50 protein-coding genes, 1 pseudogene and 1 riboswitch (2 of these 52 cut by a window edge) are annotated in these 57,671 nt (G+C 68.5%); of the genes and pseudogenes, 9 read left to right on the plus strand and 42 right to left on the minus strand.

Features of this window, described 5'->3' with window-relative positions; genetic code table 11:
* The 5 genes from QME70_02740 to glyQ all read right to left on the minus strand — a co-directional run.
* A protein-coding gene (locus QME70_02740) for a deoxyguanosinetriphosphate triphosphohydrolase (GenBank protein ID MDI6893525.1) crosses the window boundary here: on the minus strand, positions 1–398 show its start. It extends 637 nt beyond the left edge of the window; 398 of the gene's 1,035 nt are visible here — the first part of the coding sequence; it begins with the start codon at positions 396–398; the stop codon falls past the left edge of the window.
* Complete coding sequence (gene ppdK / locus QME70_02745) at positions 391–3,150, minus strand: pyruvate, phosphate dikinase (GenBank protein MDI6893526.1); 2,760 nt, start codon at positions 3,148–3,150, stop codon at positions 391–393. The genes QME70_02740 and ppdK overlap by 8 nt, the downstream gene beginning before the upstream one ends.
* Entirely contained in the window at positions 3,143–4,009 is an 867-nt protein-coding gene (locus QME70_02750; protein ID MDI6893527.1) for a pyruvate, water dikinase regulatory protein, read from the minus strand. Before QME70_02750 ends, ppdK begins: the two co-directional genes overlap by 8 nt.
* Positions 4,010–4,175: 166 nt before the next feature.
* The gene (gene glyS / locus QME70_02755; protein MDI6893528.1) at positions 4,176–6,266 is read right to left on the minus strand and encodes a glycine--tRNA ligase subunit beta; all 2,091 of its coding nucleotides are present in this window, start codon (positions 6,264–6,266) and stop codon (positions 4,176–4,178) included.
* 4 nt (positions 6,267–6,270) lie between these two features.
* Complete coding sequence (gene glyQ, locus QME70_02760) at positions 6,271–7,149, minus strand: glycine--tRNA ligase subunit alpha (protein MDI6893529.1); 879 nt, start codon at positions 7,147–7,149, stop codon at positions 6,271–6,273.
* Positions 7,150–7,367: 218 nt separating this feature from the next.
* Here glyQ and galU point away from each other — a divergent pair, with 218 nt between their 5' ends.
* The 3 genes from galU (at position 7,368) to QME70_02775 (ending at position 11,338) form a co-directional block, all read left to right on the plus strand.
* Positions 7,368–8,255, plus strand: coding sequence for a UTP--glucose-1-phosphate uridylyltransferase GalU (gene galU / locus QME70_02765; GenBank protein ID MDI6893530.1), 888 nt, complete (start codon positions 7,368–7,370; stop codon positions 8,253–8,255).
* A gap of 117 nt (positions 8,256–8,372) precedes the next feature.
* Entirely contained in the window at positions 8,373–8,966 is a 594-nt protein-coding gene (locus QME70_02770) for a hypothetical protein (protein ID MDI6893531.1), read from the plus strand.
* 248 nt (positions 8,967–9,214) lie between these two features.
* The gene (locus tag QME70_02775; protein ID MDI6893532.1) at positions 9,215–11,338 is read left to right on the plus strand and encodes a chloride channel protein; all 2,124 of its coding nucleotides are present in this window, start codon (positions 9,215–9,217) and stop codon (positions 11,336–11,338) included.
* A 108-nt stretch (positions 11,339–11,446) separates the two neighbouring features.
* Here QME70_02775 and QME70_02780 read toward each other — a convergent pair whose 3' ends face one another.
* From QME70_02780 to QME70_02820, 9 genes are all read right to left on the minus strand, one after another.
* Positions 11,447–12,247: a methyltetrahydrofolate cobalamin methyltransferase gene (locus tag QME70_02780; protein ID MDI6893533.1), complete on the minus strand. Its 801-nt coding sequence runs from the start codon at positions 12,245–12,247 to the stop codon at positions 11,447–11,449.
* A 6-nt stretch (positions 12,248–12,253) separates the two neighbouring features.
* On the minus strand, positions 12,254–12,946 hold the full coding sequence (locus QME70_02785) for a gamma-glutamyl-gamma-aminobutyrate hydrolase family protein (GenBank protein ID MDI6893534.1): 693 nt from the start codon (positions 12,944–12,946) through the stop codon (positions 12,254–12,256).
* 17 nt (positions 12,947–12,963) lie between these two features.
* Positions 12,964–14,046, minus strand: coding sequence for an iron-containing alcohol dehydrogenase (locus QME70_02790; protein MDI6893535.1), 1,083 nt, complete (start codon positions 14,044–14,046; stop codon positions 12,964–12,966).
* Between the two features lie 30 nt (positions 14,047–14,076).
* Entirely contained in the window at positions 14,077–15,009 is a 933-nt protein-coding gene (locus QME70_02795; protein MDI6893536.1) for a glycine betaine ABC transporter substrate-binding protein, read from the minus strand.
* Positions 15,010–15,137: 128 nt separating this feature from the next.
* Positions 15,138–15,770: an ABC transporter permease gene (locus QME70_02800; protein MDI6893537.1), complete on the minus strand. Its 633-nt coding sequence runs from the start codon at positions 15,768–15,770 to the stop codon at positions 15,138–15,140.
* A complete protein-coding gene (locus QME70_02805) occupies positions 15,770–16,891 on the minus strand; it encodes a betaine/proline/choline family ABC transporter ATP-binding protein (protein MDI6893538.1) in 1,122 nt (373 codons plus the stop codon). Before QME70_02805 ends, QME70_02800 begins: the two co-directional genes overlap by 1 nt.
* Before the next feature lie 51 nt (positions 16,892–16,942).
* Complete coding sequence (locus QME70_02810) at positions 16,943–17,560, minus strand: ABC transporter permease (GenBank protein ID MDI6893539.1); 618 nt, start codon at positions 17,558–17,560, stop codon at positions 16,943–16,945.
* 114 nt (positions 17,561–17,674) lie between these two features.
* Positions 17,675–19,135, minus strand: a complete 1,461-nt coding sequence (locus QME70_02815) for a trimethylamine methyltransferase family protein (protein MDI6893540.1) — start codon at positions 19,133–19,135, stop codon at positions 17,675–17,677.
* A 143-nt stretch (positions 19,136–19,278) separates the two neighbouring features.
* Complete coding sequence (locus QME70_02820; protein ID MDI6893541.1) at positions 19,279–20,046, minus strand: IclR family transcriptional regulator; 768 nt, start codon at positions 20,044–20,046, stop codon at positions 19,279–19,281.
* 162 nt (positions 20,047–20,208) lie between these two features.
* Here QME70_02820 and QME70_02825 point away from each other — a divergent pair, with 162 nt between their 5' ends.
* The 3 genes from QME70_02825 (at position 20,209) to QME70_02835 (ending at position 24,442) form a co-directional block, all read left to right on the plus strand.
* Complete coding sequence (locus QME70_02825) at positions 20,209–21,660, plus strand: trimethylamine methyltransferase family protein (protein ID MDI6893542.1); 1,452 nt, start codon at positions 20,209–20,211, stop codon at positions 21,658–21,660.
* 76 nt (positions 21,661–21,736) lie between these two features.
* Positions 21,737–22,375: a corrinoid protein gene (locus tag QME70_02830; GenBank protein MDI6893543.1), complete on the plus strand. Its 639-nt coding sequence runs from the start codon at positions 21,737–21,739 to the stop codon at positions 22,373–22,375.
* Between the two features lie 39 nt (positions 22,376–22,414).
* Positions 22,415–24,442 carry a hydantoinase/oxoprolinase family protein gene (locus tag QME70_02835; GenBank protein MDI6893544.1) on the plus strand — a complete coding sequence of 676 codons (2,028 nt, stop codon included), beginning with the start codon at positions 22,415–22,417 and terminating at the stop codon, positions 24,440–24,442.
* A gap of 70 nt (positions 24,443–24,512) precedes the next feature.
* On the opposite strand, the gene QME70_02840 is transcribed toward QME70_02835, so the two are convergent.
* A complete protein-coding gene (locus tag QME70_02840; GenBank protein ID MDI6893545.1) occupies positions 24,513–25,568 on the minus strand; it encodes an Mrp/NBP35 family ATP-binding protein in 1,056 nt (351 codons plus the stop codon).
* Between the two features lie 263 nt (positions 25,569–25,831).
* On the opposite strand from QME70_02840, the gene QME70_02845 reads away from it, so the two are divergent.
* Entirely contained in the window at positions 25,832–26,695 is an 864-nt protein-coding gene (locus QME70_02845) for a DUF4438 domain-containing protein (protein MDI6893546.1), read from the plus strand.
* Between the two features lie 114 nt (positions 26,696–26,809).
* Here the strand turns inward: QME70_02845 and QME70_02850 are convergent, their stop codons facing one another.
* The 25 genes and pseudogenes from QME70_02850 to QME70_02970 all read right to left on the minus strand — a co-directional run bounded on the left by QME70_02850 (position 26,810) and on the right by QME70_02970 (position 52,293).
* The gene (locus QME70_02850; GenBank protein ID MDI6893547.1) at positions 26,810–28,408 is read right to left on the minus strand and encodes an exonuclease; all 1,599 of its coding nucleotides are present in this window, start codon (positions 28,406–28,408) and stop codon (positions 26,810–26,812) included.
* A gap of 58 nt (positions 28,409–28,466) precedes the next feature.
* A complete protein-coding gene (locus QME70_02855) occupies positions 28,467–29,432 on the minus strand; it encodes an MBL fold metallo-hydrolase (GenBank protein ID MDI6893548.1) in 966 nt (321 codons plus the stop codon).
* Positions 29,433–29,513: 81 nt separating this feature from the next.
* Positions 29,514–30,278 carry a DNA repair protein RecO gene (gene recO / locus QME70_02860; protein ID MDI6893549.1) on the minus strand — a complete coding sequence of 255 codons (765 nt, stop codon included), beginning with the start codon at positions 30,276–30,278 and terminating at the stop codon, positions 29,514–29,516.
* Positions 30,279–30,350: 72 nt separating this feature from the next.
* Positions 30,351–31,235: a GTPase Era gene (gene era, locus QME70_02865; GenBank protein MDI6893550.1), complete on the minus strand. Its 885-nt coding sequence runs from the start codon at positions 31,233–31,235 to the stop codon at positions 30,351–30,353.
* 1 nt (position 31,236) lies between these two features.
* Positions 31,237–32,301 (minus strand): DUF3048 domain-containing protein, encoded by a 1,065-nt coding sequence (locus QME70_02870; GenBank protein ID MDI6893551.1) that lies wholly within the window; start codon positions 32,299–32,301, stop codon positions 31,237–31,239.
* A 9-nt stretch (positions 32,302–32,310) separates the two neighbouring features.
* Positions 32,311–32,913, minus strand: a complete 603-nt coding sequence (locus QME70_02875; protein ID MDI6893552.1) for a DUF502 domain-containing protein — start codon at positions 32,911–32,913, stop codon at positions 32,311–32,313.
* Positions 32,914–32,995: 82 nt separating this feature from the next.
* Complete coding sequence (gene ybeY / locus QME70_02880) at positions 32,996–33,367, minus strand: rRNA maturation RNase YbeY (protein MDI6893553.1); 372 nt, start codon at positions 33,365–33,367, stop codon at positions 32,996–32,998.
* A complete protein-coding gene (locus QME70_02885; protein ID MDI6893554.1) occupies positions 33,306–35,477 on the minus strand; it encodes an HDIG domain-containing protein in 2,172 nt (723 codons plus the stop codon). The genes ybeY and QME70_02885 overlap by 62 nt, the downstream gene beginning before the upstream one ends.
* Positions 35,478–35,480: 3 nt before the next feature.
* Positions 35,481–36,458 (minus strand): PhoH family protein, encoded by a 978-nt coding sequence (locus QME70_02890; GenBank protein ID MDI6893555.1) that lies wholly within the window; start codon positions 36,456–36,458, stop codon positions 35,481–35,483.
* A gap of 24 nt (positions 36,459–36,482) precedes the next feature.
* Positions 36,483–37,664: a sporulation protein YqfD gene (locus tag QME70_02895; GenBank protein MDI6893556.1), complete on the minus strand. Its 1,182-nt coding sequence runs from the start codon at positions 37,662–37,664 to the stop codon at positions 36,483–36,485.
* 13 nt (positions 37,665–37,677) lie between these two features.
* Positions 37,678–37,956 (minus strand): sporulation protein YqfC, encoded by a 279-nt coding sequence (yqfC, locus tag QME70_02900; protein ID MDI6893557.1) that lies wholly within the window; start codon positions 37,954–37,956, stop codon positions 37,678–37,680.
* Between the two features lie 147 nt (positions 37,957–38,103).
* Positions 38,104–39,828, minus strand: coding sequence for a FapA family protein (locus QME70_02905; GenBank protein MDI6893558.1), 1,725 nt, complete (start codon positions 39,826–39,828; stop codon positions 38,104–38,106).
* Between the two features lie 92 nt (positions 39,829–39,920).
* On the minus strand, positions 39,921–40,097 hold the full coding sequence (rpsU, locus tag QME70_02910) for a 30S ribosomal protein S21 (GenBank protein ID MDI6893559.1): 177 nt from the start codon (positions 40,095–40,097) through the stop codon (positions 39,921–39,923).
* A gap of 143 nt (positions 40,098–40,240) precedes the next feature.
* Positions 40,241–41,386, minus strand: coding sequence for a D-alanine--D-alanine ligase family protein (locus tag QME70_02915; GenBank protein ID MDI6893560.1), 1,146 nt, complete (start codon positions 41,384–41,386; stop codon positions 40,241–40,243).
* Positions 41,387–41,406: 20 nt separating this feature from the next.
* Positions 41,407–42,798 (minus strand): tRNA (N(6)-L-threonylcarbamoyladenosine(37)-C(2))-methylthiotransferase MtaB, encoded by a 1,392-nt coding sequence (mtaB, locus tag QME70_02920; GenBank protein ID MDI6893561.1) that lies wholly within the window; start codon positions 42,796–42,798, stop codon positions 41,407–41,409.
* Positions 42,795–43,643: an RsmE family RNA methyltransferase gene (locus QME70_02925; GenBank protein MDI6893562.1), complete on the minus strand. Its 849-nt coding sequence runs from the start codon at positions 43,641–43,643 to the stop codon at positions 42,795–42,797. Before QME70_02925 ends, mtaB begins: the two co-directional genes overlap by 4 nt.
* Positions 43,631–44,740, minus strand: a complete 1,110-nt coding sequence (gene dnaJ / locus QME70_02930; GenBank protein ID MDI6893563.1) for a molecular chaperone DnaJ — start codon at positions 44,738–44,740, stop codon at positions 43,631–43,633. The genes QME70_02925 and dnaJ overlap by 13 nt, the downstream gene beginning before the upstream one ends.
* Positions 44,741–44,743: 3 nt before the next feature.
* Positions 44,744–45,025 carry an Hsp70 family protein gene (locus tag QME70_02935; protein ID MDI6893564.1) on the minus strand — a complete coding sequence of 94 codons (282 nt, stop codon included), beginning with the start codon at positions 45,023–45,025 and terminating at the stop codon, positions 44,744–44,746.
* A 15-nt stretch (positions 45,026–45,040) separates the two neighbouring features.
* Positions 45,041–46,636: a TCP-1/cpn60 chaperonin family protein gene (locus tag QME70_02940; GenBank protein MDI6893565.1), complete on the minus strand. Its 1,596-nt coding sequence runs from the start codon at positions 46,634–46,636 to the stop codon at positions 45,041–45,043.
* Between the two features lie 59 nt (positions 46,637–46,695).
* On the minus strand, positions 46,696–47,730 hold the full coding sequence (gene hrcA, locus QME70_02945; protein MDI6893566.1) for a heat-inducible transcriptional repressor HrcA: 1,035 nt from the start codon (positions 47,728–47,730) through the stop codon (positions 46,696–46,698).
* A gap of 186 nt (positions 47,731–47,916) precedes the next feature.
* Positions 47,917–48,666: a UPF0280 family protein gene (locus QME70_02950; protein ID MDI6893567.1), complete on the minus strand. Its 750-nt coding sequence runs from the start codon at positions 48,664–48,666 to the stop codon at positions 47,917–47,919.
* Complete coding sequence (locus QME70_02955; protein MDI6893568.1) at positions 48,663–48,821, minus strand: 4Fe-4S binding protein; 159 nt, start codon at positions 48,819–48,821, stop codon at positions 48,663–48,665. The genes QME70_02950 and QME70_02955 overlap by 4 nt, the downstream gene beginning before the upstream one ends.
* Before the next feature lie 237 nt (positions 48,822–49,058).
* A pseudogene (locus QME70_02960) lies at positions 49,059–50,174 on the minus strand (homocysteine biosynthesis protein).
* 87 nt (positions 50,175–50,261) lie between these two features.
* A riboswitch (SAM riboswitch) is annotated at positions 50,262–50,401 on the minus strand.
* A 102-nt stretch (positions 50,402–50,503) separates the two neighbouring features.
* Positions 50,504–51,076 carry a hypothetical protein gene (locus QME70_02965; protein MDI6893569.1) on the minus strand — a complete coding sequence of 191 codons (573 nt, stop codon included), beginning with the start codon at positions 51,074–51,076 and terminating at the stop codon, positions 50,504–50,506.
* Positions 51,073–52,293 (minus strand): DUF362 domain-containing protein, encoded by a 1,221-nt coding sequence (locus tag QME70_02970; GenBank protein MDI6893570.1) that lies wholly within the window; start codon positions 52,291–52,293, stop codon positions 51,073–51,075. Before QME70_02970 ends, QME70_02965 begins: the two co-directional genes overlap by 4 nt.
* Before the next feature lie 98 nt (positions 52,294–52,391).
* Here QME70_02970 and QME70_02975 point away from each other — a divergent pair, with 98 nt between their 5' ends.
* The gene (locus QME70_02975; GenBank protein MDI6893571.1) at positions 52,392–53,372 is read left to right on the plus strand and encodes an L-lactate dehydrogenase; all 981 of its coding nucleotides are present in this window, start codon (positions 52,392–52,394) and stop codon (positions 53,370–53,372) included.
* A 377-nt stretch (positions 53,373–53,749) separates the two neighbouring features.
* On the opposite strand, the gene QME70_02980 is transcribed toward QME70_02975, so the two are convergent.
* Together QME70_02980 and QME70_02985 are read right to left on the minus strand one after the other, a co-directional pair.
* A complete protein-coding gene (locus QME70_02980; protein MDI6893572.1) occupies positions 53,750–53,896 on the minus strand; it encodes a hypothetical protein in 147 nt (48 codons plus the stop codon).
* 126 nt (positions 53,897–54,022) lie between these two features.
* Positions 54,023–54,664, minus strand: a complete 642-nt coding sequence (locus QME70_02985) for a CBS and ACT domain-containing protein (protein MDI6893573.1) — start codon at positions 54,662–54,664, stop codon at positions 54,023–54,025.
* Positions 54,665–54,828: 164 nt separating this feature from the next.
* Between QME70_02985 and dnaE the strand changes: the two genes are divergently transcribed.
* A protein-coding gene (gene dnaE, locus QME70_02990) for a DNA polymerase III subunit alpha (GenBank protein MDI6893574.1) crosses the window boundary here: on the plus strand, positions 54,829–57,671 show its 5' portion. Its footprint extends 310 nt past the window's final position; only the first 2,843 of its 3,153 coding nucleotides appear in the window; its start codon is at positions 54,829–54,831; its stop codon lies beyond the right edge, outside the window.

A 57,671-nucleotide genomic window follows, 5' to 3' on the forward strand; every position in this document is an offset into this window, starting at 1 on the left:
GCCTGCAGCACCTCTTCCCCGGCGTGGCCGAAGGGGGTGTGTCCGAGGTCGTGCCCCAGGGCGATGGCCTCGGTGAGGTCTTCGTTGAGGCGCAGCCCCCGGGCAATGGTGCGGGCGATCTGCGCCACCTCCAGGGTGTGGGTGAGGCGGGTGCGGTAGTGGTCGCCCTCGGGGGCGATGAAAACCTGGGTCTTGTGCTTGAGACGCCGGAAAGCCTTCGAGTGGATGATGCGATCACGATCCCTCTGGAAGGCGGTGCGCACCGGGCAGGACGGCTCGGGGCGCGGGCGACCCCGGCTGCGGCTGCTCAGGGTCGCCCGCGCAGAGAGTACCCGCTCCTCCAGTTCTTCCGTTGTTTCTCGCACCCGGTCTGGCCCGGACACTCCCAGGTCAATCACCTCCCGCCCGCTCCCGGTTGCGGATGGCTGCCCGGGCCGCTGCTAGCCGGGCCACGGGCACGCGGAAGGGGGAGCAGCTGACGTAATCCAGCCCCAGGCGATGACACAGGTCTATGGAGGCGGGATCACCCCCGTGCTCCCCGCAGATGCCCACCTTAAGCTGGGGACACACGGCCCGTCCCTCCTGCACGGCCATGGCCATAAGGCGGCCGACCCCCGGCTCGTCCAGGGTCATGAAGGGGTTCTCCGGAACCAGCTTCCTTTCCACATACTGGGGCAGGAACTTGGCCTCGGCGTCATCTCGCGAGAACCCGAAGGTGGTCTGAGTCAGGTCGTTGGTGCCGAAAGAGAAGAAGTCGGCGTGGCGGGCAATGTCCCCTGCTGTCAGGCACGCGCGCGGTACCTCGATCATGGTGCCCACCACCAGGGGGAAGGTCACCCCGCCGGCGGCCATGACCTGGCGCCCCACCCGCTCCACCAGTTCCCGCAGTACCTCCAGCTCGCGGGCGATGCCCACCACCGGGATCATGACCTCGGGCCGGGCATCCACTCCTTCCTTCACCAGGCGGGCGGTGGCCCCGAAGATGGCGCGCGCCTGCATCTCGTAAATCTCGGGGTAAAGTATGCCCAGCCGGCATCCGCGGAACCCCAGCATGGGGTTGGCTTCCTGCAGCGCCCTGGCCCGGCGCAGCAACCTCTCCGCCCGCACCAGCTCCACCGTCACCCCGTCCCGACGGTCGTGGACTCCGGCGCGATCAGACGCGGCACCTGCCGCTGCACCGGTGCTATCGCCTGCTACCTGCGCAGCCTGGCCTGCCACCCGGGCGCGAAGCTCGCGGACCCGCTCCACCAGCTCCTCGATGCGGGGCACGAACTCGTGCAAAGGCGGGTCCAGGAGCCGGATGGTGACAGGCAGGCCCGCCATGGTACGCAGGATCTGGTAGAAGTCTCCTTCCTGCATGGGCAGGAGGCGGTCCAGGGCAGCCCGCCTTTCCTCCTCCGTCTCCGCCATGATCATCTCCTGTACCACCGGCAGGCGGTCCGGGGCCATGAACATGTGCTCGGTCCGGCACAGCCCGATGCCGGCCGCACCGAACTCGCGGGCGCGGCGGGCATCCTGCGGGGTGTCGGCGTTGGCCCGCACCCCCAGCTGCCTGGTCTCGTCAGCCCAGGCCAGAAGCTCCAGAAACTCCGCGCCCAACTCCGGGTCCACCAGGGGAACTTCACCGGCGAAGACCCGCCCCGTGGCACCATCGATGGAAATGACGTCCCCCTCGGCCAGGCGGGTCTTGCCCACCCAGAACTCGCGCCTGTCCAGGTCGATGCGGATGGCCTCGCACCCCACCACGCAGGGCTTGCCCATGTGGCGGGCCACGATGGCAGCGTGGCAGGTCATCCCGCCCCGGCTGGTGAGGATGCCCCGGGCCTGCACGATACCGTGCATGTCGTCCGGGGTTGTCTCCGGCCGCACGAGGATGACAGCCTCGCCCTGGCTGCCCAAGGCCTCGGCGCGGTCGGCATCGAACACCACCCTGCCTGAGGCCGCGCCCGGTGAAGCGGGGAGTCCCTGCGCCAGGGGGGACACCCTGGCGTCGGGGGCGACGCCCCGGTGCAGCATCTGCACCACCTGGGCGGGCTCAACCCGCATGAGCGCTTCTTCGCGGGTGACGCGACCCTCCCGCACCATGTCCACGGCGGTGCGGATGGCGGCCCGGGCGGTGCGCTTGGCCGACCGGGTCTGCAACACGTAGAGCCTTCCCTCCTGCACGGTGAACTCAATGTCCTGAACGTCACGGTAATGCTGCTCGAGCAGGCGGGCCACCTCCAGCACCTGGCGGTAGGTGGCCGGCATTTCCTCCTCCATCCGCCCCAGGGGTTGAGGAGTACGCAACCCCGCCACCACGTCCTCGCCCTGGGCCTGTACCAGGTATTCCCCGTACACCTGCTTCTCCCCCGTGGAGGGGTTGCGGGTGAACATGACGCCAGTGGCCGACTGCTCGCCCAGGTTGCCAAACACCATGGCCTGGACGTTCACCGCCGTACCCAGGTCGTCGGGGATGCGGTTGACGCGGCGGTACACCCGGGCCCGCGGGTTGTCCCACGACTCGAAGACCGCCCCGATGGCCCGGCGCAGTTGATCCCACGGATCCTGCGGGAACGGTTCACCCGTCTCCCTCTCCACCAGCGCCAGGTAATCCTCCACCAGTTCCTGCCAGGCGGCGGGGGGCATCAGCTGATCCTGCTCCACCCCGAGCGCCCGCTTCTTGGCCTCCAGCAGCTCTTCGAAGCGCCGGTGCTCCATCTTGAGAACCACGTTGCCGAACATCTGAATGAAGCGGCGGTAGCAGTCGCAGGCGAAGCCGGGGTCCGTCTCGGCACCCAGACCGGCCACCGTGTACTGGTTGAGGCCCAGGTTCAGGATGGTGTCCATCATCCCGGGCATGGAAACGGGCGCTCCCGAGCGCACCGAGACCAGCAGCGGCCGCACCCGATCCCCGAACCTCCTGCCCGCCTTCTCTTCCAGCCTGGCCATGGCCGCCCGGGTCTCCTCCCAGAGACCGGTTGGAAGGCTCTTCCCCAGCCGGTAATAGGTGGTGCAGGCCCGGGTGGTGATGGTGAACCCCGGCGGCACGGGAAGGCCGATGCGGGTCATCTCCGCCAGCCCGGCCCCCTTACCACCCAAAAGGTCCCGCCAGGAGTCCCGGCCCTCCTCGAACATGTACACGTAGCGGTCTTCCGCCTGCCTACTCAAACTTCTCCTCCTCCCTGAAAGGTCTGGTGACCTCCAGCACCCGGTTCGCCGTCTCTTCGATCGCCCGGTAGGTGACCTCCACCACGGGGCATCCCAGCTGCCGGAAGACCTCCCGCGCATATGCCAGCTCTTCCCTCACCCGGTCCGGATCAGCGTAGCGGGCGGGTCCGTTGAGCCCCATGGCCTTCACCCGTTCGCTACGGATGGCACACAGGGACTCCGGCGCGATGGTCAGCCCCACCACCCTGCCCCGGGGAAGGGCCTGCAACTCGGCGGGCAGGGGGATCTCGGGCACCAGGGGAACGTTGGCCACCTTGTAACCGCGCTGGGCCAGGTAAAGGCTGACGGGAGTCTTGGAGGTCCGTGACACGCCCACCAGAACCAGGTCGGCCCGCCCCAGCCCCCTCAGGTCGCGGCCGTCGTCGTATTTCACGGCGAACTCTACCGCTTCGATGCGGCGGAAGTACGCTTCGTCGAGCTGCCGGATGAGCCCTGGTTGCAGACGGGGCGGGAAACCCGCCACCTTCTGCATGGCTTCCAGCAGGGGTCCCAACACATCCACCGCCGGGATGCCCAGCTGCCGGGATTGTTCCTGCACCAGCTTCCGCAGGTCGGGACGCACCAGCGTATAGACCAGCAGGCTGGGTCGGGTGCGCGCGTGCTCGAAGACCCCCATGAGGACGCGGGCGTCCTCCACGTAGGGGACGCGCATGAACTCCATACGGTGCGAATCGAACTGGATGGCCGCTGCCCGCGCCACCAGCTCCGCCGTCTCACCCAGGGAATCGGAAACCACAAAGATGAGGGTTCGGATCCCCTCTCCGTCGTCCACCGGACCACCACCCGCCACGTACTTCACCTATTTCGCCGCCGACCCCTCCCATCCTCCCTGGGCCCATTTTCTGGAGGCGGCCCAGCGATGCTGCACGATGCGCAGGTCAGGGCCCGCGGTGCAGCGCAGGATGCGGGCCCGCACGGCGGGGGCCAGGGGGCTGGGGGCGGGGCCTGGGGCACAGCGCCGACCGTTACACGACGAGGACGCGGGAGAGGTCTCCCAGCAGGCCGAAGAGGTCGGCCAGGCGGCGCAGCAGGGCCAGCCGGTTGCGGCGCAGGGGCTCTTCGGGCGCCATCACCAGGACCCGGTCCAGGAAGGTGTCGACGGCAGGCCGCAGGGTGGCCACCGTGGCCAGAAAGCGTCTCCAGTCACCTGCGCCGGCGTGGGCACGGGCGGCAGGACTGCAGGCCAGGAATGCCTCCCATAGCTGGCGCTCGGGGGCTTCCCGTAGCAGGGCCGGCTCCACCGCGTCGCCCTCGGCTCTCTCCGCCAGGGTGGCTGCCCGCCGGAAGGCGGCCAGGGCGTCGGTGAACTCCGGGAAATCCTTGGCCTCCTGCAGGGCGAGGGCGCGGTTCCAGCCATCGCTCACGTCGTCGGTGCATCCCACCACGGCGTCGATGAAATCGGGCCGGATGCCCTGCTCCCCGAACAGGTTGCGGACTCGCTGCCGCAGGAATTCCAGCAGGGATTCCTTCACCCGCTCCGCCTGCTCTCCGTCCGCCAGATCCGCCCGCCCCAGCACCTGCCGGTACGTAGCCTGGGATTCCTCAATGGCCCAGCCCAGCGAGAGCCTCAGCCCGGCCGCCCACAGGATGCGCACCAGCCCGTAGGCCGCCCGCCGCAAACCGTAAGGGTCCTGGGATCCGCTGGGCTCCAGGCCGGCAGAGAAGGCACCCACCAGGGTGTCCAGCCGGTCGGCCAGGCTCACCACCATGCCGGCCAGGGACGAGGGCAATTCGTCCTGGGCAAAGCGGGGGAGATAGTGCTCCCGGATGGCTTCTGCCACCGGTCCCTCCTCGCCCGAGCGCAGGGCATACTCCCTGCCCATGATGCCCTCCAGTTCGGGCAGCTCTCTCACCATGTGGGTGGCCCGATCGGCCTTGGAGAGCCGCGCCGCCCTCCGGCAAACTCCCGTCAGTTGCTCATCCAGGCCAAAGGAGTAGGCCAGGAAACCGGCCAGCATCTCCATGCGGGCCACCTTGTCCTGCAGGGTGCCCATGTCCTCCAGGAAACCCATCCCGGCCAGGGATTCACCCCAGCGTTCCAGGGGTACCTTGAGATCCTCCGCGTAGAAGAAGCGGGCGTCGGCCAGCCTGGCCTGCACCACCCGTTCGTAACCTGACCGCACGGTCTCGATGCCCTCTACTCCTCCATCCCGAACGCCGATGAATGCGGGAAGCAGCCGCTGGCGATCATCCGCACCGACAGCGAAAAAGCGCTGGTGGTGGCGGAGCACGGTGATGATCACCTCGCGGGGCAAGGACAGGTATTCGGCCTGAAAACGCCCCCCCACGGCGGTGGGGTGTTCCACCAGAAAGGTTACTTCTTCCGCCAACTCCTCGTCTTCCAGGGGTCTTCCACCCAGGTGGGTCGCGGCTCGCTCCACCTGTTCTCTGATCCGCTGCCGCCGGAGGGTGGGGTCGGGAACCACGCCGGCTGCTGCAGCAGCCTCCAGGTATCCCCGGGCATGGGCGACCTCGACCGGGGCGGGATGCAGTGCCCGGTGTCCCCGCATGGTACGCCCACTATGTACACCGGCGAAAGAGAAGGGCACGACCAGATCGTCGAGCAGGGCCAGTACCCAGCGCACGGGCCGCACGAACCGGTACTCCCCCGAGCCCCACCGCATCATGCGCGGGAACTCCAGGTCCGCCAGTATCTGCGGCACGATGGTCGCCAGCACCTCGAGGGTAGGGCTACCCTCCTCCTGGCGGCAGGCGAAAACGTACTCGCCCCCGGGGGTATCCTCCACGATCAGTTCCTCCAGACCCACCCCCTGGGCGGCGGCAAACCCCAGGGCCGCCCGGGTCGGGTTCCCGTGCTCGTCGAATGCTACCCGGCGGGCAGGCCCCCTCGCCTTCACCACCCGCGGCTCCTGGCGTTCCGGCAGCCCCTCCACCAGGAGCACCAGCCTGCGGGGCGTCCCCAGCGTGGACAGCGAGCTCCAGCCCAGGCGCGCATCCTGCAGCGCCCGCCCGGCCCGCCCACCCAGTTGCTCGAGGGCGCGGGGCAGGAAGCGGGCCGGCGCCTCCTCCATCCCCACTTCCAGCACGAAATCCACTGCCCTACCTCCCCGCAGGGTCCAGCCAGGGGTAGCCCGCCGCTTGCCTCTGCTCCAGGTACAGGTCCGCGCAACGACGGGCCAGGTGGCGGCACCGCGCCAGGTAGGAGGTGCGTTCCCCCAGGCTCACTGCCCCCCTGGCGTCCAGGATGTTGAAGACATGGGAGCACTTGAGCACGTAATCGTAGGCGGGCAGGAGGAGCCCCGCGTCCAGGCAGCGGGCTGCTTCCGCCTCGTAGGCGTCAAAGAGCTGGCGCATCAGGTTTACATCGGCCACTTCGAAGCTGTACCGAGACTGTTCTTTCTCGTTCTGCCGGAAAAGGGCATCATAAGACAGGTCGGGGGACCAGGCCACCCGGTAGACCTCATCGACTCCCTGGATGTAGGCAGCCAGCCGCTCCAGACCGTAAGTGATCTCCACCGCCACCGGGCGGCACTCGCCCCCTCCCACCGTCTGGAAGTAGGTGAACTGGGTGATCTCCATCCCGTCGGCCCAGACCTCCCAGCCCTGCCCCGATGCCCCCAGGGTGGGCGCTTCCCAGTTGTCCTCCACGAAACGGATGTCATGACTGCGGCGATCCAGGCCAATCGCTTCCAGGCTCTCCAGGTAGAGCTCCTGGATGTCATCGGGCGAGGGCTTGACGATCACCTGATACTGCAGGTGCTGGTACAGGCGGTTGGGGTTCTCCCCGTACCGGCCGTCGGCGGGACGGCGGGAAGGCTCCACGTAGGCCACCCGCCAGGGTTCGGGGCCCAGCACGCGCAGGAAGGTGGCGGGGTTCATGGTGCCCGCCCCCTTCTCCACGTCGTATGGCAGCCAGATCAGGCACCCCTGCTCCGCCCAGAAGCCGTGCAGCGTGTGGATGATGTCCTGCAGGCACAGACCCGTCGCTGCGGCGGGGCGCGTCCGGGAAGCACCCAGGGCACCCTCGGGCAAAGGTCCACCCCCTCCCGTTCACTGCGCCCAGTGTAGCAATGCCCCGTCCGGGGGTCAAGCCGCGGCAGGAATGGCGATGCCGGATGGCCAAGTTACCCGGTGCCCTGCCGGCAGAGGGCAGGATGAAGCCCGGCCCTGCGGGGCGACCGGAAGGGGGAGGAATCATGCAGGTCAAGAAGGCGGTGATCCCGGCGGCGGGTTTGGGAACGCGCTTCTTGCCGGCCACCAAAGCGCAACCCAAGGAGATGCTGCCCCTGGTGGACACGCCCATCATCCAGTATGTGGTGGAGGAAGCCCTCTCGGCGGGGATCAGGGACATCCTGCTGGTGACGGGTAAGAACAAGCGCGCCATCGAGGATCATTTCGACCGCGCGCCCGAACTGGAAAACCACCTGAGACAGAGCAGCAAGGATTACCTCCTGGAACTGATCCAGCAGGAAGACTGCGCCTTCGTCCATTACGTCCGGCAACCGGAGCCGCGAGGACTGGGACACGCCGTCCTCATGGCCCGTCACCACGTGGGCCGGGAGCCCTTCGCCGTCCTCCTGGGGGACGAGGTTTTCGTGGGAGAGCGCCCCTGCCTGGGCGAGCTGGTGGATGTGGCCGCCCGGGTGCAGGCCAGCGTGATCGCCGTGGTACCCGTGCCGCCGCAGGATGTGTCCCGCTACGGAGTGGTGAGCGGCGAGGAGATCTCGCCGGGACTTTACCGTGTGCACGACCTGGTGGAGAAACCACCCGCCGAGCAGGCTCCCTCCCACCTGGCCATCGTGGGGCGCTACGTGCTCGACCCCGAGGTATTCGACATCCTGGAGCGGCAGCCACCCGGTTTCGGAGGAGAAATCCAGCTCACCGACGCCCTGCGCGAGCTCGCGCGCTACCAACCGCTTTATGCCTACCGTCCCCATGCCACCCGGTACGACGTGGGAGACAAGCTGGGTTTCCTCAAGGCCACCGTGGAGTTCGCCCTGGGGCGCGCCGACCTGGGGCCGGCCTTCCGCGCTTTCCTCGCAGAGCTGGTGGGGCGCACTCCACCCCCACCCCGGCCCGTGTGACCGTGGCAATCTTTTTGGATACCGAAAATATGGAGGGGTGATACCAAGTAAGGGTAAAGGTATGCCCTCCCCCAGGTGTAATCATTACCCAGCCTGGCCGTGAGGGGATGGGCGCCCTTGGACGTGCTGGAACAGGTGGCGGAGATGGTCCGGCAGAATCCGGCCATCACGGTGGCGGAAATAGCGCAGAAGCTGGGATACGCCGAATCCAAGTCCATCTATTACTGGCTGCACAAAGCCCGCTTCCGCGGGTTCAAGGAGTTCAAGAAAGCTGTCCTCACCGGGGTTTTTCCGGAGAGGTTGCGGCGCCCTTCACCCCTGCCCAACCGGGTGAGGGAGCGCCGGGTTCCCTATTCCAGCGATCTGCTCCCCCTCGCCCGCGGGCTGGGCCCCGACGGGGGACCGGTGTGGGCGGGAGTCAGCTCCCTCCCCCGCCGGGACCTCAGCGAGCGCGCGTTTGCCCTGGACTGGCTGTCGGGAGAGTACTTCCCGTTTTTCATGGCCGGCGACCACCTGGCCGTGGACCCCGAGGCTCCCCTTCAGTCCGGGGACACCGTGCTGGGCATTGCGGGAGAACTGCCCGTGCTGCTCCGCTACTATGGCCCCGAGGCGTCGCCCCTGTTCGCCCATCCGGTCACCGGGCAGCCCCAGGACTCCTCCCCGCCTCCCACCCTGGTGGGCCGGGTGATGGCCGTCTACCGCATCCTGTAGGGTGTCACTTCCAGCTGACGTTGAACCAGTAGTACCCCGCGCCCAAATCCGGTAGCTGCCACTCACCCTTGCCGGTGTGCATCGGTGGCAGTATAGTATTTACGGGCAGATGATGATACCGGGGGCTGTGTGCCCACCCGCCGGGATGGTAGATGCGCTCAGCCCCAATCGCCTGCGTGGCCTGTTCTTGACGCCGCCGGGCGTCCATATAAGGCTGCCACTCTGAATCGAGGTGACCTGCAATTCCTGTGTCAAAGGCCAAACGGTGGCGCGGCCTGGGGACCTCGCCTCTGGGTGAGTTCTTGCTGTTGCTCTCGCTCGCCCTGCTGACGGGAGTGGTGGGTGGCCTGGGAGCCGTACTCTTCCGCCTCATGATCGCGTGGGTGACCGCCGGCATGCGTCTCGTCCTGGGCCTCGTCCCATGGCTGTCGGCCTTCCCGCCGCCCCGCGGCGATCTCCCGCTCCTGGCACCCCTGCTGGGGCTCCTTGTCGTGGGCGCGATCTCTCAATACGCCGCTCCCGAGGTAAGGGGACACGGTATCCCCCAGGTGCTGGAGGCCCTCGCCCTGCGCGGCGGCCGCATCCGTCCCCGGGTGGCGGGCCTCGGCATTGTGGCCCCGGCGGTGACCATCGGCGCGGGTGGATCGGTGGGCCAGGAAGGCCCCATAGCCCTCATCGGGGCCGCGTTCGGCTCCGTGATCGGGCAGCTGCTGCGGCTTTCTGACCGGTACCTCTCCCTGCTCCTGGCCTCGGGCGCGGCCGCGGGGATAGCGGCCACCTTCAACGCTCCCGTTGCCGGTGCCCTGTTCGGCATGGAAGTGGTGCTGGGCAGCTACGCCATGGGCGTTATAGTGCCCACGCTGGTGGCGGCGGTGACGGGAACCGTGACCTTCAACGCCATCATGGGCAACCACCTGGTGCTCCCCACCGCCACCTTCGGCCTGGGACATCCCTCCGAGGTGTTGCTGCTGCTGCTCCTGGGCGCCCTGGCCGGCCTGATGGGTCTGGCATACGCCCGCGGCCTGGACCTGGTGGAGACCGTCTCCGGCCGCTGGCGGGTGCCTTTCTTGGTGAAATCGCTGGCGGGAGGACTCGCGCTGGCGCTCTTCGGGTTCGCAGCCCCCCAGGTGCTGGGGGTCGGGTATGACACCATGCAGCGGGCGGTGGCCGGGAACCTTGCCCTGACCGGGTTTCTCTCATTGCTGGCAGCCAAGTACGTGGCCACCCTCGCCACCATAGGGGCGGGGGGATCGGGGGGAGTGTTCGCTCCCTCCCTGTACCTGGGCACCATGCTGGGAGGAAGCTTCGGCGCCGTTCTGCACTCGCTCGCGCCGGGACTGGCGGCCCACCCGCAGGCGTACGCCGTGGCAGGGATGGGTGCGGTATTCGCCGCTGCCGCTCAGGCTCCCCTCACCGCCATCACCATCATCCTGGAGATCACCGGAGACTACGAGATGACGGCCGGGGTCATCGCTGCCTGCGCCATGAGCTACTTCGTCTACGGCTCCCTGGCCCGCGATTCCATGTACACGGTCAGGCTAAGCAGGAAGGGCATTGTCATCTTACGGGGGACAGAGATCAGACCCACGGAGCGCATTGCCGTCAGTGGAGCTCAGCGCCAGTTCACCGGCGGTGTCCCCGCGTCCCGGGCCGTGGCCGAGGTGTACCGCAGCATCTCCGCCCGTCGGCATCAGTCGGTGGTGGTTGTGGACGACCGGGGCGCCCTGGCGGGCATCGTGTCCGCCGAGGACCTGCGCAAAGCCATGATGGCGGGACAGGCAGATCTCCCCGTGGGGGAGGTCAGTTCCCGCACCGTGGTCACCGTGTATCCGGACCAGAGCCTGGAGGATGCCATGCGGCTTTTCGCCGTGTACGACTACCGCATGCTGCCGGTAGTCAGCCGAGATGATCCCCGACAGGTGGTAGGCATCCTGGGCCGCGATGACGTCCTGCGGGCCTACAACGCCCACACCATGCACGGCCTGGAGACGTCCCGCAAGGTGCACCTCCTGCGCGACCTGGCCCGGGATCAGGGTGGCTTCCGGGAACTGGTCTTGCCGACATCGTCTCCCGCGGCGGGCAAGTCCCTCGCCGAGCTGGACCTGCCCGCCCAGTGCCTGCTGGTGTCAGTCACCAGAGAGGGCACGGTGCTCATCCCCCACGGTCGCACCCGGCTGCAGGCGGGCGACCGGCTGCTGCTGTTCTGCAGTCCCTCCAGCACGCTGGAACAGGTAGAGGCATATCTGAGCCGCGGTACCGGCCCCGCGGCAGTCCACCATCGCGACCCGGGCTCCTCACCGGGCTCCTCCACCCGCAGCATCGCGGCTCCCCACCGGGGAGGCTCCGGCGCCGCAGCGTCGCCGCCCTCCTGACCAGGAACGGTTCTCCCCTCGCAGCAAGCGCGCCCGGGGCAGGAGTCCGGGGCAGGGCGAAAGAAAACGCCACCCACCTGTTCTGGCTGGATCTCAGCATGCGGGAACTCAGTTGCCCGCCAGCCTGCCTTCCCGGTAGGCGCGCAGGTAGCAGCTACAGTACTCGTCCCGACCGAGCACCGCCTCCGCCGCCCGCAGGAGTCCCATCAGCCTGCCGTCCAGGGGATCCAGGATGACTGAGTCCAGACCGGCCGTCATGGCCGCCACCAGAAAAGCCCGGTTGAGCAGGCGCCGCTCCGGTAACGCGAAGGAAACATTGCTGAGGCCACAAATGGTGTGGATCCCCGGGTATTTCCGGCGCAGGATGGAGATCGCCTCCACCACCGCCACACCGGCGCAGGAATCGGTGCTCACCGGCCGCACCAGGGGATCCACGTATATGTCACCCGCGGGCACGCCCGCCTCCAGGAGGTCCTCCACCAGCCGGCTCCCCTTCTCCACCGCCTCCTCCGCCGAGGAAGGCATACCCGCTTCGTCCAGACAGAGCGCCACCACCCCACAGCCGAATCGCTTCACCAGAGGCAGCACCGCCCGGAAGCGCTCACGCTCGGCAGTGATCGAATTCAGCAGTGCCTTCCCCTGGTGCACCTCGAGCGCCACCGCCATGACCCCGGGATCCGGGCTGTCCAGGCACAGCGGCACCGGCACCGCTCCCTGGATGGTGGTAACCAGCCAGCGCAACGCCTCCGGCTCTTCGCCCAGCAGGGTCCCCGCGTTTACGTCGATGAAGTTGGCACCGGCCTCGTGCTGCCGCGCTGCCTCCCGGACGACGGCCCCGGCGTCCCGCCGGGCGACCAGGGCCGCGACCGGCTTTCTGCTGGTGTTGATCCTCTCCCCTACGATGATCATACCCTGTCACCCCACGGGACCGGGCCGTACCCCACACCACTGCAGGAAATTGCCTATGATACTCTCTCCATGGGGGTGCGACCGGTCAGACTTCTCTGGGTGGAACTGCACACCACCCAACGGCCGTCCGCAATGCTGTACCCCCTGCACGCGACAGGTCTCGCCCGTGAGCAGGACGCGGAAGCCGGCGGGAACTCTCTTCACTTCCCAGTAATGCTCCTGCCAGACCTCGAAGCAGTCGGGTAACCCGCGGTCGAGGGCGCCCCAGGGACCGGCCTCCCCGCGTACCCTGCCCGACGCCTCCGGCCCGAGTTGGTTCCCGCCGGCCGCCCTGTACACCTTGTTGAAGCCTTCCTCCCTGGCGCCCCGGTCCATGGGCCCGCACTCCCCGGAAAAGGCCATGGCCATGATCTGGTGACCGCCGCAGATCCCCAGTACGGGAACGGCAGATCGCCGCATGTATTCCATCTGCGGCCGCTGCCGTTCCAGGTCGAAGCTCGCGTAGTCGTCCGGGAAGCCGCACGAGATCATCCCCAGCACCCGGTGGCCGTGACGCTCCAACCATGCGGGAAGGGAGGCAAAATGGACCACCTCGAACTCCACGGCAGCAATGCGGGCGCAGATCTGCCCCAGCCTTGCCCCCTCGCGGCGGCCCTTTTCGGGATCGCTCACGTGGTTGCTCACCACCAGAAGCACCATAGAGGTTTCCCCCCGGATCAAGAGGCCAGAGCCGTTGAGACCAGGTCGGCCAGGTCCCCGGGCCCGAAGAGGCGCGGGTTGGTACGGGCGTTGACATTCCTGGCGGCACGCGCAAACAGGAGTTCCCTGTCCGCGGGCACCGGCAGGGGTACCCCGGTGCCCCAGCGGGCGGTATGCTGCCGGAACAGATCCATTACCGATTCCACTTCCCTCTCGACCGCGGCCGCCTTTTCGGGCAAGGCACCGGAGTTGAACCGGAACACCGGGTAGAGGAACGTGCCCACCACCAGACCGTGGGGGAGCCCGTCACACAGGCCTCCGTATACGTTCCCCAGTGCGTGGGCCAGCCCCAGCCCGGCATGGAGCATGGCCACCCCCGCCATCAGGCTCGCCTCCAGCATGGCCCGGCGGGAAGCCAGGCACTCCGGTTCCGCCAGCACCCGCGGCAGGTGTCCGGACACGATCTGAATCGCGGCCAGGGCCCAGGCATCGGTGAGGGAGCTGGCTTCTGCGCTCAGATACGCCTCCACGGCGTGACTAAAGGCGTCCACCCCGGTGAACAGGGTGGTGCGCTCATCCAGGCTGACGGTGAGCCCGGCATCCAGCAACGCAGTAGCCGGCGTTACCCCCGTCTCCACGCTCAGCTTGGATCGGGTGACGGGATCGGTGACCACCGCCCAGGGAGACACCTCAGAACCGGTGCCGGCCGTTGTCGGTACGGCACAGGCCACGGTTATGCCGGCCTCACGCGCGATGGCCTTGGCGGCGTCCAGGGAAGAGCCCCCGCCGATGGCGACCAGGGTGCCCAACTGCTCTTCACGGGCCCAGCGCGCTCCCTCGGCGACCAGGGCGAGGTGGGGTTCACGACCGACTCTGGCGAACACCACCACCCGGTGGCCGGCTCCCCCCAGGGCCCGGCAGATAGCTTCCAGGGGCTGCCGGCACCAGGCACCCGAGTCGGCAATCACACCCACCCCGATCACCCCGCAGTCCGAGGAGCAATTCCGCCGGACGCGGGCAGGGGGCGGCACCAGGGCAGCAACATCCGAGAGGATGTCCTCTCCCACGATTACCCTGGTACCGAGCGCAAACTGGTACATGCGCCTCCCCCCCATTCTGACACCCTCACCTCACCTGGTCAGTCCTTCGGCCGTGAGCCACTCCCTCGCCGCCTGGTCGGGCGTCTTGTGGTCCACGTCCACCGCATAGTTCAGGGCGATCATCGCCTCCGTCGTGAGCTTGGCCGCCACCGGGTTGAGGAGGTCGGCCAGCTCCGGGTACTTCTCCATTACGGGCTTCCTCACTACCGGGGCGGGATTGTACACTGGGAAGAACTGCTTGTCGTCCTCCAGCGATACCAGGTTCAGGGCCTTGATACGCGCATCGGTGGCGAACCCCATGGCCACGTCCACCTGTTTCTCCGAGAGGGCCTTGTAGACCAGCCCCGGGTCCAGTTTAATCACCTTGTCGGGCGGGAACTTGAACCCGTATAGTTTCTCCAGGGCGGGGTAACCGTCCGGGCGCGCAAAGAATTCGGCGTCGGTGGCGAAACGCACCTCGTTGGGGTGCTCGTTGACGTAAGCAGCCAGGTCAGACAGGGACTTCACGCCCAGCCGCTCGGCGTCGGGCTTGCGCATCATGAGCACATAGGTGTTGTTGAAGGGGGCCATGCCCAGCCAGACCAGGTTGTTCTTCTGGAGGTCTTCTTCCTTGACGACGCGGTAGCACTCCTGGGGGTCCGTGATGGGTTTCTCGTGCTTGAGCTGCACCAGCAGGCATGTCCCCGTATACTCCCAGTAAACGTCAATGCCACCGTTGAGCAACGCGTTGCGGCAGATCATGGTGCCACCCAGCCCGCACTTATCGTTCACCTTGAATCCGGCATCTTCCAAGACCAGTTGGGTGACCTTGGCCAGGATGAGTTGCTCGGTGAACTCCTTGGACCCCACCGTCACGACCTTTTGGGGGGCGGGCTCGCCCGCGGGCTTTTCCGTTCCCCCACCGCATCCCGCCAGAACGAGCACGGCTGCAAGCATTGCAAACAGCAGCCAACGGCCTTTCATCTCCCCACTCTCCTTTCCGTGAAATCGCCCACCCTCTCGCCTCCGGGTCCTTCCTGCGCCTTGCTCCACCCCCTCCCCTCGCCCTTTTCACCCGGCCTCCGGGCCACCCGGGATCGGGAGCCCGCGGCTTACACGGCCGGGGCAGCCACTCTCTCCACCAGGCCCATGAGCGCGTCCAGCACAACCGCCAGTATGGCCGTGGGCACCGCACCGGCCAGCACCAGGGGAGTATCCATGAGGGCGATACCGGTGAAGATGAGGTCGCCCAGGCCGCCCCCTCCGATGAGGAAGGCCAGGGCGGCGGTGCCCACGTTGACCACCAGCGACACCCGGATACCCGCCAGGATCACGCGCATCGCCAGGGGTAGCTCGATCCGCAGCAGCACCTGCGCGGCAGTCATGCCCATGCCGCGGGCCGCCTCGATGACGGCCGCCGGCACCTCCAGTATGCCGGTCATGGTGTTGCGCACCACGGGGAGGAGACCGTACAGGAACAGGGCGAACGCGGCCGGCCGGAACCCCAGACCCAGCAGCCCCATCGCCAGGCCGACCACCGCCAGGCTGGGTACCGACTGGCCGATGTTGACCACCCCCACCACGCTCTCGGCCACCCGCTGGAATCGAGGCCGCGTCAGGGTTACCCCCAGGGGCAGCCCGATGGCTATGGTGAAGGCGCCTGCTACCCCCACCAGGACGAGGTGCTGGCGGATCAGCTTCAGGAACTCGGCGGGGTTGGCTAGGATGTAGTCCACGAAGCCCATCAGCCCGCCCCCTCTTCCCCCGAAGGAGCCTGCAGCACGTCCTGGACCAGGGCAAGTGAGATCACACCGCGGAGGACGCCCCGCTCGTCCACCACGCCCAGGCTCCCCACCCCGTAGGTAAGCATCTCGGTGAGCGCGTCCGCCACGGTGGCCGCCGGGTAGACAGTGGTGGAGACCCGGCGGACCACCTCTCTCACCGTGGTCGCGCCCCGTTCCAGGTCGGCGTCCGAGGCATAGCCGGCCAGCCTGCCTCCGTCGTCCACCACGTAGGCCCACGACCGGCCCGCCCGGCGCAGCCTCTCCACTGCCTCGCCGCAGCCGGAAGCCAGGCTCAACGCCCCCGGGTCCGCCTCCATGACCTCTCCCACCCGGATGAGGTGTAGACGTTTCAACGCCCGGTCGGCACCCACGAAATCGGCCACGAATTCATCGGCGGGACAGGCCAGCAGGTCCCGGGGACCCGTGTGCTGTACCAACCGGCCCTCACGCATCACCGCGATGGTGTCGCCCACCTTCAGCCCCTCGTTGATGTCATGGGTGACGAACACCACCGTTTTGTGCAGCTTGCCCTGGATGTCGAGGAACTCGTTCTGCAGGCGCTCCCGGGTGATGGGGTCGATGGCCCCAAAAGGCTCATCCATGAGCAGGAGAGGGGGGTCGGCAGCCAGGGCCCGGGCCACACCCACCCGCTGCTTCTGCCCCCCACTCAGTTGGCGCGGGTACTTGGCCGAGAATTCGTCGGGGGCCAGCCCGACCAGCTCGAGGAGTTCGGCCGTCCGGTCCCTGATCCGTGGAGGGGACCATCTCAGTAGCCTGGGCACCACGGCCACGTTCTCGGCCACCGTCATGTGTGGGAAAAGACCGATCTCCTGGATCACATAGCCGATGGTGCGTCGCAGGGCAACCGGGTCCACCTGGGTGACATCGCGGTCATCTATCAGGATGCGACCGCCCGAGGGCTCAATCAAACGGTTGATCATCTTGAGAGTGGTGGTCTTGCCGCAACCCGACGGTCCAACCAGGACACAGACCTGCCCTGCCCCCACCTCCAAGTCCAGCTCGTCCACCGCCGGCCGGCCTTGCCCGGGGTATACCTTGGTCACGCCCTCCAGTCGGATCACGTGCGCCACCTCTCCTTCCCACCACCGGCCCGCGTGGGCCGGTACCTGAGGTCAGCCGGACGCCGCCCGCCTTTCCACCCTCCCCAGCACCCAGTCGACGACGACGGCAAGGATCGCTACGAATATCACTCCGGCAATCACCATCTGGTCATTGGTGCGGGCGATGCCCCAGTAGATGTACCGCCCCAGACCACCGGCCCCTATGAAGGCGGCTATGGCGGCGATGCCGATGTTCATCACCACCGCCACCCGGACGCCGGTCAGGATGACCGGATAGGCAAGGGGTAGCTCGATGCGGCGCAGGACCTGCAGTGGGGTCATCCCCATCCCCCGGGCAGACTCCAGCACGGCGGGTTCGACCCCCTTGATCCCCGTATACGTGTTGCGCAGGATGGGCAGCTGACCGTAAAGCACCAGGGCAATGACGGCGGGGACCTTGCCGATGCCCACCACCGGCAGCAGCAGCCCCAGCATGGCCACGCTGGGGACAGTCATGATGATGCCCGCCAGGTAGAGGATGGGGCGGGCCAGCCATTCCCGCCGGCTGATCAGGATCCCCACCATCACGCCGGTGATCACCGCCAGCACCATGGCTACCACCACCAGGAGCAGGTGCTCCACGGTCAAAAAGGCCAACTCGCGCAAATGCTGCCTCAAGAATGCGAGCACTCCCTCACCCCCTTCCCCGCCCACGGTGCCGACCGCCCCCGTGCCGGTGCCAGACCCGGGATGGCTTACGGGCGCGGGGCGCGCTTCGGCGCCGCAGGGTCCGGCGGTCCCATGTCAGCCCGGCCCCCCCGGGCCCGCATCCCGGGCCGACAAGTAGGGGAATCGACCCAACGCCGCCGCCACCACCTCTTCGGCGAGGGGAGCGGGCGCATGGTCGCGCAGTATCTGGCGCACCGTCTCGCGCGCCTCCGACCGGATCTCCGCCCGGCCGCCCTCCTCCCATGTGGCTCTGGACTGTCGGTCGGCCAGCCTGGGCAGGAACAGCTCCTGGCGCAGGTGGAAAGTCGTGGAAGGATCCGTCAGATAGGTGCCCCCGGGGCCGACGCGGCCGATGGCCTCGAGGGCCAGCCGGGGCGGATCGACCTCGATACCCCGGACGGCACGGAGGGTCATGCCGATCAACTCGTCGTCGATGACGTACTGCTCGTATGCGATGCTAAGCATGGACTCCAACATCCCGGCCGCGTGGTGGATGAGGTTGGCCCCGGCCAGCGCACTTTGAAGGAGCGAGAACCCCTTTTCGTACCCCGCCTGCAGGTCGGGCTCCTTGCTGTCGGTCAGACCCGCGGAGTTGTAGACGGGCACTCCCACGTGGTGGGCCAGTTGAGCGGCAGCCGCATTGAGCATACCGAACTCGATGCCCCCGCCCACGTAGTCACCGGTCAGCATGTTGCACAGCGAGGGTACGGCCCCGTAGATCGTGGGGGCACCCGGCTTGACCATCTGCACCAGGGTGATGCCCGCCAGTTGCTCGGCATGGAGTTGCACCAGCGTCCCGGCCAGCGTCACCGGCGAGGTGGAGCCGGCCATGGGCGCAGCGGAGAGGATGACGGGCAGGCCCATGCGCGCCACTTCCATCACCACCGCCGTCACATCGGTGGAGAAGCGGAGCGGACTGATCATCCACGAACACACGAATGACAGCACCGGTCTCCGCCTCAGCTCTTCCCAGCCGCCCGCCACCACCGCCCCCAGGTCCGCCACGGCCCGGGCGGACACCGCATCCCGGGCCGACCCGATGACGTGCTTCCCCGTATTCTGCAGGCAGACGTAGTACTTGACGACGTCAACGATTTCCTCCGGTACATCGGCCGGCTCCGCGGGGCGCAGGAAGAAGTGCACGTTGGGCAGGGCGTCGACCAGCCGCGCCAGGCGGGACAGGTCGTCCAGGACAACCGGCCGGGGTTCACCGGTCTCCAGGTCGAGGATGGTGAGCGCTGCCCCTCCGGTCCCCAGGTAGACACGCCGGTCCTCCAGTTCCAGATCCCAGGCGGGGTCCCGGGCGCCCAGCACCACCCGTCGCGGGGACGCCGCCAGGCAGTCCTCCACCAACCGGCCGGGGAGGCGCACCCGCGTCCCCTCCACGGCTGCACCCCGGTCTCGGAAGAGGTGGAGGGCTTCAGCCACGGGCACATCCACCCCAACCCGCTGCAATACGTCCAGGGCAGCACCGTGGATCAGCGCCACCTGATCCTCGCCCAGCGGTATGTAACGCCCTCCGGGAAGCCCCTTCACCCCATCTGCCCCCTGTTTTCGCAAGGTGGAATCTTGATTCCGTATCTGTATTCGACGTCAAGTCCGAAACTCCTGCTGGAGGGCCCGGCAGCACGAGGCTGCGCGGTTCAGCGCCCTCCCTGGGTGCGTGGGGCCTGTCCGGGTCAGGACGGGCGTCCGATACCAAACGTCTCTTCTACGTCGCGGACGGCCTCGCGGAGCTGCCGTACGATCTCCGGCAGGCGGTCGGCGGGGTATCTCCAGTCGGGCCCGGCCGCGCTGAGCGAAGCCACCGGCTCTCCACCAGGTCCCATGATGGGTAACGCCACTCCTGCGGTCCCCCGGGTCACCTCACCCGAAGTCACGGCAAAGCCTGCTGCCCGGATCTCCTGCAACCGTGAGCGCACGGACTCCGCCCCCTCCACGGTGAGATCCCCCTCCTGCAGCGCCCGCGACATGACCTCCTCGACGGTGGAAGGATCCAGGAAGGCCAGGATCACCAGGCGCGACGATCCCCGGTAGAGGGGCAACCGCAACCCTATGGGTTCCGTGATACGGAGGTTCAGCGGACTTTCCGCCTTCTCCACGTGCACCCCTTCGCACCCGTCCCGTACGGTCAGGTAAATACTCTCCTCCAGTTCGCGCGCCAGGCGCTCCATGTGCGGGCGCGCCACCGCGCGGACATCCAGACTGCTCCACACCGTCATGCCCAGTTCCATGAGCCTCAAGCCCAGCCGGTACCGTTTGTCCGGCATTTGCGCCACAAAGCGGTGCTTCTTCAGCACCTGGAGAAGCCTGTGGGCGGTGGCAACCGGGACGCGGGTGCGCTGGGCCAGCTCCACCACACCCCACGCCTCCTGCCCGGGCCGGGGTGCCAGTTCCTCCAGTAGCTTGAGGGCCTTATCCAGCACCTGCACACCACTCCGCTCCAACCCCCCATCCCACCTTCCCATTTTCGCTCAGCGAAATGAACATTCCGCCAACCCTCAAGTTCGCCACCCGCCAGACAGTCCCTGCAGGAATTCGCCGGTGGGCGTAGAATCACCCGATAGTGGAACTCGAATTCCACGTTGCGGAAACAAGGAGGAGGACCCATGCAAAGCGGCTGCCGAGGCGGACAGTACCACCCCCTCTCTGACCATGCCCTGCAGGACATCCACGAGGGCGGCCTGCGCCTGCTCGAGGAAGTGGGGATCGAAGTCAACAACGAGCGTGCCCGGGCCGCTTTCGCCCGGGCCGGCGCCCGGGTAGAGGGTGCCACCCGCGTCGTGCGCATCCCCCGCCGGATGGTGGAAGAGGCCATCCGCTCCGCTCCCAAGAGCGTCACGCTATACGGCAGGGACGGCAGGGACGACCGGTACCATCTGATACTGGAAGAGAACCGGGTCTACCTGGGCACCGGGGGCACCGCGGTGAACGTGCTGGACCTGGAGGGGGTGCGCCGGCCCTCCACGCTGGAGGACGTGTGCCGGCTGGGCAGGCTGGTGGACGCCATGCCCAACGTCCATTTCTACATGCTCCCCGTTTACCCCCATGACCTGCCACCGGAAGACGTGGACGTGAACAGGTTCTACGCCGGACTTTCCAGCACTCCCAAGCACGTCACCGGCGGGGTGTATACCGTCGAAGGAGTGCGGCAGACCATCAGGATGGCCGAGATCATCGCCGGTGGTGCCGGGGAGCTCCGGCGGAAACCGATCATCTCTTTCGTCATCCTGGCCATCAGTCCCCTGAAGATCGACGACCTTTATGGCGAGATGCTGCTGGAGATCGCCTCCGCAGGAGTGCCCGTCATCGTGCCCACCGAACCCCAGTGCGGCTCCACCGCACCGGTGACCCTGGCGGGCAACCTGGCCCTGTTCTGCGCGGAAACCCTCGCCCAGCTCACCCTGGTGCAACTGGTCAACCCGGGCAGCCCGGTGATATGCGGATACGTGGGGACGGTGACCGACCCCCGCACCATGGGGTACTCGGCGGGCGCCGTGGAGATGGGGTTGCTGAATGCGGCGGCGGCGCAGCTCGCCCAGTACTGGCGCATCCCCTTTTACGGTACCGCGGGGATGACCGACGCCAAGGTCCCCGACGCCCAGTGCGGATACGAATCGGCCCTCACCACCCTGCTCGTAGCCATGGCCGGAGCCAACTACATCCACGACACCGCCGGCCTGTTGGATTTTGCCCTCACCATGAGCTACGAGAAGGTGATCATTGACAACGAGATCAACGGCATGGTGCTGCGCGCACTCCGGGGTATCACCGTCAATCCCGAGCACCTGGCCCTGGACGTGATCCGGGAGATGGGGCCGGGCGGAGAGTTCCTGGCCCAGGTGCATACCGTCAGGCACCTGCGCCAGGAACTGCACCTGCCCCGCCTCAGTGACCGCCAGCCCTACGACGACTGGGTGCGGGCGGGGGCCCGGGACACCCGCAGGCGGGCGAACGAGACGGCCAGGAGCATCCTCGATGCGCCCCCCGGACGGGTCATCTCCGAGGAGGTCGAAAGGGAGCTTAAAAGGAATCTTCCCAACCTGAGGGCCGGCCACTAACCGGACCACCGGGCATTTCGCGCGCGCTTTGTGCGATAGTCAACCCAGAAAGACCATATACAGGGAGGAATGTCACATGCTGGAGCTGATGAGGAAGCTCTCCCAGGCGGTGATCTCCGGGGACCTGGAAGGTGCGGCCGGCCTGGCAGAACAGCTGCTTGGGGACGGCGCCGCCCCGCAGGATATCATCGACAACGGGTTGATGCCGGGGATGGAATACGTGGGCGCGCAGTTCCGCAAGGGGGAGATGTTCATCCCGGAAGTGCTGCTCTCCGCCCGCGCCATGCAGAAGGCCATGGACGTGGTGAAGCCCCACCTGGTAAGCGGTAACCTCCCCAGTCAGGGGACCGTCGTCATCGGCACCGTACAGGGAGACCTGCACGACATCGGCAAGAATCTGGTGCGCATGATGCTGGAGGCGGCCGGCTTCACCGTGGTCGACCTGGGCATCGACGTGCCCGCCGACCGGTTCCTGGAGGCGGTGAAGATCCACCGGCCCCAGGTCCTGGGGCTGTCCGCCCTGCTCACCACCACCATGCGTAACATGGCCGCCGTCATCGATACCCTGCGGGAAGCCGGCATCCGGCAAGCCGTCAAGATCATGGTGGGCGGCGCCCCCGTCACCTCCGATTTCGCCAGGACCATCGGCGCGGACGGGTACGCCCCCAATGCTGTGGCCGCTGTGGATCTGGCCAGGTCACTGGCCACCAGCTGACCCGGCCGGCCGCAAGGCGCGCGGATCGAGGTGCGCCCAATGGGCGACCTGGTGCTGGGAATCGACACCGGAGGGACGTTCACCGACGCCGTCCTGCTCGACCGGGAGCAGCAGCAGGTAGTCAGGTGGGCCAAGGCGCTGACTACCCACCGGGATCTGGCGGTGGGGATCGCAGATGCGGTAAGGCAGCTGGGCCTCGCTCCCGCGCAGGTCCTGGCCGGCATGATTTCCACCACCCTGGCCACCAACGCCGTGGTGGAAGGCCTGACGCGGCCGGTGGGCCTGGCGCTGATCGGCTACGACCGGGAGCTGCTGGAGCGCTTCGGGCTGGAGCGCAACATCTTCGCCACCCTGGTCACCCATTTCCCCGGGGGCCACGACGTGTACGGGCGACCCCGCCCTGGCTTCGACCCCGAGGCCGTGGCAGCATGGGCGGAGCGCCATAAGCCGGAGGTGGAAGCATACGCCGTCTCCGCGTACTTTAGCCCCCTCGACTCCCGTTGCGAGCAAGACGCCGCGGCAGCGATCCGTCGGATGGTGGCTGCGCCCGTTGTCCTGGGGAACGAGATGAGCACTACCCTGGGAGCGGTCAGGCGGGCCACCACAGCCAGCCTCAACGCTTCCCTGTTGCCCATCGCCCTGGAATTCATGAGCGCCCTCAGGGAGGTGCTGGACCCTCTCACCCGTGGCCCCCTGCTCTGCTGCCGGGGTGATGGCACCCTCATGCGCATCGAGACGGCCATGGCCCGCCCCATAGAGACAGTGGCCTCAGGACCGGCGGCGTCAGCCGTGGGAGCCACGTTCCTGGCCCATCGTCCCACCGCCCTGGTGCTGGACGTGGGCGGCACCAGCAGCGACATAGCCCTGGTGGTGGACGGTGGCCCGCGAATCTCCCCGCAAGGGGCAACGGTGGGTGGGTATCCCACCGCCCTGCCCGCCGTCGCCATGCGGACGGTAGGCCTAGGAGGCGACAGCCGGGTAGGTCCCGCCCACCCCACTGGCGAACCGGGAGAGTCGCTCGCCATCGGACCGGAGAGGGTAACGCCGCTGGCACGGCTGGCCGCCCAATACCCGGGTATTCTGCCGCAATTGCACGCTGCTGCAACCCGGCCCCTGGGCCCGGACGACGTCCTGCTCCTCGACTACTGGTATCTGGTGCGTGACCCGGGGGACGAGGTGGGGCCTGACCCGGGGAACATGGTGGTGCCTGACCCGGGGAACGAGGCCGGGACGCTGACCGGGCCGGAAAGGGAACTGATCGGCGCCCTGTCGGCAGGGCCGCTCAACCTTCCGGCCCTGCTCGAGCGCCTCCGGGTGCCCCACCTGCGCCTGGTGCCCTGGCAGAGGCTGCTCCGCAAAGGAATCCTGGCCCGCGCCGGCCTCACCCCCACCGACGCCATGCACGTCACCGGGCAGTACGAACCGTGGGATGCCGAAGCCTCACGACTGGCCAGCCGCCTGCTGGCCGGTGCGCTCGGTCGAGGCCCCGGCGAGGTGCCCTGCCTCGTGTTCACCCTGGCGGCCCGCATCCTCGCCCGCGCCGTAGTGGCCTATCTGGCCCCGGCAGCCGACGAGCAGGCCACCCCCCACCCCGGGTGGCTCGTGGAGGCAGCCCTTAGGCCTGAACGGCGGGACACCTGGCCCCTCCTCCCCGAACTGCACCTGGACGTGCCGCTGGTGGCGGTGGGCGGAGCCGGGCCGGTGCTGGTGCCCCTGGTGGCAGAGACCCTGCACACAGAATGCCTGATCCCGCCCCATCACCCGGTAGCCAGTGCCACCGGGGCGGCGATGGCCAAACTGGTGGCGCGCTGCGAGGGACGCATCCACCCCGCGAGCCCGGCCGGCGGATCCCTGGTCAGTATTGACGGCCAACACGCGACCTTCTTCGACGAAGAAAGAGCCTTTGCCCACGCCCGGGAAGCGGCTGCCCGCGCAGTCCGGGCCCTGGCGGCTCGGGAGGACCTGCCGGAATCCGGGCCGGTGCAGGTATCCCTGATCCCCGAGGGGAGCGGATACCGCGTGGCGGCCGCCCTGGAAGCCTCCCTGGCCCAGCTCGGCGCCTGCTGAGAAGACAGCCCCGCCCGGGCGCGGACAGCATCAGCCGACGAGGTGATAGCCCCGCAGGCCGCGCGGGGGATCAGACAGAGAGGCGGCGGGCGATGGCGGTGAAGGCCCGCCCGGCCTCGCTATCGGGCTCATAGATGGCCACGGGCCGGCCCAGGTCGGAACCGGCACGGATTTCCGCCGTCAGCGGGATCTCCCCCAGGAAAGGCACGCCCAGGTGCCGCGCCAGCTCCTCTCCCCCGCCGCGGCCGAACACGTAGCTGCGGCGGCCGCACCCCGGGCAGACGAAGCAGGACATGTTCTCCACCACGCCCAGGATTTCCTGATCTGCCCGGCGGGCAAAGGCGCCCGCCCGGCTGGCCACCTGCACCGAGGCGGGCTGGGGAGTGGTCACCAGCACCAGGGCACTGCGGGGCAGCATCTGGGTCACCGACAGGGGGATGTCCCCCGTCCCCGGCGGCAGGTCGATGAAGAGGAACTCGGGATCACCCCACTCCACGTCCTGCAGCATCTGCTGCAGCGCCCGGACGAGCAGGGGGCCCCGCCAGATGACGGGCTGGTCCTCGGGGAGGAAGAAGCCGATGGACATCACCTTCATGCCGTGACTCTCCAAGGGAGCGATCTTGCCGTTCTCTGCCTGGGGGGTGCCGTTGATCCCCAGCAGGTGGGGAATGCTGAAGCCGTATATGTCCGCATCGAGCAGGCCCACCGCGCGCCCCGCGGCCGCCACCGCCGCGGCCAGATTGACGGTGACGGTGGACTTGCCCACCCCTCCCTTGCCGCTGCCCACGGCAATCACCCGGGTGCGGGAGGCAGGGCTCATGATACCCGTGGGCCGGGCCATGTCATGCCGGAGCCGCTCGGCCAGGGCCTCTCGCTCCGCGTCGGTCATGGCCGACAGGTCGACTTCCACCTCCTCCACCCCGGGAAGACGGCCGACCTCGGCCACCACATCGCCCCGGATCTTGTTGCGCAGGGGGCATCCCGGCACGGTGAGAGCCACCCCCACCCGCACCCTTCCTCCCTCGATGTGGACTCCCTTCACCATGCCCAGCTCGGTGAGACTGCGCCCCAACTCGGGGTCCATCACCCGGCCCAGGGCTTCCAGCACCTGCTCCCGTGAGACCATCTGCCACTCTCCTTAGAATACCCGCAGGGTATATTTCAGCACGTACCAGACGCCCGCAAACCGCCCCACGACGCCTCTTCCCCCACGCCTCCCCGCCCAGAGTTCGCTAGAAACTGGCTGACAGCCTGACGCCAGAAAGTAGCGGACGGGGTCGAAGTTGGGCCATCCGACAACAGGATAGTAACATCTCCGGGGCCATGCGTCAGCAGGTCGGGCACGGGGTGGTGGCGAAGCCTGATACCGCGCATGAGAGGGGTGGTAATGTGCTGAAGACGAACAGGGAGCGGCTGGTGATGATATCGGTCCTGGGCGAGGTATCCAGCCCGGGAGGCGCCCAGCCCCCGCACCGGGTGGGGTACGACGGGGTGGCCCGGGTGCTGCCGGGGACTGGCGGCATCAGTTACAACGTGAGGGTGGGTGACCCCGCCTTCGGTTGGGCGGGCGACCACGTGGAGCCCGGCGTCAGCACCAAGACCAAGGACGAAGCCCCCAACCACGGCTACAATACCCTGTGCTGCGTGGGCAACGACGCTTACGTGGTCTCCGGCGATGCCAAGGGGGCCCGGGGTGTGGTGACGGGGAAGCACGGGGGCATAGAGCACGTGCTCATCGACTTCCCGCCCGACGTGCTCGAGAAGCTGGTGATCGGCGACAAGATCCAGGTGCGGGCCTGGGGACAGGGCCTGGAAATCGAGGGTTACCCCGACGTGAGGTGCATGAGCCTGGACCCGCGCCTGCTGGAGAAGATGGGCATCCAGGAGAAAGACGGCGTGCTGGAGGTGCCGGTGGCCGGAATCGTACCCCCCGAGTTCATGGGGAGCGGGCTGGGATCGGCGGCCGCCGAGCGGGGCGACTACGACATCACCTCCATGGAGAAGGAGGGGCTGCGCGAGTTGGGGCTGGACCGGCTCCGCCTGGGGGACATCGTGGCCATCCGGGACGCCTCTTCGTATTACGGGCGCAGCTACCGCCGGGGAGCGATCATCATCGGCGTGGTCGTCCACAGTGACTCCTACACGTCCGGCCACGGGCCCGGGGTCACGTCCCTAATGACCTCTCTCACGGGGAGGATCCGGCCGGTGCAGGTGGAGCGGGCCAACATCGCCGAATACCTCGGCCTGCGTTGACACCGCCGGTCACGGACGGCGCAGCCCGCCCCAGTTAGCGGACGGCGCGGCAGAGCGCCCGCCACCCGCCCCAGACGGCGACGGCGCGGGCGCCAGGAGACACGCTGCGGGGGATTACAGCGTGAGGGTGGAGCCGGGGGTGGGGATGAATACCCGGGTGAGGTGGCCCAGGCAGTCCCGGAAGAAGGCAGGGTCCTCCGTGTGCAGGGGCACCAGGCACCCGGGACCGATGGTCTCGACCAGTTCCACCAGGCCGGGCCCGTGGATGTGCCCGCTGGCATGCCAGCCGGGATCGCGGCCCTGACCGGCGCGGTCGCCCGGATCACCGAGCATGCGCAGCCCGAAGTGGGAAATCCAGTTGCGGAGGCGGTCCAGGTCCAGGTGCATTTCCTCGTTGAACGCCTCCGTGGATGAGTAAATGTACGTGCCCCGGCGGGGGGCGATGTCCACCAGCTCGCTCAGGTCCCAGTAGGAGAATGCGCATACGTACTCGCCCGGAGCAGCGGCCACTTCCCGCGCGGAAACGACCCTCTCCGGGCAGGAAGCCAGGTAGCGCTCCATCAGGATGCGCTCCCATACCGGCCTTTGCACCTTGGCCTCGACGTAGACGGCCAGGGAGAGCTCTGCATAGGGATCGGGGGCGTCCGCCTCTCCGGCAGCGTGCAGGGCTTCCAGGAGGTAGGCGTCGCGGGTGGTGATGACCAGACGCCGCCCTGCCTCGCGGGCAGCGGCCAGGAAAGAGAGCAGCCGCTCCACGTGGCGGGGTCCGAAGTCGGCGATCACCAGCCCTTCGGCCCCGCCCACCGCTTCGCAGGCTCTCTCCCGCACCTCGTCCTCGGGCACCGAGGTCCGGGTGCGGGGATGGGTGCCCTCGCACAGGAGCAGGACGGGGTCCAGGCGGGCGGCTTCCTCCGCGAACGCCCGGGTGAGGTGGCCGCGGGAGCCATGCAGGCGCAGGTCACCCGTGTACACCACCCACCCTGCCGGCGTTTGGACGCCAAAGGCCCCCGCCCCCGGGATGGAATGGTCCACCGGCCACCAGCGCACGCGCATCCCCGCCACCGGGGTTTCGCCCCCCGTCACCACCTGGAGGGGGTCTCCCTGCAGCTCGCGGGAGGCGGGCGCCCGCATCCAGAACTCGGCCGCTGCCTGCGGCCGCGCGGACGCCGTGCCCGGGGAGAACACGGCAAAGGGGCGCAGCCGGGCGGGAACTTTACGGTAATCGGCCGCCCGGAGCAGGCCCTCTTTTTCCTCCCGGGGGGTGAGGTAGGCCACCTCCCGCTCCATGGTGCCGGGGACGGTGTCCTGCACGGCCTTCGCAATGACGGCCGACGCCAGGCCGGTGTACACGGGGATGCTGCTTTCCAGGAACGATATGTACCCGCTATGGTCCAGGTGAGCGTGGCTGAGGAGCACCCCGGCCACCTCCACCCGGCGGCAACCCGGTAGCACCTCCACCCGGCTCCACCACTGGCGCCCCGGCTGATCCAGGTCGCGCCGGTACAACCCCCGTAGCGGGGGCAGGAGGCCCAGTTCCAGCAGGTCACCGATGCCTGCGGAACCGCGCGGGCGCAGGAACTCGTCGAAGAAGGCGCGCTCCGCCCCAAAGTTGACCCCGAAGTCGAGGAGGAGGCTTCCCGAGTCCGCCTCCAGCAGGACTTTGGTGCCCCCGATGCATCCCACGCCATCAAGGAAAGTGAGCTTAACCGCCATCCCCGGTCCCGCCCCCTGCCCCGCCGCCAGTCCGTTGCTCGCCTGCGCCGGTGGCCGCTTACGCCGCCGCCCCACTCGGGCGATACATCATGACGCCACCTTCCATGGTATGCCCGACCATTCCCTCTTCTTCCAGCAGGTCCAGGTACCCCACCGTCTCGGAGAGTCCCAAGAAGAGCTGGTCTCTCTCCAAGTCGGGAAAGAGGGAAAGACACAGCCCGTATACCGTGGCCGGGCCCGCCCCCAGCAGGTCCAGGATCCGGTCGCGGCGGACCCGGTACAACCCGAGGCGCTCGCACACCAGGGCACGGTGGTCGGAGACGGGGTCGCCGTGCCCGGGCAGTACCAGACGGACGGGCAGGGCCCGGAGGCGTACCAGGGTCCTCAGGTACTCGGGCAGGCTGGGCCGGCGTTCCCCCGACCAGGAGTCCACCGGCTCCACGAGAGCGTTGGAGGATATATGGCCGAGGAGGGTGTCCCCCGAGAAGAGGAGCCCATCCCCGGGCCGCACCAGCGATAGCGCAGAAGAGGCATGCCCGGGGGTGTGGTGAACCACCAGGCGGTCGTCGCCCGCCTCCACCCGGTCACCCTCGCGGAGGAACCGGTGCACGGTGATCCCACGGGGGTACTGCCGCAGCCCCAGGCCCTCTCGCTCGAGAGACCGAAGCACCTCGGCCGGGACGCCTGCATGCTGCAGGAACCTCAGGTAGAAGGCCACCCGCGCTTCCAACAAGACCGGGTCGCCCGACATCCACAGCAGGGCCCGGGGGTGGGCAGCCACCTCCCAGCCCACGTCCCCCTGCAGCAGAGCCAACCCGCCGTAGTGGTCGGGATGGGCATGAGTGACGATCACGCGGCGCACGTCGATCGGCTTCACGCCCGCCGCGGCCAACCCGGAAAGCAGCGCCTCCACCCCCGCGCGGGTAGCGGGGCCGGCGTCCACCAGGGTGGGTTCTGCACCCATGAGAAGATAGGCATTCACGGGGCCCACTGCATAGGGCGTGGGCAGGACCAGCCGCTTCACGTCAGCCGGCAGGTGGGCAGCGCATGGTGCCCGCGCGGGGGGAGGGTGCCGTGGCCGGGGCGGATCACAGGACAATGGGGCTCACCGCCTTCCTACCTGCGCGTACCAGAAGTCCCAGGCCCGGGGACGCGCCTCCAGCCTCGCCTCCAGGCAGGACACCACCACGGACCGTACCTCGTCCATGGTGGCGGTGCTCACCGCGAGCCGCGATGCCGCCCGGGGAGAGCAACCCGCCAGGTGCAGGAGCACCCGCCGGGAAGCCTCCGACAGGCGCAGGGTGCGATTCCCGCGCTGGCAGCGGGAACACACCAGCCCCCCTCCCGTGGCATCGAAGAACTGCTCTCCGGAACCGGGGGCTTCACCGCAGTGGACGCAGCGCGTCAGCCGGGGGGCATACCCGGCCAGGGCCAGGAGCCCCAGGACGAAGGCATATGCCACCCCCTCCAGGGAGCGGCCCGCTTCCCCCACCGTCTCGTCCAGGGCGGCCAGGCTCCCGCGCAGGAGGGCAAAGAGGGAAGGGGCGGGATCGCGCTCCTGGGTGAAGGAATCCACCAGCTCGGCCAGCAGGCTGGCCGCCGCCAGCCCGAGCAGGTGGGAACGCAGGCGCGGTAACGACTGCAGCAGCTGGCCCTGGGTCACCACATCCAGATGCTTTCCTCGCCAGAGCAGCAGGCGGGCACAGGCGAAGGGCTGCACGGCCGCCGCCAGCCGGCTCCCGGGACGGCGGGCACCCTTCGCCACCGCCGCCAGCTTACCTTCTTCCAGGGAATAAGCAGTAACCAGGCGGTCGGCTTCGCCCAGGTCGCGGCTGCGCAGGATGATGGCTTCTACGTGATACAGAGCCATGACTGGTTTGGACCTGCCGGGCCGGCGCGTGCCCAGCTCGCCCTCGGCGACGGGGCCTGCACGGGGGATCCCCTACTTGAGCCTGTAGCCCAGTTGCTGGAGGGTGACAGGATCGTCCCGCCAGTCGCGCCTGACCTTGATCCAGAGATCGAGGTATATCTTCTTCCCGAAGTACTCCTCCAGCTCCTGCCGGGCCCTGGTGCCGGCTGTCTTCAGCACGCGGGCGTTCTGCCCCACCAGGATACCGCGCTGGCCGGCCCGCTCGCAGAAAAGGTACGCCCTGATGTAGAACATCCCGTTGGGCCGGGTGGTCATCTCCTCCACCACCACGGCCACGCCGTAGGGCACCTCCTGGCGCACCAACTCCAGCACCTTTTCCCGGATGATCTCCGCCACGTAGAAATGGTCGGGCTGATCGGTGGCCACTTCTTCGGGATAGTAGCGGGGGCCGGGAGGAAGGCACTCGCAGACGGCCTGGCGGAGCAGATCCAGATTGGTACCCGACAGGGCGGAAATGGCCACGGCGTGCCGGAAGGCGTATAGCTGACCGTACGCCTCCAAGGCCGCCTGAGCTTTCTCCGGGCTCACCAGGTCGACCTTGTTCACCGCCAGCACGGCGGCCACCCCCCTGCGCGGGAAACTGGCCACCAGCGCCCTCTCACCGGGGCCGGGACGATCCGCGCCGTCCACCACCAGCAACACCACGTCCACATCTGCTACCGTACCGCGGGCGATCCTCACCATGTACTGGTCCAGCTCGCAGCGGGGCTCCATCATGCCCGGGGTATCCAGCAGAACCATCTGATAGCCGGGTCCGTTGAGCACGCCCAGGATGCGGTTGCGCGTGGTCTGGGGTCTCCCCGAGACAATGGCCACCTTCCGCCCTACCAGGGCGTTCACCAGGGTGGACTTTCCCACGTTGGGGCGACCCACCACGCCCACGAATCCCGATCGCATGCTACTTGATTTCCACCTTCGTCCCCACGGGAACCACCAGGACCCAGGTGGGACCCGGTGCCAGTTCCAGGGGGCGGCCCTTGTCGTCGCGATACACCGCGGGGGACTTGCGGCTCTGCTTGCGCCAGGTACCCTCCCGGTACCTGCCTGCGCTGAATACCATGACCCGTCCCCGCCCGGTCATCCTGGCTTCCATATGAAGCAGTTTGTCCCCGGGGGTCTGCCGCATGTCGACGAACTGGATGACCACGTTGCGCGCCCAGAGGACGTCCCCCTCGGCGTCGCGATGAAGCTGGTCAGCTATGGACCGCAGCCACCTGTCCGTGTCCTTCTCGTAGGCGTAGGTTACCCGGTACCCCTGCCATCCCGCCGGATACCACACCGTAACCAGAACGGCTTCCTTCCCCGCGGCCTCCTCTCCCGAGCCGCGGAAAGGGAAGGGTGAGGGGAAGGGCCCCTCCTTTTCCAGGCCCCGCTTATCTATCACTGAGCGAAAGAGCTGCCCCGAGGTGTAGGTGGCATGGGGCGGCTTGCGCTCAGACGGTGGTACCCGCCAGTACGCCTCCCCGCCCCCGTATATCTCGTCCAGGTGGGGAATCCCCAAGGCCTTCAGGTCGGCGAAGCCCTGCTCGCTCGCCCCCGAATGCCCCAGCACGGCGTCCAGCGGGGCCACCAGGTCCAGGAAGTAGGGGCGGGTGCTCCTCACGGGACCTATCTTCACCGGGTCCCCGTGCAGGTAGAAGGCCAGGAAGCGGGTAATGCCCCCCTCTGCCAGCACCTCGTACACCAGGCAGGCCTCCCCCAGCCCCGACTGGGGCCGGGCCTGGGGAGCGTTGTCTATCATCACGGCAAAGGGGCGGCGGTGTATCAGGTTCTCGGGCACCGGCTCCCCGCACAGAGGACAGGGTTTCCTGGGCACCTCCGGGGCCGGTGGCGCAGGCGGACCCTGCTGCCCGGGCGGCGATTCCGGACCCTGAGCGGGCTGCGGAGGCCCTCCCCCCCGGGCACAGCTGCAGGCCAGAGCCATGAGCATCAGGGCCACCAGGCCCCTCTCTATGTACCGCATCGCTTCGCATCACTCCCTCCGGCGGCGCAGATCGGCCGCCCCCGCCGATATCACCAGGCGCATTCCCTCCTGCGGGGTGAGGTCGAGAAAAACCACGCGGGAGCGGGGGAGCACCGCCACCCACCCGGAAGTGGGGTTGGGGGTAGTGGGGATGAACACGCATACGCTCTCCTCCCCCAACCGTGCCGAAGCCTCGGGCAACCCCGCCCCGGTGACGAACCCCACCGAGTACACGCCCTGGCGGGGGTATTCGACCAGGGCCACCCGTCCCTGGGCCATGTGCTGCCCGGAGAAGGCATCCACCACCGCCTTCACGGTACCGTACACCTCGCGCACCACCGGCACCCGCAGGAAGGCGGCCTCCAGGCGGCGGAAGAGCCACCTGCCCGCATACACCCGCGCCAGCCACCCCACCAACATGACGAACAACACCCCGAAAACGATGCCGAGCCCGGGTATGTACCTGTTGAGGAGCCTCACCACCAGGGGACCCAGGAGTCCGTCCCCCCACTCGAACAGCCACCTGAGGGCCAGTACGGTGAGGACCACGGGCACCAGCACCACCAGCCCGCTCAGGAAAACGTTACGCAGGCGCACACCCAACCTGGTCACCGCCTTCGCACCTGCTGCCAGGGCGGGCCGCCCGGTCGTGCGGTTCGCGCCGGGCCGGCCGCCCCCGCCGGTTGCCCACCTCTCACCCTGGGGGCCGGGTGCCGCCAGGTGACAGCCCCCCGGCCGCGATCTCTTGCGCGGCTGCCATCATGCGCTGCCAGCCCGCCGGGGTGTCGTCCTCCCACCCCAGAAGGTGAAGAGTCCCGTGGACGGCCAGAAGTAGCAGTTCTTCCTTCAGGTTACCATCCCTTTCCTCGGCCTGACGGCGGGCGGTATCCACCGAAACCACCACTTCGCCCCACGCTCCCGGCCCTTCACCCAGGGGAAAGGCCATCACATCGGTGGGCCGGTCGCGGCCCAGGAAACGGCGGTTGACCTCCCGCATCTGCTCGTCACTCACCAGGGCCACGCTCACCGTCCCCGGCCTTCCCGCTTTCTCCAGCGTGGTCTTCACCGCCTGCCTCAGGAGCCGGATGGTACCCGGGGGAAGCTTCACCCCGGGATCGCGGCTCACCGCCACCCTTGTCCTCATCGCCCTCTCCTTTCCCCTCGGGGTACTCGATGCGGGGGTGATATATCCCGCTCAGGACACGCACGAATGCCGCCGCCACCCGGTCCAGGTCCCGCAGGGTAAGGGGAGCCTGGTCGAGCTGGCGATCCTGCAGGCGTTCTCTGATTATCTTGCGCACTACCCCCCCGATGCCGGCGGGAGAGGGCTCGGGAAGGGCCCGTACCGCAGCTTCCGCCGCGTCGGCGAGCATGACGATGGCGGTCTCCCGCGACTGGGGACGGGGTCCCTGGTGCCGGAACCCCTGTTCCTCCACTGGACCGCCGTTTTCGGCGGCCCGGGTGTAAAAGTAAGAGACCAGGGAATCGCCGTGGTGCTCGGCGATGAAGGTCACCACGCTGGGCGGCAACCGATACTCCCGGGCCAGCTCCAGGCCGTCCTTCACGTGGGCGGTAACCACCACCGCAGAGAGAGCCGGTGACATCTTGTCGTGGGGGTTCTCCTGGCCCATCTGGTTTTCAATGAAGAAGTAGGGGCGCCGGATCTTGCCCACGTCGTGGTAGTACGCTCCCACCCGGGCCAGCAGACCATCCGCGCCGATGGCTTCCGCCCCCGCATCGGCCAGGTTGGCCACCATGATGGAGTGGTGGTACGTCCCCGGGGCCTCCACCAGGAGCCGGCGCAAGAGGGGGTGATTGGGGTTGGACAGTTCCAGCAGCTTGATCGGGGTCACCACCCCGAAGGCGGTTTCCAGGAAAGGCAAGAGACCCACCGCCAGGATACCGGCAATGGGTCCGCTCAGGAAAGAAAAGGCGTACACCTGCCAGAGGGAAAGGCTGTCCTGAGCCAGCCCCCCGACCAGGCTGAGGGCCACGGCCCCCCCGAGCTGACCCATCCCGGCCAGGAACCCCGCCCGCAGGAAATCCGTGCGCTGGGTGATCCGGCCTATCGCATATGCCCCCGCCAGGGCACCCAGGAAATTGGTCACCGCATACTCGGCGTGCAGGCCGTTCAGGGCGGCAACTCCCAGGGAAAGGACGGGGGCAGCCACCACCGCCACTTCCTGCCTGACCAGCACGGCCAGGAGGAGCGATGCCGTGGCCACGGGGGTGAGGTGGCCGGATGCCCCCCGCACCAGGTGGCCCAGCACGAGGGCCACTGAGGTCACCAGGCCGGTGAGCACCAGGAGATACTCGGCCTGCCATACCTGGGGGACAAACACGCGCAGGTACAGGGCGAGGGCGCCTATGAGCAGCAGGGCCAGCACCACGGCACCGGCCCCCAGCAGCCAGTTTCCACCCCCCTGCATGAGCCCCAGGTCCCGCAGCAGGACCAGGTGGGCGGCGGTAACCACCTCTCCCTTGCTCAGGATCACGTCGCCGCGCTGCACGTAGACCGGTCGCACCTGTTCGCGGGCCTGCTGGCGCCTGGCCTCGGTATCCTTGGCGTTGAACACCAGGTTCGGCCGCACCCTGGCGGCCGCCACGTCGGCGGCGAAGTTCTTGAGGTCGCGCGGTTGTCGCAACGCCTCTACCCGCTGCCTGACCTGCTGGCGCGCCGCGTCCAGGTTTTCCTCGCGCACCCCCACCTGCATTACAGCCGTCAGGGTGTCCCGGGCCCAGGCTTCCAGAGTGTCCAGTTGGACGGGGTCTGCGGCAAGGGCAGCCAGCACCGCAGCCTGATCGGATACCCCCAGTTCCCCGGCGAGGAGATGCGCCTTCTCCTGGGGGTTCCCGGGCTGGGCGGCCACCTCTCGCACCCGGGCAAAGGCGTCGGCCACCGCGCGCTCCGCCTCCCCGGTGGCACGGGGATCCAGGTCGAAGACGTCGGGAACGCCGGCGGCGGCCTCCTGTCGCAGCTGCTCCGTGCGCACCCGATCCACCACCTGGCGGGGCGCCCGGATGGTCTCGGGGGCCCTCTGCCCCTCCTGCAGGTTGAGGGCGCGGGGGACCAGGTCGACGTAGAACACCGCCGACCACAGCAGGAGGAAGAGCAAGCCCCAGCCCGCCCTGCGCCAGGAAGGCCCCGACACTTTCCGCCAGCGGGAGGTGGTCAATGCCTACCCTCCTTCTTTTTCCCTGTCCCAGCGCTCATAGGCCTTGATTATTCTGGTGACCAACTCGTGTCTCACCACGTCCTCTTCCGTCAGGTAGACGAAGGCGATGCCTTCCACGTCGGCCAGCACCCGCCGCGCTTCTTCCAGCCCGGAAACCTGTCCCCGGGGGAGATCGACTTGCGTTATGTCGCCGGTGATCACCGCCCGGGAGCCCAGACCCAGCCTGGTAAGGAACATCTTCATCTGCTCGGGGGTCGTGTTCTGGGCCTCATCCAGGATGATGAAGGAATCGTCCAGAGTACGCCCCCGCATATAGGCCAGAGGGGCCACCTCGATCACATTCCGCCCGAGCAGCCGTTCGTAGGCCTCCACCCCCAGGATGTCAAACAGGGCATCGTACAGGGGCCGCAGGTACGGGTTCACCTTCTCCTCCAGCCCGCCGGGCAGGAATCCCAGCTTTTCGCCCGCCTCCACCGCGGGCCGGGTGAGGACGATACGGTTGTACTCCCTGGATTTGAACGCGGCCACCGCCAGCGCCACCGCCAGGTAGGTTTTGCCCGTTCCGGCCGGGCCGATGCCGAAGGTGATGCCGTGGCTGCGGATGGCATCCACGTAATTCTTCTGGCCCGAGGACTTGGGACGGATGGCCTTGCCCCGGTACGTGGTGATCACCGTGTCCGCGCGCAGGGCGGCCAGAGCCTCCTCGTTCCCCTCCCGGGCCAGCCTGATGGCATATGCCACGTCGTGGTTGTCCAGGCTGCCCTCCCTGGCCAGCGGCAGCAGGCTGTGCAGCAGCCGGGAAACCCGCGCCACTTCCCGATCGGACCCGGTTACCACCACCTCGCTCCCCCGGCTCTGCAGCCTGACGTCGAACTGCTCTTCAATGGCGCGCAGGTGAGCATCGTTGTGGCCGAAAAGCAGGAACGCCTCCTGGGCATCGTTAAGGCGCAGGCGCTCACAGGCGACCCTGGTCGTATCCAATACCTGTTAACTCCCTCCCCAACCTCACCGGGGCACTACCCGGCCGATCTCCTCGATGGCCAGCACCGTCACATGAGCAGTTGCACCCTCTTCTCCTTCCTGCACTTCCGCCTCGATAGACTCCCGCTCGGCAGCGGCCGGGACCTGCATCAGCACCTGCCCCAGAGCCCGCTCCCGGGCCACCCGGGCAGCCTCCCCGCGCGCGCGCACGAAGGTCACCGGTTCCGTCTCGTGACAGGTTGTCCTGATAACTTCGACGAGAGGTTTTCCATTCCTCCCCCACACCGCCGCCTGGGTGCGGGAAGTCTCATACGAATCGAAAGGGACCTTCCCCTTCCATACTATCTCCTTCCCGCCCACGAAGACAACCCATTGCTGCCAGACGCGACCGGTGGGGCGGCTCACCACCTCCCGGCACGGGACCCATACCGAGGCGTGGTATGCCACCCGGGCCAGGCACACACCTTTGGCCGCCACCAGGCGCGGAGGGCCGGTTTCCTTTTCGCTCACCCTTCTACCCGGGATGAGCCCCGAGATGAGCACCTGCCCCGCGACCACCCTCTGACCAACCTGTACCTGGGCCACGCCCATCAGGGGAAGGAAATACACCAGCTCCCCGTCCTTTCCGGCCATCACATCGGCAGGGCCCGCCCGGGGAGGGGGTGGAGGCGGCAGTTCCCGTTCGCCCACCTCCAGGCGGGCCAGCGTCCCGTTGAAGGTGAGCCGCGCCCAGGAGACGTACGGCAGGGCCCGCGCCACCTGTTCCTCCAGGGCCGCCCCGTCCACAGTCATGCGGAGGGTGCCAGGGCGCAACCCGGAAGCGTGGGCCAGGGTGAGGATCTCTTCCCGATGTCCGGGCGAGGCCCCGCTCACCTCCACGAACAGGACCAGGGCATTGACCAATCCCAACAGCAACACGGCCAGGAGGCCGCCGGCAACCAGTCCCGGCCTGTGCGCCACCTTCTTTCCCAGAAAGGGCAGGCCCCCCCGGGCTTCCACGTGCAACCGGCAGCGGGATCGCCGGGCGAGCTTCCGGGTCCGGCGGAACTGGCCCGCCGCCATCAGCGCCCGGATGCAGTCGCCACCGTCGCGCAACTGCCAGAGGAGGATGCCGTGGCGGGCGGCCAGGTTTACGAAGCGTTCCGGCGCTGCCCCCCGGATGCTGACCCGCACGAATCCCGCCAGCCACAAAAGGAAGAACCTCATGGCCGGCCCCCGGTCAGGAGAATCGCAGGCACCGGATGCGACCGGTCACGGCCATTTCCTCGCGCCCGATGCGGACGATGGTCAGGTCGTCACCTTCAACCGCCACCTGGCCCTCGCCCACCCCCACCACCAGGCGGTCGGATCCGAACTCCACCACACCCCGGTGGTTCTCGACGCTGAGGTGAAGGTTCCCGATCAGCACCAGGCGGGGGGCGTGAAACACCACCTCCCGCGGCAGTTCCAGGATCTCCACCACCCGGTCCCCCAGGCGTCCCCGCCGCCGTTCCGGCAAACCACTTCCCCGCCACTAAGTGTATGCACACCCGCCCCAGCCACGCCCGGAGCCCGACCTTCCCCCGCAGGCCACGCCCCGGGGCGTTCTCCCGGCCGCCCCACCACGGATCGAAGCTTTCTCCCCTGCCGCGCCCCGCCGGGCTCCTTACCAGAAGAACTCCAGCTCCCCCTCGGCGTTCAGGCGCAGGCCCACCTTCGCCTCATTCTTGAGAAAACGGTGCACGCGGTCCCCCACCTGCACCAGGCTGTCTTCGGCCGCCCGGCCCAGCTTCACCTGCCCGGAGGCGGGCACCCGCACGCGCGCGGGGACGCGGGGCGCGCCCAGCTCACCCACCCACACCTCCCGTCCGGCCTGGATCTCCCCTCCCCGGAAGGCCTTTTCCACCCGTACGGAACCTCCCGCCACCAGGCAGCTGGTGTGGCACCCGTCCCCGGTGACCAGGATATCCCCCGTGGCCTGCAGGGTCGAGTTCACGGCGTAGCCGCACTTCAGGAGGGCGGCCCCCTGGCTGGTCCCTTCCAGCTCCATCTGCCTTTCCTGCAGGGAACAGAAGAGCCGTCCTATCAGCGCGGGTTCGGACAGGGAGAGGGGGGCAACGAGGAGCTTCCTCAGGGCCTTAATTGCCCCCAACAGCTCCGCCTCACGTTCCCGGGCAGGAACCTCTCCGCACGCCCGTACCAGCTGCTCCGTATGGGTCCCCAGCTGGGGGAAGCGGGTTTCCAGCAGCAGGCGCAGGGCAGGGCCCGGGGGCACCTCGCCAGCCTCCTGCAGCTCCGTGAAGGCCGCGAGCAGCTGCCCCAGTTCGTCCACCACCGGGCCGAGAAGCGGAAGCAGGACCGACAGCCAGCCCGGACGCTGGCCTGCCACCACGGTGCTGGAGATTATCCCCCGGCCCACCTTCACGCCGGCGCTGCCCAACACGGTGGCCCCCACGGCGCTGCCCCCGATCTCCACCGTGCCCAGGCCCATCACCTCCATCCCCTCCAGGACGCTGCCCCCTACCTTCACGTCTCCCTTGAAGTGCACGTGCCCGGTGGAAAGGTCCACATCGCGGGGATGAGTGAGCTCGGATACCACGTACACCTGCACGCGGTCCCCCTTGCGTGCCGACATGGGCCGGCCGCGGGACGCGGCCCGCACCTCCTGAGCGTCTGGGCTCAACTCGGCGCCCCGACCGGCCAGGAGAACCAGATCGCGCGGTTGCCGCGGGGGCACCTTCTCCCCCCGTACAGTCACACCGGCTTCTCCCGGCACCGGGGGGTGGCGGCGGGCCAGGAGGTCGCCGGGAGAAACCGAGGTGAACGTGAAGCGCAGCCGCAAGTCGGCTGTCTCTTCCCCGTAAGAGACCGGCACCTTTTCTTCCAGGCAAAAGAAATGCTCTATGCGGGCGTCCTGCGGGGATACCGGGGGCCTGCCGCGCGCCACCACCAGCCGCCCATCCCCCTTCAGCCGCCCCGCGCGATCCACCGCCTGCTCGTCTATCCCGTGAACCACTCCGGCGTGGGCCAGAGCCGCTCGCAGCTCGCCTGCAGTGACGGGCGAAGAGACCGTCACCTCTTCATTTACCTGAAGCTGCAGGCGGGGGGAAGGAGGGAGATCCCGCAACCGGCGCCGCACGGTCACCGCCGGAGAAACCACCAGGACCGCTTCCATCCCGTCCGGGGTGACCTCCAGGCGCCAGGTCCCCGCCCGCTCGTCGTCCCGCAGCCGTACTTCCACCCGGTCGGTCGCCTTTACTTCGACCGGTCCGGTCTCCGGTCGCTCATTGACCAGCAGTTGCACCCCCGGACCCGGGGACACCAGCGGGTATGGCCCCTGGTCCGGATGCTCCACCTGAAGCTGACCCTTCTCTACCCAGGCCCTGGTCACGGTCCCCCCTTAAAGTTATCGACCGGACCGTATGCCGGTCCGGCCGTCGTGGTCCTCCGTCGTCGCCTTCTGTCGCCCGGGGGGCCTGCCTTTCAGCGGTGCTTCCTGCGCTGAGCCGCCTTGGACTTCTTCTTGCGCCTCACACTGGGCTTTTCGTAATGCTCACGCCGCTTGATTTCCGCGAGGATTCCGGTCTTCTGGCACTCACGCTTGAAACGGCGCAAGGCGCTGTCGAGGGATTCGTCCTTCCCGACGCGTATTTCGGTCATGTCCATCCCTCCTCCCCGTGGAATCTCCCGCGGGGAGCAATCGCCACCCGCGCCAACACCGCCATTGTATGGCACCCGCGAGGGCCTGTCAATCAGCCCCGGAGAACGCGATTGAGGCCGATCGTGCGGCGCACGAGCGGGGGTCACCCTCCCTCGGGAGCGTAACTGGTGAGGCGGCGGCCCATCTCCCGGTGACGGTCCCGGGCCAGCTCGATGAGCCGGTCTAGCAGGCGGGAGTAGGACAGGCCGGTGGCCTCCCAGAGCTTGGGATACATGCTCACCGCCGTGAAGCCGGGAATGGTGTTGATCTCGTTCACCAGCACCTGCCCGGTATCCTGGTCCCAGAAGAAGTCGACCCGGGCCAGGCCGGCACAGTCGATGGCGCGGAAGGCGTGGATGGCCAGGTCCTGCACCTGGCGGGAGACCTCCTCGGGCACCGGGGCGGGGATAACCAGCCGGGTACGGGGATCCAGGTACTTGGAGGCATAGTCGTAAAACTCCCGCGCCGGGACGATCTCTCCCACCACGGACGCCAGGGGCTCGTCGTTGCCCAGGACACTGCACTCCAGCTCGCGGCAGCGCACCCCCTTCTCCACCACCAGCTTGCGGTCATAGCGGGCGGCGTTGTCCATGGCCCTGAGCAACTGCTCCCGGGTCAGGCACCTCTCGACCCCTACCGACGAACCCAGGTTGGCCGGCTTGACAAAGCAGGGATAGCCCAGCGCCACCTCCAGCTCGAGAGCGGCATCGTCCCGGGCCCCTTCCCAGCGGCTGCGCAGCACCACGCGAAAGGGGGTGACGGGGAGCCCGTGGGCCGAGAACACCACCTTCATCAGGGCCTTGTCCATCCCCAGGGATGAGGCCAGTACCCCTGCTCCCACGTAGGGGATGCCAGCCAGCTCCAGCAACCCCTGCACCGTGCCGTCTTCGCCATAGGGCCCGTGGAGCACGGGGAATACCACGTCCACCTTCTGGGTGAGGAAGTCCAGCCTCTCCACCACCGTACCCGCTCCCCGCGCCGGTATGGCAAACAGCGAGGGCTGCTGGGGATCACCGGCCAGCACCACTACCGGCGCCCGCGCCAGGGCTTCGGCCAGCATCACAGGGTTAACCTGTCCCGGCAGAGGGGGCAACAGATGCCAGCGACCCTGCTTGTCTATACCCACCAGAACCCGGTCGTACTTCTCCCTGTCCAGGGCTGAGATCACCGACGCCGCCGACATCAGCGAAACCTCGTGCTCACCGGAGCGTCCCCCGAAGAGGACGCCCACGCGCAGCTTCTCCCCCACCGTCCCACCCCCGCCTCAACCTATTCGTCTTGTCGGGCCTCGACCACGCCCTCGGGACAGGGCGTGGTCCCACCCGGCACCAGCACCCGCGTCAGCTCCCCCCAGGCCTCGTCGGCGCCGGCACCGGTGACGCGCACCCCTACCAGGCAACCTTCCAGGCCCGGCCCGCCCGGAAAGCGAACCCGCACGTAGTTCCGCGTGAGGCCCGACACAAAGCCCTCCTGCTCCCGCTCCGCCAGCACCTCCACCACCCGGCCCACCAGTCCCAGCGCGAAAGACCGGGCCAGGCCAGCGCCCACCTCCCGCAAGATGCGGGCCCTCTCCTCCTTTACCTTCTCGGGCACCCGCTCCGGCATCTGGGCGGCCGCCGTTCCCGGGCGGGGAGAGTACGGGAACACGTGCAGGCGCATGAAGGCGACCTTCTCCACCACCCGCACCGTGGCCGCGAAGTCATCGTCCGTCTCGCCCGGAAACCCCACCATCACGTCCGTAGACAGGGCCAGCTCCGGCACCTTCTCCCGCGCCCTTCGTACCAGGTCCAGGTACCATGCCGCCGAGTAGGAACGTCCCATGGCCGCGAGCACCCGGTCTGACCCGCTTTGCAGGGGCAGGTGCAGGTGGGGGCAGATGACCGGGTAAGCGGCCATGGCACCGAGGAAGCGGCCGGTGACGTCCACCGGTTCCAGGGAGCTCACCCGCAGCCTCCTCAGCCCCTCGATCGCCGCCATCTCTTCCACCAGCCAGGCCAGACCATCAACCATACCCAGGTCGCGACCGTAGGCACCCAGCTGGATGCCGGTGAGGACGATCTCGTGGAAGCCGGCCGTCACCAGGCGGTGGGCTTCCCGCAGGGCAGCCTGAGGGTCCCGGCTGCAGGCCGGCCCCCGGGCCGCGGGTACGGCGCAGTATGTACAGCGCATGTCACACCCTTCCTGCACCTTGAGGACCGCCCGCGTCCGGCCCTGCGCCTCCACCGGTATCTCCTCGTATCCGTCCCGGCTTCCGTGCGCCTCCTCCGCCAGGGGTCTCACCTCGACCAGTTTCCTTTCTCCCCGCAGGGCCCGTTCCACCAGAGAGACGATCTCACCCCGCCCCCGCGTTCCCACCACCACGTCGGCCCCGGTGGCGGTCAGGGCCTCCGCCCCGCTCACCTGGGGATAGCACCCGCATACCACCACCACGGCGTCCGGGTTGCGGCGGCGGGCCTGCCGCACCGCCTGGCGGGACTGGGCCTCACTACGCGCCGTCACCGTGCAGGTATTGACCACGTACACGTCGGCAGGTTGCCGGTAATCCACCACCTCCCAGCCTGCCCGCCGGAACAGCCCGGCCATGGCCTCGGTGTCATACCGGTTCACCTTACAACCCAGGGTGTAGAAAGCTACCTTGTTGCGCGGCCGCGCCCCTGTCAAGACGGCGCGCCCCTTCCTTCTCCGGCACGGGCGCGGCCCAGTTCGCCCCTCGACGCCAGCACCAGGGTGAGGGCGGCCAGCGTCGCCGTCTCCGAGCGCAGGATGCGGGTGCCGAGGCTGACCGACCTGCCCCCCAGCGCCCGCACCCGGGCCACCTCCTCACGGGTGAGACCTCCTTCGGGTCCCATTACCAGTATGATTTCCCTTTCCGCGCCCGCCAGGAGCTCGGACAGACCCACCCCGCGCTCTTCTTCCCACAGGACTATCAGCAGGGCTCGCGGCAGCAGTCCCCGGGCACACTCCAGGGCGGTCGCCAGTTCCTGGGGAGGGAAGATGGCAGGCACCCGGGTGCGCAGGGACTGCTCGGCGGCCTCGCGGGCGATCTTCTCCCACCGCTCCAGCCTCCCCGGTGACCCGGAGGGACGCACCACCGTGCGGGCGGTTACCACAGGAAGGATGTAGCTGACCCCCAGTTCGGTGGCCTTCTGCACCACCAGGTCCGTGCGGTCTCCCTTGAGCAGGGCCTGCAGTACGGCGACGGTTACCGCGGGCTCGGCGAACCGGTTCACCGGTCCCATCACCCGGCCCCGGCTCCCAACGGGGCTCACTTCCTCCAGCCTCACCGCCAGTTCCTGTCCTTCCACCACCACCCCCACAACCTGGCCCCGGGCCAGCCGGAGGATACGCGCCAGCTGCCGGGAGACCTCGGGCGGGAACAGCACCTCGTCCGCGTGGATGGCCCTGGCCTCCAGGGCGAAGCGCGCCCGCGGGGACAAGGCCACCCGCCCGGCAAATCTGGAGCCTCCGCGGCCCTCCGCACCGGCGGGGGCGCTCAACTGTTCCACGCCTCCTTCACCCGGCCCCAGAGCCCTTTGTCCTTCCCCTTCACACCCTCGCCGCGCATGGCGGCAAGTTCACGCAACAGCTCTTTCTCCCGCGGACTCAGACCGGTGGGCGTGCGCACGTCCAGATGCACGTGCAGGTCTCCCCTTCCCGCCCCACGCAGGCGGGGCATGCCCAGGCCGCGCAGGCGGACCACCGCGCCGGGCTGAGTGCCCTCCAGAACCTTCGCCTGCGCGGAGCCATCGAGGGTGGGGACATCGAGGACGGCGCCCAGAGCAGCCTGGATGAAACTGATGGCCACCTCGCAATGGAGGTCATCGCCCTCCCGGCGGAAGAGGCGATGCGGCCGCACGTGGATGTCCACGTAAAGGTCGCCCGGCGGGCCACCCCGGGTCCCCGGCTCCCCCTCTTCCGGCAGGCGCAGCCGCAGGCCGCTGTCCGCTCCCGCCGGTACCTTCACCGTGATGTGACGCACCCGCCTGACCCGGCCCAGCCCCCCGCAATCGGGACAGGGGTCGGTCACCACCGTCCCCTCCCCTCCGCAGGCCGGGCAGGTACGGACCGAGACAAAGCGGCCGAAGAGGCTGTCCGATACCGTCTCCACCTGCCCGGTGCCCCGGCAGCGGGAGCACGTCACCGGAGGGCTGCCCGGCCGGGCACCCGTCCCATCGCAAATGGGACAGCGTTCCACCCGGGGCACTTCCAGCTCCCTTTCCACCCCCGCAAAGGCCTCTTCCAGAGCGATGTCCAGGTCCAGGCGCAGGTCCGCACCCCGCTTGGGCTCCCGCGCTCGTGCCCCCCGCGGTCGCCCCGTTCCGAAGAACATGTCGAAGAGATCCTGGATGCCCGCGAAGGGGCTGCCCGCGTCACCGGGAGCACCGGCGTCACCGTAAGCATCGTAGCGGGCGCGCTTCTCCGGGTCGGAAAGGACCGCGTATGCTTCGTTTATCTCCTTGAACTTCTCCTCGGCGCCGGGATCGCCGGGATTGGCATCCGGGTGGTACCGGCGGGCCAGCCGGCGGAAGGCCTTCTTGATTTCGTCCAGGCTGGCCTCCCGGTTCACGCCGAGGATCTGGTAGTAGTCCCGCTTGTCGGGCAACGGCTAGTCCTCCCTGGGTCCCTCTCCCATCATGAGTTCCAGAAACTGGTGTTGGGTGATGACCACATCCAGGTGAAGGGGCCCTTCGCTGCCCCTCACCAGAAAGGGAAGCGAGACGTTGTACGCGGCCGAGCGCGCCAGCTGGCGACGAGCCTGTCTCGCCGCCCGCAGGACCTTCTCCCAGGCCACCGGATCGTGGCTCGGGTCCACCCCGGTGCGTTCCCGGAACACGGTGGTCAGGTAATGAGCCAGCTTGAGCACCACAGGGTCATCGCCGGCTTCCACAACCCACCACTCCAGTCAGAAGTCCATCTCGCCCTCGGGGGAACCGCCCGACTCTTCACCGCCGGGCTGGGCGGATCCTCCCTCATCCTTCTTCTTTATGATGGTATCGATGCGCAGGATAGCTTCGGCGATCTCTCCCGCCGCCCGCAGGGCGTAAGTCTTTACGGGGGTGGGGTCCACCACCCCCACCTCCAGCATGTCCACCACTTCGCCGGCGTCGCAGTCGATGGCCAGCGAGTCAGAGATCCGTTCCACCTGAGCAGCCATCACGTCGCCCACCTTCTCCAGGGGGTTGAAGCCGGCGTTGGCCACGATCTGGGATAGCGGCTTCTTGAGGGCCTCGGCCACACAGTCCACGCCGTAGGCCGCCATCCCCCGCACGCTGGAGCGCACCTTCTCGACTTCCCGGGAGACCGCCAGTTCGATGGCCCCGCCTCCGGGAACCACCCCGCCCCGCACCGCCGCCTGCACGGCGGACGTGGCGTCCTTGGCGATACGCTCCCGCTCGCCCACCACTTCCTGGGTGGCCGCGCCCACCAGGATGGTGGCCATGGGCTTACCCTTACCACCCAGGACACGCACGTGCTCGAGTTTCTCGTCCTCGAAAGCCCGGTCGGCCGCACCCAGGTACTTCTCCAGTTCCGGCGGATCCTTGCGCAGGGCGGTGCGCTTGACGGCCCGGGCCCCGGCGTGCTCGGCCACCTGCCGCAGCTCCCGGGAAGAAACCCGCTGCAGGACCATCACCCCGGCGTCGGTGAGCATCTCTTCCGCCGCCTCATCCACGCCCCGATCCACCACCACCAGGTTGACGCCCAGGGAAATGAGCTTGCGCACATTGGCCCGGAACTCTTCCTGGAGCTGGAGGTAGCGCCCGAAACCGGCTTCCGTCCCCAGGGCCTCCTCCTCGATCTCTTCGGGCTCGAGGGCGTCGTCCACCACCAGCACCCGGACAGGGGCCACTTCCTCGGGCATCTCCCTGTTGGTACGCTGTTTGTCCACGATCACGCCCATGAACACTTCGTTTTCGGCCCCGGCCCTGGCCACCACCGTGTCGGAGAGCTTGAAGGAACGATCGAGGAGCTTTTCTCTGCCCACCAGCGAGGCCGCCTTCACCGCCAGATCGGCAATATCCTCCTGCTCCCGGCCGGAGACATACGCCACCCGCCGCAGGATGGGATCGTCCACCCCGTTGACCGGGCGGGACCGGGTCTCCACCTCTTCGATGGCCTTGCGGATGCCCAGCCTTACCCCCTCGATGATGCGCGTCACCGGTACCCCCCTCACCGCCTGGTTCACCCCCTCGGTGAGCAGGGCTCCGGCCATGATGGTGGCGGTGGTGGTCCCATCGCCCACTTCCTGCTCCTGGGCGCGGGCCACGTTGATGACCATCCGGGCGGCGGGGTGATTGACGTCCATCTTGGTGAGGATGGTGACGCCGTCGTTGGTGATGGTCACGTCTCCGAACCGGTCAACCAGCAGTGTATTGAGGCCCTTAGGACCGATGGTGCCTTCCACCGCGGAGGCAATTGCGCGGACCGCGTTGGCATTGGTCAGTAGGGCCGCCAGCTTTTCGTCGATCTCGGCACCGGACGCCACCTGCTTGAGCGCCATCAAGAAACCTCCCTGCACAAAAAAAATACCGGGGCGAAAGCATCGGGCCGTTGACCCCCTTACACCAGGGCCCACCTCCCCAGCAGATCGGTGAGCAGTTGCTCGAACTCCGCCACCGCGCCCACCGCCCGGCCGTAATCCATGCGCTTGGGTCCGATCACCGCCAGGCGCCCCAGAGACATGCCGGCCCGGTAAGGCGCCAGCACCAGACTCAGGTCGCGGACTTCGCCCAGAGGATTCTCCTCGCCGATGCTGACCAGCACCCGCGACTCCGCCCGTTCGCCTCCGGCTACGAGCAGGTACTTGACCAGGACTTCCTGCTCGAGGACGGAGATCACCGCCCGCAGCCGCTGGCGGTCGTGGAACTCGGGCTGGCCGAGCAACGCCCCCAGGCCCACCAGGTACATGCGCTCACCGGAGTGCTCGCCCGCCGAGGCCACCAGGATCTCCAGCACCTGCTCGAGAACCTGCCGGTACCGCGCCAGCTCCGCCTCCAGTTCCCGCAGGACGCTCTGGGAGAGCGCCTGCACTGCCAGACCGCGCAGCGCCCGCGTGAGCACCTGGGCGACATACTCCAGCTCCGCCCGGGTGAGGTCCACCGGCACTTCCACCATCCCGGACTCCAGGAGCCCCAGGTCAGCAACGGCCACCAGCAGAGCCCGCCCCGGTCCGACCGGCACCAGGTCCAGGCTCCGGAACACCATCTGACCGGCGTGGGGGCCCATCAGGATGGCCAGAGAGCTGGTGGCCTCGCTGAGCAGGCCGGCCACCTGGTGCAGTACTGCCTCCATGGCGCGGGTGCGCCCCTCGCACAGGTCGCGGACGCGCACCACCACGGACGCGGGCAGGGGCTTCACCTCCATCAGCTCGTCAACGTAGAAGCGGTACCCCCGGTCGGACGGGATGCGCCCCGCCGAGGCATGGGGCTGCTCCACGTATCCCAACTCTTCCAGATCCGCCATCTCGTTGCGGATGGTGGCCGCGCTCACCCCCAGCCCGTACTTGCGAGCGATGGTGCGCGATCCCACCGGCTCGGCCGTGGCCACGTAGTCCTCCACTATGGCCTGCAGTATCCTGCGCTTGCGCTCGTCCACCGTCTCACCTTAGCACTCCATACAGGCGAGTGCTAAAACCCATCAAGACAATAGCATCCACCCCCCGCAGTTGTCAACGCTGCGAACACCGGTGCGACCAGATCATTGCAGCAGTCTGCCGGTCCTCTTCCCCCGCCTCCGCCAGATGGCGGTGCGGGGGGACCCTGCCGGACCCCCCCACCCAAGTCACACGGGCGTGAGCTGTATTTCTCCCCAGGCCGCCATCCGGGAGTCTTTGACGAGAACCACGCCCACCAGGCCGGGCAGCCCCCGGGCCTGCTCCAGGGCGGCGGACAGATCGGCCACCTCGCGCACGAGGTTGCCCAGCCAGGTGGCACCCGCGTCGGCGAGGGCGCCTGACGCGGCCACCGCCACCGCGGCATCCGCACACCCCAGGCTGAGGGAGTGCCCCCAGCGTCCAGCCGAGGTGCACACCGCCATCGGGCCGCCGTCGCCGGGGATGAGCAGCCCGACCCGCAGGGAAAAGGGCGAGGTTCCGGCCAGGATGGCCACCCGCCGGGGTTTCCGGCTGCACAGGAAGATGTCGCCACCGTTCTCCACCATGACCTCGTGCACGTGGGGAAGGAGGTCGCGCGCCACCGCTTCGGCCACGGCCCCGGCCACGGCGGCCATGGGGCCCACCCCCACGTGAGCAGCCGCTTGGGCCATCTCCCGTACTATGGCGGGAGCGTCCCCGGCGACCGCCACCGGCTCCAGGGAAGTAAGGAAAGAGCTGTCCCTGGCGATGTACGACTCCACGTCTCTACGCACCCGGCGCACCAGATCCCGAGCCCGGTCCGGGAGGCCGGGAGACCAGCTCTCCCGGTCCACCGCCACCCAGAGGTCGCTCTCCCCTTCCATCACCTGAAAACAGGCCAGGTCCGGACTGCCCATGACGTGCCGGTAAAACCTCTCCTCCACCTGCACTGCGGTCACCCCCCAAGCGCTCCCACCGGACAGGCATCGAGACAGAGGCCGCACCCCGTACAGCGATCCGGCTGCCAGCCCAGTTCCCCGGTGTCCCGGTGCAGGTACAGCGCTTCCGGCAGGCACACGGCCGTGCAGGCCCCGCAGGCCACACAGGACTCCATCCGGGGAAGGGGAGCGGCAGCGGAGTTGCCTGCCGCGGAGACGCTCACGGCCGCATAGTTGCGCTCAGGGCTGGAGTTGCCCGCGGCGGCTAACGTGCTGCCAAGGGTGGAGTTGCCGAGGGCGGTGGGGTTGCCCGCGCCGAGGGCAGGGGCCTCCTCCCTGCATGCCGCCACTTCGCCGGCAGCAGGCTCGGGCCCGGCGTCCCTTTCGGCCAGGGTGCGGAGGGAATCGCGCCAGGGAAGCGGGGCCGCGGGCTCGGCCAGCAGGAAATGGCCCCCCGCCACCCATTCCTTGAGGATGGCCGCGATTTCCCGCGCTCTGCGCAGGCTGGATATCGGTGCGGCGGGCACCGGGTGACCGTTGACGGGGACGCGCCCGGAGCGCAGCTGGGCGTAACTCACCTCTGCCACCACAGGACGGTCGCGGTGCGGATGGCCGTAATCGAGGACCACTGTGTGGATGTCCTCGTCGCTCACCCCCACCTGCCGGGCCAGTTCCTCGTCCAGGATGGGGATGGCAATGCCCACCCCCACGAACAGGGTCACACCGTAGCGGGTGAAGGTGGCAGCGCGCAGGAAGCGGGGATCCATCCCCCGCAGGTCCCCGGCCAGGGCCAGGGTGGCAGCCGGCCCCACCGGTATTCCACCCCGGCGGCGCCGGGCAGGGAAATGCTGAGTTCCCTCCCAGGCCACATACCCAATGCCGCCACCCAGGAACACGCGGGTGCCGATCCCCACCGTACGCAGGTCGGGATCGTTGAGCAGGGGGCTGAGCTGGCCGGCGCTGCAGTACGTCACGTTGCCGAAGCGGGGCAGTAGCTTGCCCATGTACGTATAGATGATCCGGTCCGAACCGTTGGTGGCAGCCGCGTAGTTCTGGTAGCAGTTGCGTGGGTTGAACAGGTAGGCCTGGTTCAGGTCATCGAGACGGACGCGCGTCCGGATGGACCGCCGCGGGTAGCAGTCGGTGCCGTAGCTCTCAGCCTCCAGGAGGACGGGCCTCCCCGCCACCAGGTCCTCGATGACGTGGGCACCCCCGTAGGCCATACCCTGGCTGCGGCCCAGCTCGGTAGCCCCCAGGTAGGCGTCCACCGCCGCCACCCCGGCGTGGGCGGGCACATCGTTCAGCCGTACCGACTGCATCTTGATGGGGGGTTCGCTGTGGCCGAAGTTGAGGAAAGCCCCCGAGGAACACATGGGGGCGAAGGTGGCGGTAGTCACCACATCCACCTCCTCCGCCACCCGGCGGGGGCCCTTCTCCCGCACCAGGGGGATCACCTCTTCGGCGGTGACCACCACCGCCTTTCCCTCCCGGATGCGCTGGTTGATCTCGGCGAACGTCTTGGGCACCACGGATACCTCCTCCCGGACGGGGGACTCCCGGGAGTTCCGGAGAACGAAAAACGCCTCTCCGAGAGGAAGAGGCGTCCAGCACCGGACCTCTCATCTCTCGGAACCATGGGGTTCCGCAGGAGTTGGCACCGCCATCACGCTGGCGAGCCTTCACCGTCGCCGGCTTCAGCCCCGTGACCGGTTGCCGGGCTTCATCGGGCCAGTCCCTCCGCCGCTCTGGATAAGAGTCCCCCGACCTTATTGTGTTTGGCGCTCACTATAGCACGCGCGCCCGCTGCTGTCAATGCATCAACCCAGGCCCCCAGGTCATCGGTCTGGGTCACCCTGGGTCAGCGCCCCCGGGCTGTACTCCGGGCGCGCACGGATGACGCCGCGACAACCGCCACCGCAGCCAGAGCAACCGCGGCGGCGGCAACCGGCACCCTTCTCGCCCACGCCACCCCCTCCACGGCCGCCCATAGCCAGAAGGCGGCCCACACGGCATCGCACAGCAGGGTGCCGGCGGCCACCCCCAGCGGGGAGTGGCGCAGGGCACCGGCGGCCCAGAGTACCTGGGGATACCCACCCGTCCAGCGCGCCGCCGTGAGAACCCACCAGAAGTGGCGACGGACGCGTGCGTACCACGAGGGCGAGCCAGCATCCTGCCGCACCGGAATCATGCGCCCCGCCACCCGCAGGACCCATCCCTCGCCCAGCCGGGCCAGGGCATACCCGGTCAGGTTCCCCGCCCAGCTGGCCCCCAGGCACAGGGCAAAGCCCTCAACCGGGCCCAGCCGCCCTGCCAGCACCAGGTCGCCCAGAATGCCGAAGGCCACCGCCAGGGGAACCGGGAACCCGACTCCCTGGGCAAAAAACGCCAGGAGCGGTGCCCATGGTGCCCGATCCCCCAGGACCTCCATCATGCCCGGCCGCCCAGCAGAGCGTCTTTAACCCAGGCGTTGTGGGGAGGGCACCCCTGCACCCATGCCCCCAGGTGGGCGCACCTCGCCGCGCAGTTCCCCACCAGCACCAGGCCGGACCACCCCTCCCAACGCCGAGCCTCCCGGCCGGTGAGTTCGCCCGGCCCCGCCGCCCCATCCGCCCCGACAGGGGGCAGCACACCGTTCGGCAACGGCCCCGCCACCACCACCCTGCCGCTCAAGACCTCCGCGCAACCCTCTTCCTTGATCTCGGCTACCACCGAGAGCACGGTGTGATGACACCCCGTGCAGGTCTCGGGCGCGAACACCACCCGGAAGTCCGGGATATCCAGGAGGACGTCCTCCTCCGCCCGCAGAAACCGCCTTCGCAGCAGGGCGGGGTCCTCTCCCGCCACCCGGATGGAGGCAAGGTCGTCGCATCCCAGGCCACGGTCCGCCGCCCGCCGGGGAAGCGGCAGCTCTCCCGGTTGGAAACCCATGATCCACCCGGCTACCGTATCGACGGCCACCGGGTCCGCCCCCGCCAGCACCACCCCCAGGGGGACGGGCCGGCCGAACACCGGTCCCAGTCCCTCCTGGCCCACGGTGCCATCCACCACCGCGTACAGGGGAGGGAGTACGGTGATGAGGTCGCAGATCCCCTCCACCACGCCCACGGTGTGCAGGCGCTTCTTGTCGCGGTCGGCGAGCAGTCCCTTCAGGTTTTTCAGGGCCAGGCTGGCCCCCAGCTGGTCGTGGGTCTTCAGCACCGGCACGCTCACGATCACGTCTGCCTCCGCCACCTGGCGGTAGGTGACCAGGCGCTTCACTACCAGGCCGCCGGGCACCTCCACTTCCACCTCTTCGCCTGCCTTGAGGTCGATCACCTGGTACCCGGCGTCCCGCAGGGAGTGGTACCCGCACACGGCCATCACGTCCCCAGTGCATGCCCCCACGGCGGCCGAGTCGGCGATGACCGGGTCTCCCCCCAGCTCCCGCACCAGGTCCGCCACCGTCCGGGTCACCTCCGCCCAGGTCACCGCCCCGTTGCGGGGATGGGGAGGCACCGCCACCAGGTTGGGCTTCACCAGCACGCGCGCACCCGGCTTCACCAGCCGCTCGATGCCCCCGGCGGCCTCCACCGCCCGCGCCACCCCGATATCGTCTTCCCCCACCCGCACCAGGCCCACCCGGGCACCGGCTGGCGACCCGCCGGCCATGACAGACTCCCCCCGCCTAGCCTGTTCTGGGACAGCCCCGGGCTTTCCTCCCTGCATGGAACGGGTGCGGGCCGGACATGATGGATGCGGTGGTCGGTATGAAATCTCATTACGGACCCAAGCTGGCCGTGGTGGGCTCGGGGTACGTGGGGTCTGCCGCAGCCTACACCATCATGCTGTCGGGCCTGGCGCGCGAGCTGGTCCTGGTCGATAAGGACAGGGCAAAGGCGGAAGGACACGCTTTGGACCTGCTGCACGGGAGCCCTCTGACCGCACCCGTGTCCGTAAGGGCGGGGGATTACGAAGATTGCCGGGGATCGGACATCATCCTGTTCTGTGCGGGGAGTGCGCAGAAACCGGGACAGAGCCGCCTCCAGCTCGTGCAGGTGAACCTCGAGGCGCTGCGTGACACCATCCCCGCCATCGCCCGCCTGTGTCCCCAGGCCCTGCTGGTAATGGTCTCCAACCCCGTCGACGTGCTCACACAGGCGGCCCTGCATCTGACCCGGTGGCCACCCGAACGGGTAATCGGGTCGGGCACGGTGCTGGACAGCGCTCGCTTCCGCCAGGCCCTGGGCCACCACTTCGGGGTAGATCCCCGTAACGTCCATGCCTACGTGGTGGGGGAACACGGTGATAGCGAAGTGCCCCTGTGGAGCCGCGCCACGGTGGCAGGCCTAACGGTGCCCGAGTTCGAAACGCTCACCAGCAGGCCCGTTGGCGATCCCGGCGCCTTCTTCTCCAGGGTACGGGAGGCAGCCGGAGAGGTGATCTCGCGTAAGGGCGCGACCTACTACGCCATAGCGGTGGTACTGCGGCGCATCCTGCAGGCGATCCTCAACGACCAGCGCTCGGTCCTGACCGTTTCCGGCCTGGTGGAAGGTGCGTACGGCATCACCGGAGTCTGCCTCAGCCTTCCCACCATAGTAGGCAGGCGGGGCAGGGAAAAGGTGCTGGCCCCTCCCCTGGCCGAACAGGAGCTGGAGGCGCTGTCCCGATCCGCCCGCGTGCTGGCCGGCTTCTCGCACCTTGCCGCCGGGGTCGATCCGGCCGCGAGAGAGAGCAGGGACCCGGCCTGACCGCAGCCAAATGCTTCAGTAGCAACCGTAATCCCACAGTTGACTGACACGCGACGTGAAATCCGGTGACCGGGCCGGAACCCCACCGCATCCACTACGGTTTGCCGCGCCTGCCGGGGGCAGCCCTGCCCAGGCCCCGGCTTTTCGGCCGCCTGGAGAACGCCCTGGCCCATCCCCTCACCCTGGTGGTGGCGGGAAGCCGCTACGGCGTCCCGCTCGCCCTCCAGGTCGCCAGCTATGTCTATGTCCTCCAGAACGGCCGTGTCGTACGCCAGGGCCCGGCGCCGAAATCGCGGCGGACGACCGCCTCGGCCTCTACTACCTGGGGGGCAACACCCACAGCGCGTGACACGAAAGACCGAAGGATGGAGCCTGGGCTACCCGGCACTCTCGCCCGAACGATGGTCCAAACGGGGCATCCTTTCCAGGACAAACGCACGAATGGCCTCCGCCGTCTCCAGAGCCTCTTCCACATCGGAGCGCTCGGGCCAGAACTCCGCATCGTAGCTGATGTCCTTGTCCACGGGCAGGTCGGCAAGCGCCAGGCGATCAGTCCATCATCAAGCGCATGTCCCACTGCCGTCCGCGACATGCCACGCCCTCCTCTCCCCTATCGTATCATGCAGAGGGCCGCTGGCAAGAGCAGCCGGCTACTGGCTGTCGCGCGTGTCCACCACCCGGTAGCCCGCGTCGCGGATGGCATCCACCGCCGCGCGGGCGCGCTCACCGGCCAGGCGCATGATGATCTCCGCCTCACCTTCGTGGGGCGGGAAGGAAGCCACGCTCAGGATGTTGACACCGTGATCGCGGCAGATGCCGGTGACGGCCGCCAGCATGCCCACCCGGTCCGGGAGCGTCAGGGTGACGCGCAGGCCGGGCTGCCGCAGGCCCATCAGATCCAGGAAGGCCTCGAATATGTCGGTCTCGGTGATGATGCCCACCGGCCGGCCGTCTTCCACCACGGGCAGGCCCCCCACCCGGTGCTGCCGCATGAGAAGAGCAGCCTCTTCCAGGGTAGCATCCGGGGACACGGTGACCACCTTGCGGGTCATCGCCTGTTCCACGGGCAGGCGAGCGATCAGGTAGTTGAGCTCCCAGATGCTGAGACTGGTGGCCGGAGAAGGGGAAACCCGGAAGAGGTCCAGCAGGGTGACTATCCCCACCAGCTCCCCGTCCTTGACCACGGGGAGCCGCCGGATATGCCTCTGCTCCATCATGCGCAGGGCTTCCGGAACCGGCGTGGAAGGCGACACCGTCACCAGGTCCTTCGACATACGGTCACGCACCAGCACGGCACAAACCCCCTCGCGCGGGGCCGCTGCGGCCCGCGGTATCGCAGGAATGTTTCGCCACCGCCCTGGTTTTACCTTCAAGGTAGGGATTCTACGGGTCCAGGTCGACCCCATAGCGTACCACGTGTTCCCGTGCGGGACAAAAGCGGGGAAAACTAGGAGCGATGTTCACGCACCTGCACGTTCACAGCCATTTCAGCTTTTTCGACTCCCCCACGGCGCCGGCGGCTCTGGTGAAAAAGGCAGCGACGCTGGGGATGCCCGCCCTCGCCCTCACCGACCACGGCGTCCTGCACGGGGTGCCCTCGTTCGTGGCCGCCTGTCGGCGCCACGGCGTACGGCCCGTGGCAGGAGTACAACTTGCGTTTTGCCCTGGTGATAAGGGCGGCGCGACAGTGGCTGCGCGCGCAGGGACCGGCCGGGACGGAGCACCCTTCGAACTCGTGCTGCTGTGCCACGATCAGACGGGGTACCACAACCTCTGCCGGCTTAGCAGCGCCGCTCAGGCCATGACCTGGGGCTGCAGGCCCCAACCCCTGTCGGTACTGCAGGAGCAGGCGGGGGGCCTGGTATGTCTGAGCGGTTCGGTACGGGGACCGCTGGCGGGGCTGCTCGCGGTCGGCGAGCGGAAACGGGCGGCGGACCTGGCCGGCCTGCTGCGCGAGCTGTTTTGCGGGGCATTCTTCATCGAAGTGCCGGCCACCGGCGCCGTGGCCCAGCCGGTGCTCGCCGGCCTGGTCGATCTGGCCCGGGAACTGGCCGTACCGCTCGCCGCTACGGCCGACGTCCACTACGCGGAGCCCCGCGAGGCGACCGTGCGGCGGCTTCTTCTCGCCGGCCAGAGATCATCTCGCCCCGGCCAGCCACACGACGCGGCGCCAGCGAGCCTCCGCAAGCCAGGCGGCCGGGAATCGGTCGGGCCTGCTGATCGAGACGGCCCAAGGGAAGATAGCCCGCAGCAGGGAGATGGGCCCCGGGAAAGCGGTGACCTCTGGCTGTGCTCCGAAAGGGAGATCCGACGGAGACTGGCCTTCCTGCCCCGCGCCGTCGCAGAGGAAGCGCTGGCCAACACGGTAGCCATCGCGGAGGAATGTCACTGGGACCTGGAGCCGCTCGCAGGCGCTGAAGGCGGCGGGCTGCCGGACCCCGCCTGCCCGGCCCACTCTGCCGATGACCTGCGGCGCCTGGTGGATGAGGGGCGACGCTCTCGCTATCCCACGGGGGAACCCTCCGAGGTGGCGCCACGCCTGGAGCGGGAACTGGAGGTCACCATCGGGCGGGGGCTGGCCGACTACTTCCTGCTGGCGCACCGGGTGGCGTCCTGGTGCCACCGGGAGGGGATTCCGGTGGGCCCGGGCCGTGGCTCGGCGGCGGGCAGCCTGGTCTGCTACTGCCTGGGCATCACCGACGTGGACCCCCTGGAAGAAGGGCTAATGTTCGAGCGCTTCCTGAATCCGGAGAGGCCGGACCTGCCCGACATCGACATGGACGTGTGCCAGCGCCGACGCCCGGAGGTGATCGCCATGCTCACCGGGCAGGCGGGAGCCGTGGGAGTGGTCACGTTCACCACGCTGGGGGCGAGGTCAGCCCTGCGCCTGGCAGGGCGGGCCCTGGGCCTTCCCCCCGACCGCATCGGCGCCCTCACCGCCGCCTTCCCCGGCGAGCGCGGCCCCGGGGCGCTGGCCCACGCCCTGGCCTCGGTACCCGAGCTGCGGGCCATCCCCCGTGACCGGGAACCCTTCCGTACCCTGTTCGGGGCGGCAGCGCTGCTGGAAGGTATCCCGGTGGGGCGCTCCCGCCACCCCTCGGGGGTGGTGGTCATCCCGCCCGGCCAGCGAGAGGAGCTGCCCCTGTACCGGGCCCCCGACGGCCAGCCCGTGAGCCAGTATGACGCCGAATCCCTGGAAATGCTGGGGGTGCCCAAGCTGGACGTGCTGGGCCTGCGGCACCTCACGGTGGCGGGTGATACGGAGCGCATGGTGCGCCAGGCGGAGCCGGCCTTCTCGGTGGATCGTCTCGATCCTGACGACCCCATCACCTGGGACCTGATCGGTGCGGCGGAGACGGTGGGATGCTTCCAATTGGAGAGCGAAGGGATGCGTCACCTGCTGGAACGGATGCAGCCCCGTTCCCTGCCGGACCTGGCCACCGCCATCGCCTCGTACAAGCCCGGACCCCTGCGGGCGCGCAGCCGGCGGGCCGCCCACAGGCGGGCCGGGGACACCGGCGCAGGGGACAGCGCACGGGCTGCCGGAGCGCCAGGCGGGGCCTCACCGGCCGCCGCAGGCAGGGGCGGACCGCCCACCGAGGTGAGCGGGCCGCCTCCCCTCCTGCAGGACATCCTGGCCCCCACGCGGGGCATCCTGGTCTACCAGGAGCAGGTGATGGAAGCGGGCCAGCGCCTGGCCGGCATGACTGCGGGAAAGGCAGATCTCATGCGGCGCTTGCTGGAGAAGGGGCAGCGCCTGCGCCCCGCCCTGCTCCGGGAATGGGAAGCCCGGTTCGTGAGCGGCGCGCGCGAGCGGGGCATACCCGAAGCCGAAGCAAGAGACGCCTTCCACTGGCTGAGCAGGGCGGCCGGGTATACCTTCAACCGGGCCCACGCCACCTGCTACGCCCGCCTGGCCTACCAGGCCGCCTACCTCAAGGCCCACCATCCAGCACCGTACCTGGCCGCCCTCCTCTCCAACCCCGGCGGGTACTACCCGCCCGACCTCTACCTGTACGAGGCACGGCGCCTGGGGATCGCCGTGCTGCCCGCCCACCCCAATCACAGCGGCGCCTTCTGGCGGGCGGAAAAAGGGGCCATACGGGCCGGGCTCCTCTCCCTGCCCGGCGTGGGCCTGCACGCCGCCCTCGCCTGCCTGCGGGAACGGGCGAGGGGCGGCGATTTCCGTTCCCCCCAGGACCTGACCCTCCGCCTGCGGGGCAAAGTACCCCGGGCGGCCCTCTCTGCGCTGCTTCTGGCACGCGAAGAGGCCGAAAGGCCCGGCGCAGGCCGGACCGA

The sequence above is a fragment of the Bacillota bacterium genome (assembly GCA_030019365.1).
GTDB lineage: Bacteria > Bacillota > Sulfobacillia > JACIYH01 > JACIYH01 > JACIYH01.

Coding starts and splice junctions, on each gene's coding strand:
- galU (MDI6893530.1), top strand. CDS start 7,368: ATGCAGGTCAAGAAGGCGGTGATCCCGGCGGCGGGTTTGGGAACGCGC.
- QME70_02780 (MDI6893533.1), bottom strand. CDS start 12,247: ATGATCATCGTAGGGGAGAGGATCAACACCAGCAGAAAGCCGGTCGCG.
- QME70_02785 (MDI6893534.1), bottom strand. CDS start 12,946: ATGGTGCTTCTGGTGGTGAGCAACCACGTGAGCGATCCCGAAAAGGGC.
- QME70_02790 (MDI6893535.1), bottom strand. CDS start 14,046: ATGTACCAGTTTGCGCTCGGTACCAGGGTAATCGTGGGAGAGGACATC.
- QME70_02795 (MDI6893536.1), bottom strand. CDS start 15,009: ATGAAAGGCCGTTGGCTGCTGTTTGCAATGCTTGCAGCCGTGCTCGTT.
- QME70_02800 (MDI6893537.1), bottom strand. CDS start 15,770: ATGGGCTTCGTGGACTACATCCTAGCCAACCCCGCCGAGTTCCTGAAG.
- QME70_02825 (MDI6893542.1), top strand. CDS start 20,209: ATGCAAAGCGGCTGCCGAGGCGGACAGTACCACCCCCTCTCTGACCAT.
- QME70_02830 (MDI6893543.1), top strand. CDS start 21,737: ATGCTGGAGCTGATGAGGAAGCTCTCCCAGGCGGTGATCTCCGGGGAC.
- QME70_02835 (MDI6893544.1), top strand. CDS start 22,415: ATGGGCGACCTGGTGCTGGGAATCGACACCGGAGGGACGTTCACCGAC.
- QME70_02840 (MDI6893545.1), bottom strand. CDS start 25,568: ATGGTCTCACGGGAGCAGGTGCTGGAAGCCCTGGGCCGGGTGATGGAC.
- QME70_02850 (MDI6893547.1), bottom strand. CDS start 28,408: ATGGCGGTTAAGCTCACTTTCCTTGATGGCGTGGGATGCATCGGGGGC.
- recO (MDI6893549.1), bottom strand. CDS start 30,278: ATGGCTCTGTATCACGTAGAAGCCATCATCCTGCGCAGCCGCGACCTG.
- era (MDI6893550.1), bottom strand. CDS start 31,235: ATGCGATCGGGATTCGTGGGCGTGGTGGGTCGCCCCAACGTGGGAAAG.
- QME70_02870 (MDI6893551.1), bottom strand. CDS start 32,301: ATGCGGTACATAGAGAGGGGCCTGGTGGCCCTGATGCTCATGGCTCTG.
- QME70_02895 (MDI6893556.1), bottom strand. CDS start 37,664: ATGAGGTTCTTCCTTTTGTGGCTGGCGGGATTCGTGCGGGTCAGCATC.
- rpsU (MDI6893559.1), bottom strand. CDS start 40,097: ATGACCGAAATACGCGTCGGGAAGGACGAATCCCTCGACAGCGCCTTG.
- QME70_02940 (MDI6893565.1), bottom strand. CDS start 46,636: ATGGCGCTCAAGCAGGTGGCGTCCGGTGCCGAGATCGACGAAAAGCTG.
- QME70_02955 (MDI6893568.1), bottom strand. CDS start 48,821: ATGGAGTCCTGTGTGGCCTGCGGGGCCTGCACGGCCGTGTGCCTGCCG.
- QME70_02965 (MDI6893569.1), bottom strand. CDS start 51,076: ATGATGGAGGTCCTGGGGGATCGGGCACCATGGGCACCGCTCCTGGCG.
- QME70_02970 (MDI6893570.1), bottom strand. CDS start 52,293: ATGGCCGGCGGGTCGCCAGCCGGTGCCCGGGTGGGCCTGGTGCGGGTG.
- QME70_02975 (MDI6893571.1), top strand. CDS start 52,392: ATGAAATCTCATTACGGACCCAAGCTGGCCGTGGTGGGCTCGGGGTAC.